Below are 57671 nucleotides of genomic sequence, written 5' to 3'. Positions count from 1 at the left end.
TCGGCCTGGATCGGGGTGCGCAATATGATGTCGTCACCGTAGAGGGTGATGCTGGTCAGCTCCGGAATCGGCTCGCCATCGGGCAGTTGCAACCGGGTGAAGTCCCTGTGGTAGTTGGACGTCACGAACAGTTGGTTGTCCTGAGTGAAGACGGCGATGGACTTGATGAGCGGCGAGTTCTTTCGATGGGTCAGACCAATCAGCCGCTTGAGGGATTCGCGGCTGTGCTGGGTCATACCATATTCACTGGCGATGGCCAGTGGCTCTATGATGTTGATCCCTTGATCGATCAGGTTGTTTTCCAGCTGCTGGTAGCGATGGAAGGTGAAGTAGCCGGCCATCAGGCCACCGATGATCAAGGTGGGTAATATGGTAAATGCCAGCACCCGCGCCCGAAGGCCGTATTTGGTCATACTATTATTCTTGTGGGACAATAGCCTGCTGCAGATTCCACAATCATGACATAGCCACCTATAGGCACCAAGTTTTATGGCCCAGTTTTTCAAGCCCCAAAAGAAATCCACCCAGCCCCAACGCATTGAATTTACGGTAGACACCCTCGATCACCACTGTGTCGGGATCGGGCGTCATCAAGGCAAGGCGATCTTCGTTGAAGGGGCGCTACCCGGCGAGACCATCAAGGCCCGCATCACTGACGACAAAAAGCAGTATGGCCATGCCGCTCTGCAACAGGTGGTGACACCAGCCGCCAACCGCATTGCCCCCTTCTGCAGCCACTACCGCGAATGCGGTGGTTGCAGCGCCCAGCATATGTCGGTGGCGGATCAGCAGGCAGCCAAGGCGGCCGGACTGGTCAATCTGTTCGAGCGTCTCGGCAATATCAGTGCGCCGGCACTGGAGCCGGTGCTGACTGGCGAGGAGCGTGCCTATCGCCGGGTCTGCCGACTGGCCATCAAATTCGACAAGAACGGTCGCTGCACCCGGGTCGGTTTTCGTCGCCGCAACAGCAATGATCTGGTGGAGATCGAAGGGTGCCCGGTGCTGGCCGAACCGCTCTCTGCACTGATTGCGCCGCTGCGCGAGTGCCTCAATCGCTTGAAGAGCCAGCGTGAGCTGGGTCATACCGAACTGATCCAGGCGGAGCAGGGGATCATGATGCTGCTGCGTCATACCGGTCGTCCCAACGAGACGGATCGGGCGCAGCTGGTGGAGTTTGCAACCGAGCAGGGTATCGACCTCTATCTGCAGGCGGCTGACGACAAGATAGTGCCGCTGCATCAGCAGTTCGAGCCCTCTTACTCGCTGGATGGCCTGTCTCTTGCATTTGCTCCGGGTGACTTCATTCAGGTCAACGGCCCCGTCAACCAGCAGATGGTCGATCAGGCGCTCTCATGGCTTGGGGCGGGCAAGGATGACAAGGTACTCGATCTCTTCTGCGGCATCGGCAACTTTACCCTGCCGCTGGCCCGTCAGGCCCGCGAAGTGGTGGGGGTAGAAGGGGAGCTGGCCATGGTGGCGCGCGCCGAAGAGAACGCCCGTCGCAATGGCATCAGCAATGCCCGTTTCTACAAGGCGGACTTGAGCGGCGATATCGTCGGCATGTCCTGGGCGCGGGAAGGATTCGATCTGGTACTGCTGGATCCGGCTCGTCCCGGTGCGCTGGAGGTGATGGAGCACGTCGTGAAACTTTCACCCAAGCGGGTGGTCTACGTCTCCTGTAATCCGGTGACGCTGGCGCGCGATAGCCAGGTGCTGGTGAAGGGCGGTTATCGACTGGTGCGGTTGGGCATGCTCGACATGTTCCCCCACACCGGTCATCTGGAGTCCATGGCCCTCTTCGAACGGGGCTAGCGAGTGCTCATCAGCAACCTGAACTGAAGCTGTTTGAGCAGACGTGATTGGGGTAACCTAGCCCCTCGTAATTCGGCTGGGCCTGCCGGAGAGACCTATTGTCTTTTTTGACAATACGCCTTGAAACCCTCTCCGGAAATCCCCATTTGAGGCGATCTCACAAGGGGTGAAAGTGACTACTTTCGGCCAAACACTTTAAAGGATTGATACCATGGTTGCGGTTCGCGATATTCATTTGAAAGACAACTTCACCCTGGAGGAGTGGGTCAGCTCGCTCACCCTGAGTGACAGTGACAAGGAGCAGTTGCGAACCGTCTACCAGTATTGCCTGACGTTGGGCGACGAGGCCCTCACCAGCAAGCTGCTGGTGCGCGGCATCGAGATGGTGGGCATCCTGCTGATGCTCAGCATGGATCTCGGTACTCTCAAGGCCGCCATCATCTACCCCTTTGTCGAAGCCGGTCTCATCAGCCAGGAGCGGATGGACGAGGACTTCGGGCCCAAGATCGCCAAGCTGGTGGAAGGGGTGCTGGAGATGGAGGCCATCCGCTCCCTGCAGACCCTCCATCGCAGCGAAACCTCGCCAGAGCAGGTCGACAATGTGCGCCGCATGCTGCTCGCCATGGTCGAGGATGTGCGTGCCGTGGTCATCAAGCTGGCCGAGCGGATCGCCTGCCTGCGGGAAGCGAAAAAGGCGGATGAAGAGACCCGGGTGCTGATGGCCCAGGAGATCACCAACATCTATGCGCCGCTCGCCAACCGGCTCGGTATCGGTCAGCTCAAGTGGGAGCTTGAAGATCTCGCCTTCCGTTACCTGCACCCGGAAACCTACAAGCAGATCGCCAAACAGCTGGATGAGAAGCGGCTCGATCGGGAGCGCTACATTCAGGAGTTTGTGCGCTCCCTGCGCGATGCGCTGAAAGAGGCGGGGGTCGAGGCCGAGGTCTACGGCCGGCCGAAACACATCTACAGCATCTGGCGCAAGATGCAGAAGAAGCACCTCGAATTCAACGAGCTGTTCGACGTGCGTGCGGTGCGGGTGGTGACCAAGCGGCTGCAGGATTGCTATGCGGCGCTCGGCATCGTTCACACCCACTTCCACCACATTCCCCGCGAGTTTGACGACTACGTCGCCAACCCCAAACCCAACGGCTACCAGTCGATCCACACCGTTGTGGTGGGGCCGGAGGGCAAGACGGTCGAGATCCAGATCCGTACCGACCAGATGCATCAGGATGCCGAGCTCGGCGTCGCTGCCCACTGGCGCTACAAGGAGGGTCCGCAGGCTGGCGGCAAGGCCAACACCTTCGAAGACAAGATCGAGTGGCTGCGCAAGCTGCTCGCCTGGCAGGAGGATCTCTCCGAGAGCGGCTCGCTGCTGGAAGACCTGCGCAGTCAGGTGTTCGAGGACCGGGTCTATGTCTTCACCCCGAAAGGGGATGTCATCGACTTGCCGGCGGGTGCCACTCCGCTCGACTTTGCCTATCACGTTCACAGCATGATCGGCCACCGCTGCATCGGCGCCAAGATTGACGGCCGCATCGTGCCGTTCACCTATGCGCTGCAGACCGGCGATCAGGTGGAGGTGATCACCCAGAAGGAGCCGAACCCGAGCCGCGACTGGATGAACCCCAACGCCGGCTTCCTGCGCTCCAGCCGGGCGCGTGCCAAGGTAGCGACCTGGTTCAGAAAGCTGGATCGGGACAAGAATATCGTGGCCGGTCGCGAGCTGTTCGAGAAGGAGCTGGATCGCCACAACCTCAGCATGTCCAAGATCGACAAGGGCAACATGCTGCGCCGCTTCAATCTGGAGAGCACCGACGATCTGCTGGCTGGTATCGGCAGCGGCGATATCCGCATCAACCAGGTGCTCAACTATCTCGACACCTGCTACAACAAGCCGACGGCGGAAGAGGAAGATCGTCGCCTGCTGGAGAGGCTGGAGCAGAAGGCCAATGCGCCGATGCGCCACAAGCCCAAGGATCACATCGTCGTGGAAGGGGTCGGCAACCTGATGACCCATATCGCCCGCTGCTGTCAGCCGATCCCGGGCGATGCCATTCAGGGCTTCATCACCATGGGGCGCGGCGTCTCCATCCACCGTGAAGATTGCGAGCAGTTGAAAGAGCTCTCCCGTCGCAACCCCGAGCGACTGATCGATGCGGTGTGGGGCGAGAACTACTCCGGCGGCTACAGCCTCACCATCCGGATCATTTCAAATGATCGCTCCGGCCTGCTGCGCGACATCACTACCGTGCTGGCCAACGAGAAGATCAATGTGATGGGGGTACGCTCACGCTCCAACGTGCGCGAGCAGACCGCCGAGATCGACATGGAGCTGGAGATCTACAATATCAACGCCTTCAACCGGGCGTTGGCCAAGCTCAGTCAGCTCAATGACGTCATTAGCGCCAAGCGCCTCTGATTGTCATCAAGAACCAACTTGTGACCGACCGCCAGGTCGGTCACTGTTTTGCCCCTGCGGTACGAATCAACAAGCGAATATCCCATGCCCCAACGTTACGATCTGCCCCAACTGCTCGACATCATGGCTCGCCTGCGCGATCCGCAAAACGGCTGCCCCTGGGATCTGAAACAGAACTTCCAGACCATAGTGCCGCACACCCTGGAAGAGGCCTACGAAGTGGCCGATGCCATCGAGACCGAAGATTGGCAGGGGCTGAAAGGGGAGCTGGGTGACCTGCTGTTTCAGGTGGTGTTTTACGCCCAGCTCGGTAAAGAGCGTGGTCTGTTCGACTTCGCCGATATCGTCGATACGGTGAGCGAAAAGCTCATTCGCCGCCACCCCCATGTTTTCTCGGATGCCGACCTTGCCAACGAGCAGGCGGTAAAAGCGAACTGGGAAGCAGAAAAAGCCAAAGAGCGGGCGGCCCTCGACAAAGAGAGCGTGCTGGACGATATCCCGCTCTCGCTGCCGGCCCTGACCCGTGCCGCCAAGATCCAGAAACGCTGTGCCACCGTCGGTTTTGACTGGAAAACCCTGGGGCCGGTGGTGGACAAGATACACGAGGAGATCGACGAGGTGATGGAAGAGGTGTTGATGGTCGATGTGGATGAGGCGCGGGTGAGCGACGAGCTCGGCGATCTGCTGTTTGCCACCGTCAATCTGGTGCGTCATCTGGGCAAGGATCCGGAGCAGGTGCTGCGGGGCGCCAACGCCAAGTTCGAGCGTCGCTTTCGTCAGGTTGAGCAGATAATCGCCGCAGAAGGGCTGAAAATGAGCGATTGCACCCTCGAAAAGCTTGATGCTGCCTGGAACAAGGCGAAGGAAACCGAGCAAAGTTGATTTGGCGCAAGATGGGGCGGCAAGGAGCCTGATAGATTTTTGCTCATTGTTTGGGAGAGGGGTTTTTGGTATACTGTTTCCCCGTCCTGCTTCATCCCCGAAGCACCCCTTAAAATTCCCTAAACTTCTTTCAGGTTCAGCATGACGACCAAATATATTTTTGTTACTGGTGGCGTTGTTTCATCCCTCGGCAAAGGCATTGCCGCAGCTTCTCTGGCAGCCATTCTGGAAGCCCGTGGTCTGGATGTGACCATCATGAAACTGGACCCCTACATCAACGTGGATCCGGGCACCATGAGCCCGACCCAGCATGGTGAAGTGTTCGTAACCGAGGACGGGGCCGAAACCGATCTGGATTTGGGTCACTACGAGCGTTTCATCCGCACCAAGATGACCCGTCGCAACAACTTTACCACCGGCCGCATCTACGCCGACGTACTGCGTAAAGAGCGTCGTGGTGACTATCTGGGCGCCACCATTCAGGTTATCCCGCACATCACCAACGCCATCAAAGAGCGGGTGATTGCCGGTGCCGAAGGCCATCAGGTTGCCATCGTCGAAGTGGGCGGTACCGTAGGTGACATCGAGTCCCTGCCGTTCCTCGAAGCCATTCGTCAGCTGGCTGCCGAAGTGGGTCGCAACAATGCCATGTTCATGCACCTGACTCTGGTTCCTTACCTGGCCGCTGCCGGTGAAGTGAAGACCAAGCCGACCCAGCACTCCGTCAAAGAGCTGCTCTCCATCGGTATCCAGCCGGATGTGCTGATCTGCCGCTCCGACCGTGCCATTCCGGCCAACGAGCGCGCCAAGATTGCCCTGTTCTGCAACGTGCCCGAGCGCGCCGTCATCTCCATGAAAGACGTCGACTCCATCTACAAGATCCCGGCACTGCTGAAATCCCAGAATCTGGACTCCTACTTCACCGAGCGTTTCGGTCTGGAGTGCAAAGAAGCTGACTTGTCCGAGTGGGAACAGGTTATTTACGAAGAGGCCAACCCGACTGGTGAAGTAACCATCGGTATGGTCGGCAAGTACGTCTCCTTGCCGGACGCTTACAAGTCCGTCAACGAGGCGCTCAAGCACGGTGGTCTCAAGACCCGCCACTCCGTCAACATCAAGTACATCGACTCTCAGGATATCGAGACCCGTGGCTCCGAGCTGCTGGAAGGTCTGGACGCGATCCTGGTGCCGGGTGGCTTCGGTGAGCGCGGCGTGGAAGGCAAAATCCTGGCTGCCCAGTATGCCCGCGAGAACAAGATCCCCTACCTGGGTATCTGCCTCGGCATGCAGGTTGCCATGATCGAATTCGCTCGCAATGTGGCGGGCATGGAAGGGGCTCACTCCTCCGAATTCAAGAAAGATTGCGCGTACCCGGTCGTCGGCCTCATCACCGAGTGGGTTGATGAAGAGGGCAATATCGAGACCCGTACTGAGAAGTCCGATCTGGGCGGTACCATGCGTCTGGGTTCCCAGCTCTGCCACCTGGTCGAAGATTCCAAGGTGCGTCAGATGTACGGCAGCCCGACCATTTACGAGCGTCACCGCCACCGTTATGAAGTCAACAACAAGCTGCTGCCGCAGATCGAGGCAGCCGGTCTGAAAGTGACCGGTCTCTCCGCTGACAAGAAGTTGGTGGAAATCATCGAGATCCCGGATCACCCCTGGTTCGTGGCCGCGCAGTTCCACCCGGAGTTCACCTCAACTCCTCGTGATGGCCACGCCCTGTTCGCCGGTTTTGTGAAGGCGGCAGGCGAGTATCAGAAGCGTAATTTGAAGTAATTGAAAATAAATGCGGTTGGGGCACTGTGCCACAGCCGCTTTTTTTGGCATATTTTTGTTGTTTTTTTACGAAACCTGAGGAAATACACATGTCCAAGATCGTTAAAGTGATCGGTCGTGAAATCATCGACTCCCGTGGTAACCCGACCGTTGAGGCCGAAGTTCACCTGGAAGGTGGTTTTGTTGGTATGGCAGCCGCTCCGTCTGGCGCGTCCACCGGTTCCCGCGAAGCGCTGGAACTGCGTGACGGCGACAAGAGCCGTTTCCTGGGTAAAGGCGTGCTGAAAGCCATCGAAGCCGTAAACGGCCCGATCGCTCAAGCTCTGCTGGGTAAAGATGCCAAGGACCAGGCCACTGTCGACCAGATCATGATCGACCTCGACGGTACCGAGAACAAATCCAAGTTCGGCGCCAACGCCATCCTGGCTGTTTCCCTGGCTAACGCCAAAGCTGCCGCTGCTGCCAAAGGCATGCCGCTGTACGCCCACATCGCCGAGCTGAACGGCACCCCGGGTGTTTACTCCATGCCGCTGCCGATGATGAACATCATCAACGGTGGTGAGCACGCCGACAACAACGTCGACATCCAGGAGTTCATGATCCAGCCGGTTGGCGCCAAGACCCTGAAAGAAGCCGTTCGCATGGGCGCAGAAGTGTTCCACAACCTGGCCAAAGTGCTGAAGTCCAAGGGCTACAACACTGCAGTTGGTGACGAAGGTGGTTTCGCTCCGAACCTGAAATCCAACGCCGAAGCGCTGGAAGTTATCGCTGAAGCCGTTGCTGCTGCCGGTTACAAACTGGGCACCGACATCACCCTGGCTATGGACTGCGCTGCTTCCGAGTTCTACGACGCAGAGAAGAAAGAGTACAACCTGAAAGGCGAAGGTCGTGTCTTCACCTCCAACGGTTTCTCCGACTTCCTGGCTGAACTGACCACCAAGTTCCCGATCGTCTCCATCGAAGATGGCCTGGACGAATCTGACTGGGAAGGTTTCGCCTACCAGACTGCTGAACTGGGCAAGAAAATCCAGATCGTTGGTGACGACCTGTTCGTAACCAACACCAAGATCCTGAAGCGCGGTATCGACAACGGCATCGCCAACTCCATCCTGATCAAGTTCAACCAGATCGGTTCCCTGACCGAAACTCTGGCTGCCATCAAGATGGCCAAAGACGCTGGCTACACTGCCGTCATCTCCCACCGCTCCGGTGAGACCGAAGACGCTACCATCGCCGACTTGGCTGTTGGTACCGCTGCTGGCCAGATCAAGACCGGTTCCATGAGCCGTTCTGACCGTGTTGCCAAGTACAACCAGCTGATCCGTATCGAAGAAGCTCTGGGTGCCAAAGCTCCTTTCCGCGGTCTGAAAGAAGTTAAGAACCAGGCTTAATTGCTTGTTTTGCTAGCGCTTGCGTTGGCATGATGAAAACCGGAACCGTATGGTTCCGGTTTTTTTTCATCTACAGTTTGCCCTTTCGGTGAGCGAGAACTTAATGGGTCGTTCTGATGAATGGGCTGAGTGAGGATGGACGTCGTCGTCACAATACGGGAGATAAGCGTGATAACGAGGTTTTTGTTGGGGTTGGGTTGTCTGCTGCTGGCCATGGCTGCGCAGGCTGGCGAGGTGTATCAGGGCAAAGTAGGGCGGATGCCGGTAGTGATGACCCTGGATGCATCGTCAGATGGCACGGTCAGCGGGCGATATTTCTACCGCAAGTATCGAAAGGATATTCCCCTGTCGGGCAAGTGGGAGGGCAAGAGTCTGTTGCTCTCTGAAGGATGGGATAACTCAGAACCCGAAAAGGTTGCCATGCGCCTCGAGCGAGCCGGTAATGGGCTGCGTGGCGAATGGGTCGGCAAAAAACGGCTCTCCATCGTATTGACGGTAGTCGATGGCCGCGCCATTGAAATACCTGATCCGGTGCTTGCCGGCTGGCGTCAGCGTAATCCTTATGAACTCTTGCGCCTTGAGGGACTCTCATTCAAGACGAACAAGAGCGAGACATTTCAGGGTTATGGCTTGCAATGGCTACAAGAGCCGCAAAGCAATATTACGCATTTTCGCATTACATCAGGGCTACCGGCGGAGCAGCTTGGGAAGCTCAATCATATGCTGGCAGATAGTCAATGGAGCGAGGTCGCCAGTTATTTCCAATGTATGAGTTCCCCGATGGGTGGGGAATTTGACCAGACGGTTACACCCCATCTGATCAGTCCGAACTTGCTCAGCGCCAGTATTTTTACCAGTTATTTTTGCGGCGGTGCACACCCTGATTTTGGTGATTCGCCATTGAACATTAATGTTGCCACAGGAGAGGTGCTGACACTCGAAGACCTGCTCTGGGTGGGTAGGGGTGCTCCGGTTAAGTTCGATAAGAAGTCATACGACCCAGCAGAATCTGATTACAAGGCAAAGTCTCTGGCGCCCTGGATTGTAAAAGAGTTCCAGCGTCTTTATCCCAACGAGATGGTTCCAGATCCGGAAGGGTGCAATTATGCAGATCCGTCGGTCTGGGAGTATGCCTCTTGGTATATGACTGAGAAGGGGATAGTGCTGGACCCTTCATTTCCTCGTGTCGAGCGTAACTGTGAACTGACCGAGTGGAGCCTTCTGCCCTGGTCGGTTATCAAACAGTATCCGGGGCGAGTACCGCAAATACTGCCTTGAGCAAGAGACCGGAGCCCTTGTGGCTCCGGATTTTTTTATGGCTGTTTTCCGGCTCGGTTGCCGGCGTGACAGAAGTTGGCAGCGCAGCTGGCCAGCCAGGGTCAATAACGGCCAGACTGGCAACAGATACAAAGAAGCCCGCATGATGCGGGCTTTTTGCTTGGGGTTGGCTCAGCTCTTGGCGTTGTCAGCCTTGCTGTGTGGGTCAACTCCCGCAGTCGTGGCAGTGGCTGGGGCGCTCTGATCGGCCAGTTGCGGAGAGAGCAGGCTGGCTGGCGCGAGCTGGCCATAGGCGCGCGACTTGCCGTCAAACAACAGGCTCTGCTGATACCAGGTAGTGGCCCAGCTGAAATCCCGTTCGCGTGCCGCCGCTTCGTCGCAAGGCTGCGGCCGGTGCAGTTGCAGGTCTGCCTTCCAGTTAAAGCAGGTGAGCTTGTCCGGCTCGTGCATCGGGTACTCGACGATCTGCTCGCCGTAGACTCGCCCTATGGTGCCGCTGGCGGCATAGATCCCCCCGCGCGGCGCTTCGCTTAGCAGCGAGTGGCCGGTAAACCAGGGCGCCTTGCCCCCCAGCAGGTCGAGGATGGTGGGTGCGATATCCTGCTGAGCGCCGATGCCCGGTTGATGGCGCGGGACGATGGAACCATCGGTGGCGAACATCAGGAAGGGGATCCAGTACCGCCCCATATGGCCGCTGCGCTCGCCAGCGGTGTGATCGGCGGTGATGACGAACAGGGTCGGGCCAAGGTTGGCCTGCTTGAACTCCTCGATAAAGCGGCCGAGCGCCTTGTCGGCATAGTGCAGCACGCTCATCTGCCGCTCGTCGCTGCTCCGGTCGCCAAACAGCCAGGGCTCGCCCGGCGGCAGCTGGTCATCGTGGGTGGTGGTGTTGTTCACCATGTAGAAGAAGGGGCGCGACTCCGCGCGCGCCTTGCTCAGGATAAAGCGGTAGAGATCCGGGTCCTGATAGCCCCAGCTGTTCTGCTCCACCTCGGCGGCGGGCATCTCCAGCTTGCCGTAGGATGCCTGTGTCCCCAGCTGCTGGGCCAGCTGCCCGGTCTCCCCCTTGTGCATCCCCTGAAAGACCGCAGTGCTCCAGCCCGCGTCGCTCAACAGTTTGGGCAGGCACTCGTAGTGCTGATCCTGCAGCGGCGTATTGGGGATGCCCGCCTCCAGCGGATTTTGATAGGAGCAGAGGGCGGTAAAGAACCCCTCCACCGTGCGACGGCCGCCGGCGATCAGACCATCGGTGCGCAGCCCCTCGCGGTGCAGCGCATCCAGATGGGGGGTGACATTGGGCGCAGCCGGGTTGTAACTCTGCATCAGCTCGGCAGGCCAGCTCTCCAGCAGCATCAGGATGACGTTCATCTTGCGCTGCGGCGGTTGGTAGGGGGCGTGGCTATCGAGCTGTGCCAGCGTCGCCAGCTGCTGCGCCGCGGGTGGCGGCAGCTGCTGATAGAGCGGCGTGCTGCCGCCGGTCTCGTCGGCGGAGCTGCTGCTGACCAGCATGGCGTAGACGGGGTTGAGGGCGAGCAGCGCCTGCTGGGGATTGCCGATCGCGTAGGCGCGATCCGGCTTCATCGGCAGATCGGTCAGGGAGCCGCGCACGCAGAGCACCGCGATGGCAAAGGTGAGCAGCAGTGGCAGCTCGGTCTTCGCCAGCGTCATGCGCGCCGGCAGGCGCAGCTGGCGGCGGCACAGCAGGGCGCTGGCCAGCGCACCAGCCAGGGTTGCGACCATCAGCAGAGGGTATTGCTTGAGGGCGGTGGTGAGCAGACTGCCAGCCTCGCGGGTCACCTCGCCCAGCTCATAGCTGATATGGCGTCCCGAATTGGCGAAATACATCAGGTCGGCCACCTGCAACCCTGCCAGCACCATGGCCGGAACCCACCACCAGAGCCAGGAGAGGCGACGCAGCCCGAGCCGCACCGCCAGCCAGCAGAGCAGGGCGATCGGTGCCCACAGCAGGGCCGCCGCCGCCAGGTCGAAGCGAAAGCCCCACAACAGCGCCTCAAGTTGTTGAGGGGTGGTCAGCACCGCAAAGCTGGCGGGCGACCAGAACAGCAGCAGGGATTTGAGCAGCAGTGCCAGGAGCGCGAGCAGCGCCAGACCCGACAGCAGAAAGCGAGCGAACATAGCCAATCCGGAGTATCAGGAAGTCATCGAGCGGCTATTGATAACGGATGTAGTTGTCGGCTTACAAGCATTACTGTCACGCAATGGTAACCAGATGTGACAAGTGTGAAGAGGTTCGCCTTTGCCGGGGAGATACGAGAGCCAAGTGCGCCCGCATCCCCTCCCGGTGGCGACCTAGCGGGCGGCGGATTGGCTGGTCAGCCACTCCTGCAAGGCATTGGCAAAGGCGGCGGGTTGTTCGATGGGGTAGAGGTGGTTGGCCCCCTCGATCTGCTTGAGCTGGCAGTGTGGCAGCTGTGCGGCCAGAGCCTCGCCGACCAGCGCGAACAGCGGGCGGGTCGCCGCTCCCAGCATCACGCAGGCGGGCAGGGTCAGGGTGGCAAGACGTGCGGGCGACCAGTCGGGGCGTTCGCTCTGGCTCAACTGCTTGGGCAGGCTGGCGGCCTCGGCCAGCTGCGCCTGCTGCCACTTGACGGGCTGGCTGGCAAAATAGCCGCCGCGGCCACCCGAGCCATCGATCAGGCTGGCGACCGCCTGTGGCAACTTGCCCTCCTGCACCTGTGCAAACAGCGGGCCGAACATGGCGCCGGCATCGGCCATAAAGGCGGCAAGACCCTGCTCATCAAGGGCGCCGGGGCAACCCGGCTCCACCAGACAGAGGGAGCGAAAGCGCTCGGGCGCCATCAGGGCGGCGGTCAGGGCGACATCCGCCCCGTATGACCAGCCCGCCAGATGCACTGGCCCGCACGGCAACTGCTCCAGCAGGGCAAGCAGATCGCCGGCATGGGTCTCAAGACCAAACGGCCCCTCTCTACCCGCCTCGCCAAAGTGGCGCAGGGTGGGGGCATAGACGGTGTAGTGCTGCGAGAGCAGCTCGATATGTTCGAGCCAGAGGGTGTGGTTGGCCAGCGCGCCATGGATCAGCAACAGCGGCTCGCCGCTGCCCGTCTGCAGGCAGGGCTGCGCACTGCCATTGACGATAAAGGTGTGAGTCTGTGACTGCATATCAACGCCTCCCCGGCGTGTCATAAGAACGGAAGAGTATATGACAAGCGCCCAGCGGCCGGTAAGTGGGCGCTTTCAGGCTGGCGCTAGCCACTATAAGCAAAAATTGGGTCATAATCGGAAAACCCATAAATCCAGCTTATAGTGGCACCGACGAGCCTTGGGTTGCATCAGGGTGAGTGATACAAGCCCCACAAGGGGATCTTCCGATCCTTGTTTATCTCGGGGGTTATACGCGATTGTCCGAATACGCTGCGCTATTCAAACCTACGGGCTGCAACCAATAAGAGGGTCGTGACTGTTGTGGATGGATGAGTGTTAGCCAGAAAGGTGTGCGCCTTATGATAAAGCTTCGTGAGTTTCCGTAGTGGTTGTGGAATCACTTGTTGTTGGTTGTAGCGAATCGTTATGCCTGACATCGGCTGGAGGCCGATGTCAGGTGATAATTAGAGCGGTACGGGCACATCAGTGACAAAGTACTGCACCACCTCTGTCAAATCCTGCCTCAGGTATTCTTGCGTATGAGGTTGCTCAAAGTGAAATTTGAAGTCATCTTCACTGTTAAATCTTTCCCACAGCAAGAAACGGCGCTTATCATCTACGCATTGATGAAGTGTGAAAATAGAGCAACCAGGTTCTTTTAGTGTCTCTTCGCAAAGTTTTTTCAAGTGCTGGCGAGCTTTACTGATGTTTTCAGGAACTTTGACCTTTAGTTCGGCAGTAATGTAATAACCGGGATTAAACATAAATGACTCCTTGTCAGTGGAATCTGTACGTTAATCCCTCGAGTTCACTCTAGGTCAAGCATTTTTTGGTCGTAGGCATCTATTTTGTAGATCACAATATTCAGTTCATCATTGAGTCTTGCTATCTCTTGTTCAAGGTCGGTTTTATGAGCGACAAGCAAAGACTTCCTTTCTGACAAGGTTGTAGAACCGGCTTGGCGTAGCTTGGCAAATGATTTTATTTCCGCTAGCGGCATTCCGGTAGACTTTAAACGTTTAATCCAGGTTAACCATTCAATATCTGTTTTATCGAAAATACGTTGACCTGATTCATTCCTGCGGATATCCAGTAATAGTCCTTCTTTCTCATAATATCGTAGCGTATGAATAGAAATATTTGTTATCTCGGCGACTTCAGAAATTTTCATGATATCTCCATGAGATTTTCATGCGAGGTTAAACGGTGGAATGATAATAAGCATTGGGATTAACTTCAAAATATAAAAATGGAGTTGGTTACGCATTGTTTTTAAGCGTTTTGTTATTTTGTAGTCTAACATCTATTTCATTCGAAAAATCTGAGAAGCCATCCAAGTCAAAAGGTGCATAAATTTTCTTGCGACTGTTGGTGCGAATAACCAGACAATTTACTATTAGTAACATTTCCATGCTCACACCGGTCATCTCTGTATAGGGTATGGAGACTTTTCGGAAGAAGCGGTTTCTACCTACCACATCATCACTTCTTAATTCGACAGAAAACAATCGGGACGCCTGAGTCATTGCGAACAATACAACGAAGGATACTAGCAGGATTTTTAAATATTGGTAAAAGAGCCAATAACCCAACTCCATGTCGAGTTGGTTTTTGTATGTACTGAGGGCAACAAACCCGGCAAAAATTAATGTGATAAATATAAAGAACCGCTTGCTCATGGAGAGTAATGGTTGTTGCCAATTTAATGAATATTTCATGGTTTATTCCAACTGGATAAAAATAAAACTCACTTAATAAGCGAATGGCAGAGGATCTCCACCTCGTCAGGAACGTTTGCTATAGCGATAGTGGATTTTCAGGATTTTTTTGCCGGTTTATTCGCGATTGTCCGAATACGCTGCGCTATTCGAACCTACGAGCTGGGCATATGTCGTACATGACAAATTCTTAGCGATGCGCACCGAATACGACTGTTCGGTGAATTAGTGTCGATGCCTTCCCTGTTTTCTGTGCATAGAGACTCAACTCGGAGAGCAATTTACCAACAAAGGCAAAATCATCTTGGTCCCACGACTTTCCCTTGACCGGGTGCATAACAGCATTTCTGATTGAGTTCAGTTTCTTGAGGTCTGTAAGAAGTTTTTGCTTATTTGCAACGAATGATTTTGGAAGATTTACAGAGAACAATTTCCAGTTCTTTTCGATGATTTCCGACAGGTGGATGAAAGTTGTATAGGCGAACGGGTTATCTACAGGTTCGGCATCTTCTTCTCGGGCTTGGACGCAGGCTTTTCGAACAGGTAGTGGAACGCCGTTTCGCCACCAAGCCGACTCAGAATCGCCAAACTCTTTGATGAGAATATCTTTAATATGTTGATGAAGACCGACTTCGAGATCTGCAATTCGTTCGTACATGTCTCCGCGATTTGCTGTCGAGAAAGCCATAGCCCAGTAGAGATTTGCTTCGTCCCAAGATATTTCTTGAGCTGCTGCATCTCGGTAATATGACTTGGTGGCTTTGCCATCAGATCTTTCTAACAGATTGTGAAGTAAATCTCGATGTGATGGATCAATTCCGAAGAACACCTCTGAGGCTGTTACACCACCTTCGGCAACCTGTAGCTTCATGTAGCGAACTATTGTTTGGAATGACACATCCATTTCTTTCGCGATTACGTGCAAAGGCTTTTCTACACGTAGATGACCAACTGCAATTTGGCGCTTAGTCATTATTCAGATACCCAATAGTGATTAGATGGAGGACGGTACTAACACATTAATACCGTCTTCCATCTAACTCTACACCAGTCTGATATATGCGGTGATAAATGACATTTTAAATTAAAGGGGGCACAGCATTGGCACTGAATGTGTTCGCTTTAGTCATTATTTTCCATAAATATACATGGCTGTATAGAAAAAACAGTGAAAGCATTGGCTGTGAATAAATATTTTTATGCTCACTCTTTTGCGTTGGGCATCATTATCTAGTGACGTCATTATACGTCCTACCCATTATTACACCGCCCTCTTGCTAAAACCGAATCTCCACCGACCTAGCACTACGCGTTGCCTCGCCGTGATAAACCGCTTCGATATTATTGCCATCCGGGTCGAGGACAAAGGCGGCGTAATAGCCGGGGTGATAATTACGCTCGCCGGGGGCGCCGTTATCTTGGCCGCCGTGGGCCAGCGCGGTTTGATAAAAGCGATCAACCATGGCGCGATCTTTTGCCTGAAAGGCGAGGTGGTGGCGACCGGTCAACACGCCCAGCGCGGCGGGGCTATCGACAGAGGTGACAAACAGTTCGTCGGCCCAGAAGTAGCTATCGCCGGTACCGCCCAGTGGAATATCGAGGGTGGCGAGAATGGCCGTGTAAAAGCGCTCGCTGGCGGCCAAATCTTTTACCACCAGCTGGATATGGTCGATCAAACGACCCCGATGCAGTGTTTGTGTTTCCATACACCACCTTGATTTGGATGTTGTGGATGAGTCACCGGCTGGGCATGCAGGGGGAATTGGTATGGCTACCGCCCCTGAATTACAGCCTCCAGTCTGCTGCTTTTAACCAACGGGGTGTGGCTGGCATGGCTCATGGGGTGACTCCGACGAGGCTCGTATTGCCAATTGGCTATAGTACCGGCCCCTTGGCCAAGGGAAAGGGTGATGCGGGGAATTCCTGAGCCAGATCAACTAATTAATCAATAACGGCTGGTCTGGTGTGCAGGTGGGGCGCGTGGCCATTGGTGAGGAAAACAGTTAGTGGGGAAAAGTGTCGGCGGGTAAAAGCGGTGGCGGGTAAAAAACAAGAAGCCCCTGAACGGGGCTTCTCTTTGCTGGCCATGCCGCCACTGTGAACGGCTTGGCTGATCGTCTCGCTGGCGCGTTGACCGGGCGCCGGAGCGGGCTTACTCTTCGACCTTGTTGAGCCACTCGACCTTGTATTGGGCACCGGCGCCCTGCGCCAGCTTGGCGCAGAGGGGTTTGAGGAAGGCTTCAATCTGCTCGTCCAGCATCCAGGGCGGGCTGATGATCAGCATGCCTGAGCCGTTCATGCCCCAATCCTTGGTCTGACCGGCCACTTCCAGCTCGGCCACCAGGACATTGCCGAAGTTCTCGCGCTTGATGGCGCGCAGCATGTCGCGGGATTTGTCCGCCTCTTCCCCCAGAATGGGATACCAGAGGGCGTAGATGCCGGTGGCCCAGCGCTTCTGCGCCTTTTTCAGGGTATCGACCACGGCGAAGTAATCTTCTTTGAGCTCATAGGGCGGGTCGATCAGCACCAGCCCGCGGCGCGGGGTGGGCGGCAGCAGGGCGACCAGCCCCTCGAAGCCGTCACGATGGTGGACGGCGACGCGCGGGTCGTAACCCATGTTGGCGCGCAGGTCTTCCACTTCGTTGTTGTGCAGCTCCATCAGCGCCAGCTTGTCCTGCGCGCGGGTGAGGCGGCGCGACAGCTCCGGCGAGCCGGGGTAGTAGTGGAGCTGGCCATCGCTATTCATCTCGTCGATAACGGCGAAATAGGGGGCCATGGCGGGCCACTGGCCGCGCTCGTCCCACAGCCGGCCGATGCCGTCGGCATACTCCGCCTTCTTCTGCGACCACTCGCCGCGCAGGTCGTAGAGACCGCCGCCGGCATGGGTATCCAGCACGATGAAGGGTTTCTCCTTCTTCTTGAGGGACTCGATGATCAGGGCCTGAACGGTGTGTTTCAGCACGTCGGCGTGGTTGCCGGCGTGAAAGGCGTGGCGATAACTCAGCATATTAGGTCTCTGAGGGGGCCCTGCGTGGCCCCCAGTAGCGATAGATAGTTCAACAGATTCTGGCTCTTGCCGCGCACCAGGGTGAGGCTGCGCAGGGTTTGCAGCAGCACCCCCTGCTGGAGCCGCTCCAGCTCCAGCTCGTGGGCCAGCATGGCCTGATATTCGGATTCGCCGAGCCGCCCCTTGGCGTTTTTGCGCAGGGCGCGCCAGGGGGTCAGCACGGCTTCGGTTTGCAGCAGGGCGGGCTGCAGGTCGAGCAGGTCGACCGGGATCCCGAGCTCATCGAGGCGATGCAGCAGCAGGGCCAGATTGACGTTGCCCCCCAGCTCCTGCACGGTGAGCCAGTCATGGCTGCGGGCGCCATACACCTCGCCGCTCCACTGCCAGAAGCCGCGCGGGGAGGGGAGTTCATCGGCAGCGACCCGCTCCGGGGCCATCAGCATTTCGTCACGCAAGGAATTCCTGCTCCATGGTTTCCAGCTCTTCGGAGAGGCTCATCCACTCCATCTCGACGTTCTCCAGCTCCTCCTTGATGGGGCCCTGGGACTTGAGCAGCTCGGAGAGCTTCTGCTTGGCGCTCTCCTCGTAGATGGCCGGATTGGCCAGCTGGCTCTCGATGTCGGCCAGCTTGCCCTGCAGCTTCTCCATGCTCGCTTCGAGCTTTTCCAGCTTCTGGCGCAGCGGACGGGTCTGCTGGCGGAACTCCGCCTCGCGCCGCTTCTGATCCTTGCGCGCCACCGCCGAGTTGGCAGAGACGGGGCCATCGGTCGGCTTGGCGTTGGCCTCTTTCTCCTGCTCGCCGAGCCACTTGTGGTAGTCGTCGAGATCGCCGTCGAACGGCTCGACCCGGCCACCGTGTACCAGATAGAAGTCGTCGGTGGTGGTGCGCAGCAGGTGGCGATCGTGTGATACCACTACCATGGCCCCTTCGAAGCCTTGCAGCGCCATGGTCAGGGCGTGGCGCATCTCCAGATCCAGGTGGTTGGTCGGTTCATCGAGCAGCAAGAGGTTCGGCTTTTGCCAGGTGATGAGGGCCAGCACCAGCCGCGCCTTTTCACCGCCGGAGAAGGGGGCCACTTTGTCGAGGGCCTTGTCACCGTGGAAGCCAAAGCTGCCCAGATAGTTGCGCAGCTCCTGCTCGGTCTTGTCCGGCGCGAGGCGCACCAGATGGTCGAGCGGGGTATCGTCGAGACGCAGGGTCTCCAGCTGATGCTGGGCAAAGTAACCGATGCTCACCCCGGCGCTCACTTCCAGCTTGCCGGAGAGCGGCGGGTTGGAGCCGGCCAGCATCTTGATAAAGGTCGATTTACCGGCGCCGTTGCGACCGAGCAGACCGATGCGCGAACCCGGTACCAGATTGAGTTTGATCTTCTCGAGGATCACCTTGTCGCCGTAACCGGCGGAGAGGTTCTCCATGGCGATGAGCGGGGTCGGCAGGGCCGACGGCTCGCGAAACTCGAAGCTGAACTCGGAGTCGGCGTGGGCGGGCAGGATCTTCTCCATCCGCTCCATCGCTTTCAGGCGGCTCTGGGCCTGACGGGCCTTGGAGGCCTTGTAGCGGAAGCGGTTGCCACATAGGATTGCATGTGGGCCATCTCGCGCTGCTGCTTCTCGTACATCGACTGCTGCTGGGCCAGATGTTCGGCACGCTGCAGTTCGAAGTCGGAGTAGCCGCCGGTGTATTCGTTGAGCTTGCCGTTCTCGATATGGATGATGCGGCTGATGACCGAGTCGAGGAAATCGCGGTCGTGAGAGATCAGCACCAGCGTGCCCTGATAGCCCTTGAGCCACTTCTCCAGCCAGATGACGGCGTCGAGATCCAGGTGGTTGGTCGGTTCATCGAGCAGCAGCAGATCGGAGCGGCAGAGCAGCGCCTGGGCGAGGTTCAGGCGCATGCGCCAGCCACCGGAGAAGCTGCGTACCGGCGAGCTGAGCTGCTCGTCGGCAAAACCGAGGCCGTGCAGCAGTTCGGCGGCGCGGGCGCGGATGCTGTAGGCGCCGATGGTGTCGAGCTTGCTGTGCAGCTCGGCCACCAGCAGGCCGTTGTCCTCCTGCTCGGCCTGGGCGAGTTCGGCCTCCAGCGCGCGGAACTCCTTGTCGCCGTCGATCACGTAGTCGAGGGCGGAGCAATCGAGCGCCGGGGTCTCCTGCGCCACGCCCGCAATCTGCCAGCCGGCGGGCAGGCTGAAGCTGCCGCTGTCGATGGCCAGCTCCCCCCGTACCAGTGCAAAAAAGGTGGACTTGCCACAGCCGTTTTTGCCCACCAGACCCACCTTGTGGCCCGGGTGAATGGTGGCGGAGGCGTTGTCCAGCAGCTTGCGGCCGCCGCGGATCAGTTCGATTTGACTGGCAACTATCATGGGTGGGATCTGCTTGCTCAAAAATGGAGGAGAAAAACTGGCGCGGATCTTACGTGAAAAGGCGCAGATTTGCACTTTGGCACGCGGCTCGCTATGGCTGGTATGACAAAAACATGCCATAACAGAGAAACCAGTTTGGTTACGGGAGGTTAGCATGCTTATCAGGGATATTATGACGACCCGGGTCGCCACCGTGTCGATGGATGATCGGCTCAGCGTCATCAAGGATATCTTCGAGCAGGCCCACTTTCGCCATCTGCTGGTGCTGGAGGAGGGGGAGCTGGTGGGGGTCATCTCCGACCGCGACCTGTTTCGCGCCATCAGCCCCTATCTCGACTCCGAGGCCGAGATGACCCGCGATACCGAAACCCTCACCAAGCGGGCGCACCAGATCATGAGCCGCCACCCCGTTACCATCGCCCCCCAGCTCACCGTGCGCGAAGGCGTGCAGCTGATGCTGGAGAAGAATGTCTCCTGCCTGCCGGTGCTGGAAAACGGGGCTCTGGTCGGCATCATCAGCTGGAAGGATTTTCTGCGGGTTGCGCTGACGCCGGACGGACTCTGAATTGCCCCGGCCGCCCGGGGCCGAACGGGAAGTGATAACCGGAACGAGAGAGGGGAGCCATGGCTCCCCTCTCTCGTTGATGGCTCACTGGTCGCTTGGGCTTTATGACGCCGGCGGCTTGCCGGCATTGCTCGCAGGCATGCTGCCGGAGAGCTTGGGTTGCAGGTGGCTGCGGATCTCGTTCAGGGTCTGGCGATACTGCTCCCCGTGCTGCTCCAGAAAGGCGGGGCTATGGCGCAGGCGCCGCTCCAGCCGATCCACCACCAGCGCCACCTTGGGCGCCGCCATGCCGGCGGGCCAGCTGTGTTGCAGCAGCTCCAGCAGTTGCCAGGCATCGCCGGGCAGGGCGGGGAACTCCTCCTGCAACTGCAATCCTGCCTGCAGTGCCAGTTGGTGGTCGCCACTTTGCATCGCCCGGTGGCGGGTCTGGCGCAGCTCGGTGAGGCGCTGCTCGCGGGCCGTCAGGCGCACGCCCAGCTCGCTCACCAGATGGTGAAAGAGCTGGCGGGTGAGGGGATGGGGGGCGACCCGGATGCGATATTCGGATAGCTGGGTCAGGTAGCGGCTCGCATGGTGCGGCAGACCGCAGAACTGGCTGACGGCAAAGCCGAGCAGCAGGGTGACATGGCTGGTGCTTGCCTGATCCGGCTGATGGTGCGAGATGAGGATCAACGCCTCGTCGAAGCGGTACTCCAGCCCCAGTTTCAGCGCCTGCAGCAGCTCGTACTCGTGCGCCTGCAGGGTCACGGTGCGCTTGAGGTGAACCCACTCCTGCATCAGGGAGCGGATCCGGTTGGCAGAGGGGCTCTGCCACAGCACCGCCAGCGCCGCGCTCAGCATGAAGCTCTCCAGCGACTGGCGGGGATGCAGCTCACCGAAATAGCGCAGATTGAGGCTGTGGACCTGCTCCAGAACCTTATCCTCATCCTGCAAGATCAATCCCAGCAGCATGGCCAGCTGGTGCCAGCGTGGCTGGTGGGGGCGGATTTTTTGCAGCTCCTGCAGCGTGCCCCAGGCGGTTTGCCACTGATGTTGATGGAGCTGGCTGGCCAGCGTCAGCTCCCGTTTGATGGCCAGCGGCAAGGTATCCTGATGGCGCTGCAGATCGGTGAGTGCGCTCTGCAGTTTTCCCAGCCCGAGCAGGCCGTAGAAGAGGCCGGCTCGGGGCCAGTTGGTGCGGTATTCGTTGGCGCAGAGGGCGTAGTGCTGGGCGGCTGCCATCTGATCGGCGGATTGCAGCAGCAGATAACCCTTGAGTCGATCCAGCCAGGGGTTGAGCTCCCGATGTTCCGGCTGGAACAGCAGGTCTTCACAGGTGGCGGTAGCGATCTGCCACTCCCGCAGGGCGATGGGGGCGCTGAGGGAGGGGGTGAGTGAGCTCAGGTGCACCAGCTGGCGCAGCACCTCGTCGAGCTGACCGGTCATAAAGGGGAGCGGCAGATAGAGGGAGAAATAGAGATCCGAGGGGAGAAACTCCTGCTCGCTGGCGTCGGCATCGAGCAGCAGCAGGACGCAACCGGGTTGCAGCAGGCCGAGGTAGTGCGCCTCGTGGAGCAGGCGGGCTCCTTCAAGCCCCTGCTGCTTGTCCTGCTGGCAGATGATGGCATCAAAAGGTTGTTGCTGGAGCAGGGCAAGCAGGCCGTTGTGCCCATGTTCTGTGTGGTTGTGGTAGTGAATATGTTCGGCCAGCACACCCTGTTCGGTCAGTTGCCGGATGATGGCGCTGCGCAGCAGAGGATCCTCATCAAGCAGCAATATCGCCATACAACACTCCCTTTTTGCCAATCCTTGAATGGATCATGGTAGAGCCAAGGGACACATAGGCCCAGTTTTGGGCGGATGAAAAGTTGACAGTAGTCAGCAGAGAACAGGATGGGGCATGATGAGCAGTTATCACATCTCGCTGGTCTTGGCCGGGAAGCTGCACTCGGTCTGCCTGATCATGCGTTCCCCCTCTCCCCCGGCACCTTGCCAGCTTAGTTCGAGCTGCCCGAGGTGGCCAAGGTGGCGCAGCTCGAATTCGTAGCGCTGGCAGGGATTATCCAGCGGCAGTGTGCTCATCCCCGCCGGCAACCGGTAGTCATAGCTGAGCCGCGGCCCATCCTGCAGCTGGCTGCGAAGCGGCACCAATCCCTCCGGTGTGGGGGATGGCGCCTTCAGATAGCGGCGCAAGCTGAGCGGCGCGTCGATCGCCTTCTGATAGTTGAGGCCGTTCATGGCCGCCAACTCCTCCTCCAGCCGTTGCAGCTCCCCCTCCAGACCCGTGATGACCACCCCCAGCTGTTGATGGGCTGGCGAGGCGCACCCGCCCAGCAGCAGGGTTGAGGCGAGCAGGGTGGCTCTGAAGCGGGGCATGGCATCTCCTTGACGGGTCATTGTGGTTGGCAGGGCAGACTATAGCAGGGGATTGCTGGGGGGCGTGCCCCGCAGCAGCTGGGCCAGCCGCTCCAGCCCTTCGGCCACACGGGCATCGGTGGCGGGCTGGCTCAGGCTCAGGCGTACCCCCTGCGGGGCGGCGAACTGGCCGGCGGCGAAGTGTTCCCCGCTTGCCACCCCGACGTCAAGGGCATCGGCTGCGGCGGCGAACTCCTGACTGCGCCACGGCTCGGGCAGCGGCAGCCAGGCGTGCATACTGCCCGGCTGCCAGCGCGCGCCGGGCAGCAGGTGGTGCAGCAGCTCGCCACGACGTGCCAGAGTCTGCCGCTGCTCGCGGATCAGCTGGTCGATCCCTGGTTGGCTCACCAGCTGGCAGGCCAGCTCGACCAGCAGGGGGCTGACCATCCAGCTGGAGAGGCGCATCGCCTGGGCGAATCCCTGCTTGAGGTGGTCAGGCGCCAGCACGAAGCCGACCCGCATACCGCCGCAGGCGATCTTGGCCAGACTGCCGAGGTAGATGACCCGCTCCGACGCCAGATTGACCAGCGGCACCTGATGGGGCTCCGGCAGCAGGCCGTTGACGTCATCTTCGATGATCAGCAGGTCGTGCCGGCGGGCAATGGCGACAATGGCCTCGCGCCGTGCCAGCGACATGATGGCGGTGGTGGGGTTTTGCAGGGTAGGGGTGAGGTAGAGCACTCTGGCGCGCCGGCTGCGGCAGGCCGCCTCCAGCGCATCGGGCAGCAGCCCCTCTTCATCCATGGCAAGACCGATGACCTGATTTTTCAGCTGGCGGGCATTGCCCAGCATGCCGGGATAGCTGAGCCCCTCGCACATCAGACTCTCGCCGACACAGCCGGTTGCCAGCATGGCCAGCATGATGCCGTGCTGGGCGCCGTGGCTGAACAGCAGCCGCTCCTCTTGCGCTGCAATACCCTGCCTTGTCAGCCACTCGATAAAGCGCTGGCGCTGATCCGGCTGGCCCGCCTCCTTGCCATAGCCAAGCAGCAGGTTGAGATCCCCCTGACTCAGGTTTTCCAGCAGCGGGCGGATTAAGGCGGCCCGATCGAGCTGCACTGGCAGGTTCTGCCACAACTCGATGCGCGGCCCCTCCTCGGTACGGATCACCCACTGATTGGCGGGATCCGTGCTCGCTCCTTTAACCCAGGTGCCGTGGCCGACCCGGGCGGCGACCAGCCCGCGCCGCTCTGCCTCGCTGTAGGCGCGGGTGACGGTACCCACCGTGACCCCCAGCTTGTCCGCCAGCGCCCTGTGGGTCGGCAGACGGGTTTGGGCGGGCAGCGAGCCATCCACAATGGCCTGCTCGATGGCGCTGGCCAGTCTGAGGTAGAGGGGGCCATCGAAGGCGGAGAGATCCGGTGTCCAGATTGTCATGGTGACAATAAATCCATTGATCGAAACTTGAGGGCAATATAGCGTGAATTTCAACCTGATAACAACCATTGAGAGTTGATTGTATCGATACAATTAGCCCATCAAGATGAGGAGTCGCTTATGACGTTCGAATGGTATGCCACCCTGTTTGGCTTCGCCGTGCTCACCTGCGGCACGCCCGGCCCCAACAACTTGATGCTGACGGCCTCCGGCGCCAACTTCGGCGTGCGGCGCACCCTGCCACACCTGTTTGGCGTAGCGCTGGGGCAACCTGTGCTGCAACTGGTGCTGGCGCTGGGGCTCTATCCGCTGTTCGAGCGCTGGCCTCTGCTGCGCCTCGGCTTGCAGATCTTCGGCAGCCTCTATCTGCTCTGGCTGGCCTGGCGCATCGCGGTGGCAGGAGCCCCGAGCGATCCGGCCCGGCGCGCCCGGCCGCTGACCCTGCTGGAGGGGTTGGGCTTCCAATTTCTCAACCCCAAGGCGTGGATGATGGGGATCTCCGCCATCAGTCTGTTCAGTCTGACCGGTACCGGTTACTGGCCCAGCCAGCTGGCGGTGATGGCCATGTTCGCGCTGGTGGCGCTGCCCACCTGCTTTGTGTGGGTGTTGTTCGGCCATCAGCTGAGCAACTGGATCAGTACGGATCGGGGCTGGCGCCGACTCAACGGATCCCTCGGTCTGCTGACTGCCCTCTGCGTGGTGATGCTCTGGTATTGAGGCTTTTCCCGCCCGCTTTCTCCTTGTGGTCGGGCTGCCGTTTCTGCATATTGGTGGGCTGCTTTATCTGGCGGATTGTCTGGCAGAGAGTCCGATATGTGGTCTGAACGAGGTTGAGATGGATCTGAACTGGGTACTGCCCCTCGCGGGGTTTGCACTGGTCACCTGCGGTACGCCGGGGCCAAACAATATGCTGCTCACCAGCGCCGGGGCGGCGCAGGGATTTCGCCGCACGCTACCCCTGCTGGTGGGGGTGGTCGGGGGGATCAACCTGATGATCCTCGCCATGGCGCTGGGGCTCGGGGTGATCTTTGACAAGGTGCCGCTGCTGCACGACGGGCTCAAGCTGATCGGTTCGGCCTACCTGCTCTGGCTGGCGTGGAAGGTGGCGACCGCCAGCGGCCCGGCAGAAGGCAATCGGCCGCTTATTCCCGCCCATCAGGGGGCCATGCTGCAACTGCTCAACCCCAAGGCGTGGATGATGGCACTCTCCGCCATCAGCGGTTTCACCCTGGCGGGAGAGGCCTACTGGCCATCCGCCATCTGGGTGCTTGCCATCTTTTTTGTGACCGGCCTCTATACCGGTGCTTTCTGGGTACTGTTCGGCGCCCAGGTGCGCCGTCTTATCCGCACCGCCCGGGGCTGGCGCCGTTTTAACCTCGGCATGGGGATCGCTACGGCGGCCTGCGTGCTGATGATCTGGATTTAGTCCGGGGCTGACCCGGGCCTTTACCGGCTGTCTTGTTGGCCCTGCGGGGCCTTTTTTATCTCGCCCCTGTTGCCTTGCCTGCAAGGTGGCGTGGCACAGCCTTACCTTGGGATGAAAGGAGCAGTTATGAAATGTATTGGTCTGCTGGGTGGCATGAGCTGGGAGTCCACTGTCAGCTACTATCAGGCGCTCAACCGCGGGGTGCGGGCCAAGCTCGGTGGCCTGCACTCGGCGCGGGTGCTGCTCAATAGCGTCGACTTTGCCGAGATAGAGCGGCTGCAGCATGTCGGTGACTGGCCCGCCACTGCCCGCCTGCTGGCGGCCGAAGCGCGCAAACTGCAGGATGGTGGCGCCGATTTCTTGCTGATCGGCACCAACACCATGCACAAGGTGGCGCCCGAGATTGAGGCCGCCATCGACATCCCGCTGCTCCATATCGCCGATGCCACTGCGCGCCGCCTGCAAGCGGACGGGATACAAAGGGTTGGCCTGCTCGGCACCCGCTTTACCATGGAGCAGGACTTCTACAAGGGACGGCTGCAGACGCACTTCGGGCTGGAGGTGCTGGTGCCTGCCGAGGCAGAGCGGGAGCGGTGCTCATCGCATCATCTATGACGAGCTCTGTCTGGGTGAGATCCGTGACGCATCGCGCGCCGAGTATCTGGCCATTATCGCCGGTCTGGCCGCTGCCGGCGCCGAGGCGGTGATCCTCGGTTGCACCGAGATTGCCCTGTTGGTGGGGGAGGCGCAGGCGACTGTGCCGCTCTACGACACCACCGCCATTCATGCCGAGGCGGCCGTCACCCTGGCCCTGACATCCGATTAATTAACTGGTCAGATCTCACTATTCATGCTTGTCTCATACCCCTTGCCATAAAAGCGTGTAAAATTGCGCCCTGAATTTTCCCCGGCCAACGCGGGTTGGCTGCGGTTTCCTAGCATGCAAGGCTGACATTGTGACTGAAGTTGACAGATTCGCGGACATTCGCCCTTACCGCGATGAAGAAGTGCCGGCGGCCATCGAACGGCTGATCCAGGATGATGAATTTATCGGTGCCATCGCCAAATACCGTTTTGGCTCCCTGATGAGCTGGCTGGGCTGGGCTATTCGCCCGCTGATCCGCCAGGTGCTGCGCTACAAGTGGTCAAAAGTGACCACAGTGCATCAGGTGCAGGTCGGGGTGACCAACTATATGTCCCGGATGATCGCCACCTCCACCAAGGGGGTGACCTTCTCCGGGATCGAGCATCTGAAGAAGGAGCAGGGCTACCTGTTCGTCTCCAACCACAGGGACATCGCCATGGATCCGGCCTTCGTCAACTGGGGTCTCTATACCCACGGTTTTGACACGGTCCGCATCGCCATCGGCGACAACCTGCTGCGTAAACCCTGCGCCACCGAGCTGATGAAGCTCAACAAGAGCTTTATCGTCAAGCGCTCCGCCAAGGGGCCGCGGGAGATGATGAAGGCGCTCGGCGAGCTCTCCGCCTACATCGGCCAGTCGGTGCATGAAGGCCACTCCATCTGGATCGCCCAGAAGGAAGGGCGCGCCAAGAATGGCGATGACAAGACGGATCCGGCCATCCTCAAGATGTTCTACGTCGACGGCAAGAAGCAGAAGATCGACTTCGTCGACTACATGCGCAGCCTCAATATCGTGCCGGTCAGCATCAGCTACGAGCTGGACCCCACCGACAAGGCGAAGGCTCGCGAGCTCTACGAGAAGTCGGTCAACGGCAGTTACGAGAAGGGCGAGTTCGAGGATATCGAGAGCATCGTTGCCGGCATCGTCGGCATGAAGGGACGGGTTCACGTCGCTTTCGGTGCGCCGATTACCGAGGGCTTCAGCGATCCGGACGAGCTGGCGGCCCTGATCGACAAGGCGATCTGGAGCAGCTACCGCCTCTTCCCGAGCAACTATCTGGCGGCCGATGTCTCCGGCAAGGCCAACACCATCGAGCAGGCGGCCTTCTTGACCCGTCAGTCAGAGGTGCCGGAAGAGCACAAGGCAATCTGGCGTGCCATGTATGCCAAACCGGTGGAAAACGCCGGCAAGGCTTGAATGAAACCGGTTGCGTGAAAAAAACGGGAGCAGATGCTCCCGTTTTTGCGTCTGGTCAAAGTCGCCGGCAAAAGGGTGGTGAATAATATGGTTTCAGCTGGTACGATCACCCGAAAAATGGGGTTCACGCTCTTGGCAACCACCGGATGAGTGTGTAACAGTGCCCCAATATGCTGAATGTGAGCATTAGCTCTAATCCCTCTGCACGGATCGCCGGGGGCATTATCGAAGGGCCTGTAACAGGCCCTTTTTCATTGGGCGGCAAAGATGCCGCGCAGATATACCTAACAGGAATATGCTCGCACCATGATCACCGGTAGCCTGAACACGTTGCAGCGGACGCCGCTGCCTGCCCCGCTGGATCGCATCATGGTCGAGGTGGTCAAAAGCGTTGCCCAGTGGCGCGAGGCGCCCCTTGGCAAGAGTGAAATCGACGGCCTCAAGCTGTTCTGTCTGGTGAGCGAGGAGATGACCGAGCCGGCTGCGGATCGCCGTGGCGAGTTCCACCGCGACTATCTCGATATCCAGCTGCTGCTGGCAGGCGAAGAGTGGATCGGTGTCGGGCCTCATGAGTATGCAGACGAAGGGGCTGACCATCCCCATCCCGACCTCTGGTTTGTCGATGACGAGCAGACTACCTATCTGGCGCTGCAACCGGGCGATTTCGCCATCTTCTGGCCGGGCGAACTGCATCGCCCGCTCTGTACGCGCAACCAGCCCGCCAAAGTGAAAAAGCTGGTGGTCAAGGTACATCGGGATCTGCTGGCCATCGCCTGAGCATCCCCATTGAAGCGAGCCCTGCGCAGCTGATGCGTCGAGACTCGCAAGCATTGAGACAAGTGATACGCACCACAAGTGGCGATGACTCTTTCAAGAGCAAGAATTGAAAAATTGGACGCACCCTCCTGCGACCATAAGCCCCCGGCAGGGGAATCCCATCCTCTTTTGGATGACACGACACTGTCGGCATAAAGCCGAAGCACAGGAAGATGTAGAAAATGAGCAAGTTGGTACTGATCCTTAACTGCGGTAGCTCTTCCCTGAAATTTGCCGTAATGGACGCCGAAACAGGTGAGGACATGCTGTCCGGCCTGGCCGAATGCTTCAATCTGGATGATGCACGTATCAAATGGAAACTCCACGGGGTCAAAGGCGAAGCCATGCTGGGAGCGGGTGCCGCTCACCAGGAAGCGCTCGACCACATCGTGGGCCACATCCTGCCGCAGGATCCGTCTCTGGCCGGTCAGCTGGTGGCCATCGGCCATCGCATCGTACACGGTGGCGAGCAGTTCTCCCGTTCCGTTCGCATCGATGACAGCGTGATCGCCGGCATCGAAGCCGCTATCCCGTTCGCCCCGCTGCACAACCCGGCTCACCTGATCGGTATCCGCGCTGCGCTCAAGGTGTTCCCGCAACTGGCTGACAAGAACGTGGCCGTGTTCGACACCGCGTTCCACCAGACCCTGCCGCAGGAGGCCTACCTCTATGCGCTGCCTTACAAGCTCTACAGCGAGCACGGCATCCGTCGTTACGGCGCGCACGGCACCTCCCACCGCTACATCGCGGAAGAGGCGGCCAAAGAGCTGGGCAAGCCGCTGAACGAACTGAACATCATCAACTGCCACCTGGGCAACGGTGCTTCCGTTTGCGCCATCAAGAACGGTGAGTCCGTCGACACCTCCATGGGTCTGACTCCGCTGGAAGGTCTGGCGATGGGCACCCGTTGTGGTGACATCGATCCGGCTGTGGTCTTCTTCATGCACGACCAGCTTGGTTACAGCGTGGAGCAGATCAATCACACCCTGACCCGTGAGTCCGGTCTGCTGGGTATGACCGAAGCGAGCAGCGACTGCCGCTATGTCACTACCAACTACGCTACCGACGCCGGTGCCAAGCGTGCGCTGGATGTCTTCACCTACCGCGTGGCCAAGTATGTCGGCGCCTACGCCGCTGCGATGGACGGTCGTCTGGACGCCGTGGTATTCACCGGTGGTATCGGTGAGAACGCCGCCATGGTGCGCGAGATGGTGCTGGCGCGTCTGGCCCTGTTCGGCTTCAAGGTGGACAAAGAGGCGAACAACGCTGCCGTACTGGGTGGCGAAGGCCGCATCACTACCGCCGACAGCCGTTGCGCCATGGTGATCCCGACCAACGAAGAGCTGGTCATCGCCCGCGATGCCCTGGGCCTGGTCGGCTAACGCCAATCGGTCTCCTAACAACGCCCGGCTTTGCCGGGCGTTGTCGTTTGTGGCGACCCGTTATTTGACTTGGAGGCTCGGGGCGTTACCCTGACGGCCACGTTTTGGCATTGCAGCATTGGGGGAGAGGAATGAAAGAGACGTTTTTTAACTGGCTGTCGGAGCTTGGGGTCGAGGTGACCGGCATGATGGGGCTGGTCATCGCGCTCGCTTTCATCCTCGTCACCTCGCTGCTGCTGCACATGATGCTGCACCGCTTTCTGCTGGTGCGGCTGGTGGGCATTCTCGGCAGGGCCAAGCAGGTGTGGTTGCCACCCCAGTTGCAACAGCGCCTCTTCTACCGGCTTGCTTTCGTCTTTCAGGGGGCCGTGCTGCTCGGTCAGGCGGAGATCTGGCTGCCGCGCAGCTCCGATAGCCTGAAGCTTATCGAGATGTCGGCCCAGCTCTGGATCCTCTTCTTCCTGCTGCTCTCCTTCTTTACCCTGCTCGACTGCGTGCTGGCGGTGAGCCGCAACATCCGGTTGTGGCGGGATCTGCCTCTGCGCGGCATCTTCCAGGGGGCCAAGCTGGTGGGCAGCATTCTGGTCGGCATCCTGATGATCGCCCTGCTGCTTGGCAAGTCACCGCTGTTCCTGTTCAGCGGTCTGGGCGCCATGACCGCGGTGCTGATGCTGGTATTCAAGGATCCCATCCTCGGTCTGGTGGCGGGGATCCAGCTCTCTGCCAACCGGATGCTGAACGTTGGCGACTGGCTGCAGATGGACAAATATGGCGCCGATGGCGAGGTGACCGATATCGGCCTTACCACGGTCAAGGTGTCGAACTGGGACAAGACGGTTACCACCATTCCCACCTATGCCCTCATCTCCGACTCCTTCAAGAACTGGCAGGGGATGACCGAATCGGGCGGACGGCGCATCAAGCGCAGCATCAATATCGACATGACCAGCGTGCGCTTCATGACGGCCGACGAGCAGTTGCAGCTCAAGCAGGCCCAGTTGCTGGCACCCTATCTCACCCGCAAGGAGCAGGAGCTGAGCAGTTACAACCAGCAGCTGAGCGATGCCTTGAGCTGCCCCATCAACGGCCGTCACCTCACCAATCTCGGCACCCTGCGCGCCTATCTGGATGCCTATCTGCGCGCCCATCCCGGCATTCGCAAGGACATGACCCTGATGGTGCGTCAGCTGGCGCCTACCTCTGACGGCTTGCCGCTGGAGATCTACTGCTTTACCGCGACCACCGCCTGGGCCGAGTACGAAGGGATCCAGGCCGATATTTTCGACCACATTTTCGCCATCATCGAGCAATTTCATCTGCGGTTGCACCAATCTCCCACTGGATACGATATGCGCTCCTGGCAGAAGGGATAAGCGGGCAACAGACAGGGGCTGGCGGCGGATAAAAAAACGATATTAATCGTCGACCCGCCGCTACTTGTCAGTTGAAATTTGCTTTGCAGAAGAGAAAAATGGCGGCCTTCTCTTCGCGCCCCTGATCCTCGTCTGATCAGCTGTCAGCCCAGAGATGTCAACTCAGTCATTATCATGGGAAAGTTATGAAGCTCCTTCGCAATAGTGTGGCAACACTCTGCTACAGCCTGCTGCTGACCGCTGCGCCGGTTTTCGCTGTTGAATATGCTCTGCCTGCGGCCAACAGCCGTCTGGTGGGGGAAAATCTGGAATACGCTGGTCCCGGCCGAAGAGAACGGCCAGCCGCTGGAGGCCATTGCCGCAAAATTCCAGCTGGGGCTGACCAACATGATCGAAGCCAACCCCAAGGCTGACCCCCTGCTGGTGCAGACCGGCGAGAAGCTGGTGATCCCCCATCAGCTGATCCTGCCGGATGCGCCCCGTGAAGGGATCGTGCTGAACGTGGCCGAGATGCGCCTCTACTACTACCCGAAAGGCAAGAAAGTGGTGGAAGTGCTGCCCATCGGCATCGGCCAGCTGGGCACCGACACCCCGGAGAACTGGGTGACCAGCGTACAGCGCAAGAAAGCGGGCCCGACCTGGACCCCGACTGCCAAGATGCACGCCGAATATGCCGCCCGTGGCGAGAGCCTGCCTGCGGTATGGCCGGCTGGCCCGGACAACCCCATGGGGCTGTTTGCGCTCTACATCGGCAAGATGTACGCCATCCACGGTACCAACGCCCAGTTCGGTATCGGCCTGCGGGTGAGCCACGGTTGTGTGCGTCTGCGCAACGATGACATCGAGTACCTGTTCAAGAAGGTACCGGTAGGCACTCGCGTCCAGTTCATCAACCAGCCGCTCAAAGCCTCTGTCGAGCCGGATGGCCGCCGCTATCTGGAAGTGCATCAGCCGCTGTCCCGCAGCGAGGAGGAGTTCAACTCCAGCTTGCCGGCGCCGCTGCCGATGACCCCGGCCATTACCCGTTTCATTGCCCACGCCGACAGCGACTCCCAGCTGGTCAAACAGGCGCTGGAGCAGCGCAGCGGCATGCCGGTCGCCATCAACGGCTAATCCCGGTAATCGGCCACAAGAAAGGGCGAACAGCGTGCTGTTCGCCCTTTCTCTTTTCTGGCCTTGTACGGAGCCGGATTAGCTGCGGCGCAGATTGTCGGCGAGCTCTCCGGCGAGCTGATCGAGCATCTGGTAGCGCGCCTTGTAGCTGGCCCGTTTGCGGGAGGGGATCTCCTCCAGCGTTTTGCGCGGTATCTGCAGCGGCAGGCTCATCCAGAGTTCATCCATGACGTTGCCCTGATGCTCTTCCCACAGCCCATCCAGATCGAACTTGACCCGGCTGGCGGTGCGCTTGCTGCACTGGTAGACGTGGCTTTGAGTGCGGATCCCGAGCAGGGTTTCACACCCCAGGCCGCGAGCCAGCTCGGCTGCCATGTAGACCAGCAGCGACATGGGACGCAGGCCGCCGCACGCCTTGGTGACCAGTTTGATCTCCTCACTCAGCCCCTTGCCCCCTTGCAGCGAGCAGATCTCCAGCGTGGGCTGCGGCTCGCAGCGCAGGTTGAGCGCCATGAAGTAGAGCGCCGACTCGCCGAGCTTGAGGGTCAGGCTCATCTCTCCCTCTTTGGCCATGTGGGTCTGGTAATCGAGCTGCAGGGTGAGCGGCGCGGTAAGCTTGTCGCTCTGCCAGCTGGCAAGCTGCAAGCCGCTCTGGCTGTAGATCGCCTGCTGCTGCGCTTCGGGCAGGGCCAGTGCCAGCTGCCGGTAGTGGGCGGTGATGAGCCCGGCGCGTAACCCCTTGCGCAGCCCCTTGTGGCGATAGGGGTGAATCGGCTTTTCCAGAATATCGGGGAAGCGGGTGATCGCCTGCGCCAGCAGTGGCAGCGTCTCCTGCTGGCGATAGAGGGCGCGGGCACCCGGATGCAGCCAGAGGCGGCCAACGAATTTGGCCCGTCTGATGAGATGGCCCGACTCCTCTACCGGATGGAGACGGCGGGCGAGAGTACGCAGTTGCGACAGATGAGAGGACATAGGCGTGGCCCCGGTTCGTTGGATTCAGGGCGGCGAGTGTAGGAGGGGACGGGGAGGATGTAAAAAGCTCGATAGTAACAAAATGTGAAGATAAAACGCTCAATAGCAGGGGCAAGTGCTCTGATCTCTCGCCCGGACGGAAAAGGAAATTCGGTTCTATCTCCTTGATGTAGAGATGATTTGCTGCGCAAAGGTTTTTATTGTGTTTTCTGTTTGTTAATAAAGGGGTTGAGCCGATAGGGACGGGTGATTAAGCTAGGCCGGTTTTTAGGGACGAGCCCGTCATCAGAGCGGGTAAAAGATGAAATAAAACGGAGTTTTGCATGACAGCCAGCACACCCATGTTAATCACCTTTCTGGTGTACATCCTCGGGATGGTACTGATCGGCTTTGTTGCCTATCGCGCCACCCGCAACTTTGACGACTACATCCTTGGCGGTCGCCGGATGGGGAGCTGGGTCACCGCCCTCTCCGCCGGCGCCTCCGACATGAGTGGATGGTTGCTGATGGGCTTGCCCGGCGCCATCTTCATCAGCGGCATCTCCGAGAGCTGGATCGCCATCGGTCTGGTCATCGGTGCCTACCTCAACTGGCGCTGGGTGGCGGGCCGCCTGCGGGTTCATACCGAGAAGAACCGCAACGCCCTGACCCTGCCGGACTACTTCACCTACCGCTTTGAAGATCACAGCAAGGTGCTGCGCATCCTCTCGGCGCTGGTGATCCTGCTCTTCTTCACCATCTACTGCGCCTCCGGTGTGGTGGCAGGTGCCCGCCTGTTCGAGAGCACCTTCGGCATGGATTACAACACCGCACTCTGGGTCGGTGCGGCCGCCACCATCACCTACACCTTCTTCGGTGGTTTCCTCGCGGTGAGCTGGACCGATACGGTGCAGGCGACCCTGATGATCTTCGCCCTGATCCTCACCCCGGTGTTCGTCATCATCGCCGTGGGCGGGGTGGACAGCGCCATGATTGAGGTAGCCGCCAAGAGCGCCAGCAACCTCGACATGTTCAAAAATCTGGATGTAATCGCCATCATCTCCCTGATGGCGTGGGGGCTCGGCTACTTCGGTCAGCCGCATATTCTGGCCCGCTTCATGGCAGCGGATTCCCACCACTCCATGGCCAATGCCCGTCGCATCAGCATGACCTGGATGATCTTCTGCCTGGGCGGCGCGGTGGCCATCGGCTTCTTCGGCCTGGCCTACTTCGCCCGCTTCCCGGAAGTGGCGGGCGGCGTCACCGGCAACCCGGAGCGGGTCTTTATCGAGCTCTCCAAGATCCTGTTCAACCCCTGGATTGCCGGCGTGCTGCTTTCCGCCATTCTGGCTGCGGTGATGAGTACCCTGAGTTGCCAGCTGCTGGTCTGCTCCAGCGCCATCACCGAGGATCTCTACAAGCCGTTTCTGCGCAAGAACGCCTCCCAGCGCGAGCTGGTGTGGGTAGGGCGGTTGATGGTGCTGGCCATCGCCCTGATCGCCATCAGCGTTGCCATGAATCCGGAGAACCGGGTGCTCGGGCTGGTGAGTTACGCCTGGGCCGGTTTTGGTGCCGCGTTTGGCCCGGTGGTGCTGCTCTCCGTGCTCTGGCCGCGAATGACCCGCAACGGCGCGCTGGCCGGCATGCTGGTGGGCGCCATCACGGTGATCGTCTGGAAACAGTTCGGTTGGCTGGGACTGTATGAAATTATCCCGGGCTTCCTGTTTGCCTGTATCGCGATTGTAGCGGGCAGCCTGCTGGGAGAAGCGCCTTCAAAAACCATGCTGGAGCGTTTCCGCGAGGCCGAAGAGGAGTACAACACCCCGGCCGAGCTGGAAGGGGAGCCGGTCGCCGTCAACTGATAGCGGCACCTCCGTTCTGACAATCAACCCCGCCCCGGCGCATCTTGACCACACTGGTCAATCCTTGCGCCGGTTTGGCGGGGTATTGCGCTATATGACTCACCTTTGGGCACTTTTTTCTGCTTGCCCGGCCCCTTCGGGGTATTGGCTTTCTTTTGTCTTTGCACCGAATATGGGACACTAGGCCGCTTGAAGGAGACCTAGAGCATGCGCCTATTCACCCTGATCCTGATCCTCCTGCTGGGAGGTCTGCAATATGACTTCTGGCTGGGGAAGAACGGGCTGTCCGACTACCAGAGTCTGTCGGAGGCCATCTCGCAGCAGCAGCGGGACAACCAGAGCCTCAAGGATCGCAACGACCTGATTTATCGCGAGATCGATGATCTCACCTCTGGCCTTGAGGCCATCGAGGAGCTTTCGCGCAACGATCTGGGCTACATCAAGCAGGGCGAGACCTTCTACCGGATCATCCCCAAAGAGAAAGAAAAAGAGAATGTGCCAGCGGATGCCCCTTACGATGACTGATGCGACCCGCATTCCAGCCCTGACGGCGATCGTGCCGGCCGCCGGCATTGGCAGCCGGATGGGGGCCGAGTGCCCCAAGCAGTATCTGCAACTGGCGGGCAAGACCATTCTCGAGCACACCCTGGAGCGGCTGCTCGCACACCCCGCCATCGGGCAGGTGATCGTGGCGCTGGCTCCCCATGACCGCTGGTTTGACACCCTCCCGGTGGCGCAGGATGAGCGGATCCTGCGGGTCGAGGGGGGCGCCGAGCGCGCCTTTTCCGTCCTCAACGCCCTCCATGTGGCGCAAGGGGAGTGGGTGCTGGTGCACGATGCGGCCCGCCCCTGTCTGACCCACGGCGATCTCGATGCCCTGATTGCTGCCGCCATGACGAGTGGTGGCGCCATCCTCGGCAGCCGGGTGCGCGATACCATGAAGCGCTCCGATGCGGCTGGCAATATCATTGCCACCGTCGAGCGCGAGCAGCTCTGGCATGCCCTGACGCCGCAGATGTTCCCCACCGGCCCCCTCAGACGGGCGCTGGAAGAGGGGTTAGCGCTCGGTGCCACCATTACCGATGAGGCCTCTGCCATGGAGCGTGCCGGGTTTGCGGTGCGGATGGTGGAGGGGCGCGCCGACAACATCAAGGTGACCCGGCCGGAGGATCTCTCTTTGGCGGGACTGTTTTTAAGCCAGCAGGCATAAGCCCACCTATCAGAACAAAGAGGTCTGAACAGACAGGCCGAACAAGGAGCGAGCATGATCCGGATTGGACATGGTTTTGACGTACACAAATTTGGTGGGGTTGGCCCCTGCATGCTGGGCGGGGTGCCGGTTCCCTACGAGCAGGGACTGATCGCCCACTCCGATGGCGACGTGGTACTGCACGCGGTGAGCGATGCCCTGCTGGGCGCCATCGGTGCCGGTGACATCGGTCGCCATTTCCCCGATACCGCTGCCGAATTCAAGGGTATCGACAGCCGTATCCTGCTGCGGGATGTCTTTGCCCGCGTGCAGCGCGCAGGGTATGCCATCGGCAATCTGGATGTGACCATCATCGCTCAGGCGCCCAAGATGGCGCCTCACATAGAGGCCATGTGCGCCGTGCTGGCTGCCGACCTGCAATGTGATTTGAACCGGGTGAACGTCAAGGCGACCACCACCGAACAGCTTGGCTTTACGGGGCGCAAGGAAGGGATCGCCACCGAAGCCGTCGTCTTACTGGTGAAACAATAATGCTGGAACAACTTGCCTACCTGCACGGTGCGCCCACCGCCCGCGGTATCCTCAAGGCCGAGGCCACCGACTTCGTTGTCAATGAAGACCTCGGGTTTGAACCCTGCGGGGAAGGGGAGCACATCTTCGTCCGGGTGCGTAAAACCGGCGAGAATACCGCCTGGGTGGCCGGCCTGCTGGCCGATGCGGCCGGGGTCAACCGCAATGCTGTGACCTGGGCGGGCCTGAAGGATCGCCACGCAGTGACCGAGCAGTGGTTCGGCATTCACCTGCCGGGCAAGGCCGAGCCGGACCTCTCCGTCATTGAGAGCGACAGCATCCGGATCCTGGAGGTGAAGCGCCACAACAAGAAGCTGCGGGTCGGTTACCTCAAGGGCAACCACTTCACCCTGCGTCTCACCGGTCTGGAGCAGGCCGACGGGCTGGAGTCCCGCCTGCAGGCCATCGCCGCCCAGGGCGTGCCCAACTACTATGGCGAGCAGCGTTTCGGCCGTGAAGGCAACAACCTGGAAGCGGCCAAGGCGATGTTTGCCGGCAAGCGGATCAAGGATCGCAACAAGCGCTCTCTCTACCTCTCCGCCGCGCGCAGCATGCTGTTCAATGCCATCGTCAGCGCCCGTATCGAGCAGGGGCTGGCCCATCAGCTGCTGGCCGGTGACTGCGTGATGCTCAAGGGCAGCCACTCCATCTTCAGTGAAGAGAGCGTGACCCCCGAGCTGGAAGCGCGTCTCGCCTCCGGCGACGTGCAGCTCACCGCGCCCCAGTGGGGGCGTGGCCGGCTGGCCAGCCAGGGGGCCGCTGCCGAGTTCGAGCAGGGCGTACTGGCGGCTTACAGTGACTGGTGTGACGGCCTGGAGAAAGCGGGGCTGGATCAGGATCGCCGCCCGCTGCTGCTCAAGCCGGAGCAGATGAGCTGGCAACTGGAAGGAGATGTGCTGACTCTCTCCTTCTTCCTGCCGGCGGGCGCCTTTGCTACCAGCGTGGTGCGCGAGTTAATGCAGGCCGAAGAGGCCGATCACGGTTTCAGGAATCAAACCGATGCGAATTCTGGTCAGTAATGACGATGGTGTGCATGCCGAGGGCATCCGTGCCCTCAGCGAGGCGTTGCGCGCCTGCGGCGAGGTCGTGGTGGTGGCACCGGATCGCAACCGCAGCGGCGCGAGTCACTCCCTGACGCTGGAGGTGCCGCTGCGGGTCACCCGCATCAGCGAAACCGGTTATCATGCGGTGAAGGGGACGCCGACTGACTGCGTCCACCTCGCGGTCAACGAGCTGGTGCGCCCCGAGCCTGACATGGTGGTGGCCGGCATCAACCACGGTGCGAATCTGGGGGATGATGTCATCTACTCCGGCACGGTGGCGGCTGCGACCGAAGGGCGCCACCTTGGCTACCCCTCCCTCGCCATCTCGCTGGTGGGCAAGACCCATTTCGCCACGGCGGCTCACTATGCGGCCCTGCTGGTGAAGGGGTTGATGAAGCACCCCCTGCCAGCGGATCAGATCCTCAATGTGAACGTACCTGACCTGCCGCTTGAGCAGATCCGGGGGATCAGAGTGACCCGCCTTGGCAATCGCCATCGGGCGGAGTCGGTGATCCGCACCGAGGATCCCCGCGGTCAGCCCATCTACTGGATTGGCCCTCCCGGCGACAAGCAGGATGCAGGAGAAGGAACCGACTTTGCTGCCATCGAGCAGGGTTATGTCTCGATAACTCCCCTGACCATTGACATGACTGCCTATGACAGTCTCGCTGGTCTGGGGGCCTGGTTAGATCTGCAGGGATGAGGGTGTGATAGTACAGCGCCTGTTAAATCAGCTCATTGCGCAGGATATTCGCGATTTTCGCGTACTGGCGACCATCGCGAAAGTGCCGCGCCAGCTATTCGTGGATGAGGCCATGGCCCACAAGGCGTGGGACAACACCGCCTTGCCCATCGGCCATGGCCAGACCATTTCGCAGCCCTACATGGTGGCGCGAATGACCGAGCTGCTGATGCAAAATGATCCGGCCCACGTGCTGGAGATTGGCACTGGCTCCGGTTACCAGACGGCGATCCTCGCCCATCTGGTGGAGCACGTTTATACCGTGGAGCGGATCAAGTCGCTGCAGTTCCAGGCAAGACGCCGGCTGCGCCAGCTTGATCTGCACAATGTCTCGGCCAAGCACGGTAATGGCTGGCTGGGATGGCCCAACAAGGGGCCTTACGATGCCATTCTGGTGACGGCGGCGGCGAGCGAGATCCCGACGGCGCTCACCGATCAGCTGGCCGATGGCGGTCGGCTGGTGTTGCCGGTGGGCGACAGCCAGCAGACCCTGCAACTGATTGAACGCTCCGGCTCCCAGCTGACCAGCCGAATTCTGGAACCGGTGCGTTTTGTTCCCCTGATCGACGGAGATGTTGAGTGAAGTTGTTTTCCCGTTTGTATGTACTGGTAATGCAGTGGGCGCGCCACAAATACGCCCCCTGGTATCTCTCCATCACCGCCTTTATCGAATCGGTCTTCTGGCCCATCCCGGTTGACGTGATGCTGGCGCCGATGGCGCTCGGCAAGCCGCACAAGGCGTGGCACTACGCCACGCTGGCCACCGTGTTCTCGGTGCTGGGTGCGCTGTTTGGCTATGCCCTTGGCTACGCGCTGTGGGATCCGGTAGTGCAGCCGCTGGTGGCTTCCGTCGGTTATGAGGGCAAGATCGCCATCGCTCGCCACTGGTTCGAGCAGTGGGGCATCTGGGTCATTTTTATCGCCAGCTTCACCCCGATCCCCTACAAGGTCTTTACCGTGACGGCTGGGCTGTTGCAAATGGCTCTGTTGCCCTTCATCATCACCTCCCTTATCGGCCGCGGTTTGCGCTTTTTCCTGGTGGCAGGTTTGATGCGCTGGGGTGGCGAGAAGATGGAACGCAAACTGATGCACTACGTAGATGTGCTCGGTTGGCTCTGTATTGGTCTGGCCGTCGTGGCCTATTTCTGGTTTAGTCGTTAAGGATCCGCTATGCGTTCGCGTATTTGGCAGGGAAGCAGTGTCGTCGTTCTTTCATGGCTGCTGCTTGCCTGTTCCTCCAGTAAAAATGCCGCTCCGGTTGAGGGGCTGGGTGATGGCCCCTTCGTCTCGACCATCCCGACCCGTCAGGCCGGCGCTCAGGTCAGTGCCCCCATTCAGGGCAACAGCTATGTGGTGAAGCGGGGCGACACCCTCTATTCCATCGCCTTCAACTCCGGTAACGACGTGCCGTCGCTGGCCAGCCTCAACAACATCAGCCCGCCCTATAACATCTATCCGGGGCAGCGCTTGCGACTCGATGGCTCCAGCGCCAGCGTAAGCAGCAGCCGCAGCTCCGGCACCTATGAGGTGCGTCGCGGCGATACCCTGAGCAGCATCGGCCGCCAGTTCGGCATGACGCCGCAGGCGCTGGCCCAGAGCAACAACCTGAGTGCCCCCTACGCCCTGCAGCCGGGTCAGGTGCTCAACGTCCAGTCTGCTGGCGGCAGCAGCACCCAGATGGTAGCCGCAACCCGCCCGGTGACGCCGGTTCCGGTGCAGACCACCACGACCCGACCGAGCAGTGGCCCGCGTCCATTGGCAGAATCGAGTGGATCTGGTCAGACCACGCCATTCATCTCGCAGAAATCCGTTGCTGCGGAGGCACCGAAGGAATACGCTCAGGTCAAAGAACAAAAAACAGACAACTCCCAGTCGAGACTCTCCTGGCACTGGCCCGCAAAAGGCCGGATCGTCGAGGGGTTCTCTGTTGCAGAACAGGGTAACAAGGGTATCGACATAGCCGGCCAGAAGGGGCAACCCGTCTACGCCGCCAGCAGCGGTAAGGTCGTATACGCTGGCAGTGCTTTAAGGGGGTACGGCAAGCTGATCATCCTCAAGCATGATGATGACTATCTCTCCGCCTATGCACACAACGACGAGTTGCGGGTGAAGGAAGGGGACAGCGTCAAGGGGGGCTCGGTCATTGCCAACATGGGTAGCACGGACGCGCCGGATGTGCGATTGCATTTCGAGATCCGGTACAGAGGCAAGTCGATCAATCCGATGAGCTATTTGCCAAAGCGTTAACCCCAGAGAGACCGTCTTACTCTGGTAACGTCAGGGAGACACACCATGAGCCAAGAACAACTGGTAATGCAGGATGCAGAGTTAGAGTTTGACGCTGACCCCGAGTCTCACGAAGAGGTAGAAGAGCTGGAGGAGGTGGCCGCCGAGGCGGAAGAGACCATCTCCGATGAATTGCTGGCACCGGAACTGAACAAGGTGATGGATGCCACCCAGCTCTATCTGGGGGAGATTGGCTTCTCCCCCCTCCTCACTGCCGAAGAAGAAGTCTATTACGCCCGTCGTGCCTTGCGGGGTGACAAAGCAGCCCGCAAGCGCATGATCGAGTCCAACCTGCGACTGGTGGTCAAAATCGCCCGTCGTTACAACAACCGCGGCCTGGTGCTGCTGGATCTCATCGAAGAGGGTAACCTCGGTCTTATCCGCGCGGTCGAGAAGTTCGACCCCGAGCGCGGCTTCCGTTTCTCCACCTATGCCACCTGGTGGATCCGCCAGACCATCGAGCGGGCCATCATGAACCAGACCCGCACCATCCGGCTGCCCATTCATGTGGTCAAGGAGTTAAACGTTTACCTGCGCACCGCGCGTGAACTCTCTCACCGTCTCGATCACGAGCCGACCGCCGAGGATATCGCCCAGGCACTCGATTGCTCGGTGGACAATGTGAACCGCATGCTCAAGCTCAACGAGAAGATCACCTCGGTGGATACCCCCATCGGTGGCGATCGCGACAAGGCGCTGCTGGATGTGCTCTCCGACGAGCGCGGCATGGGGCCGGAGCTGGAGTCACAGGAAGATGATATGCGCAGCAGCATTGTGCACTGGCTGGAGGAGCTCAATCCCAAACAGCGGGAAGTGCTGGCTCGTCGTTTCGGTTTGCTGGGTTACGAGCCCGCCACCCTTGAGGATGTGGGGGCCGAGATTGGCCTGACCCGCGAGCGGGTGCGCCAGATCCAGGTCGAGGGGCTGCGCCGTCTGCGGGAGATCCTGCTGAGCCAGGGGCTCTCCATCGAGGCCCTCTTCCGCACCAATTAAGTCTGCACCAGCTGATCAGCGTATCAGCCAGATAGCACGAGGGGAGCAACTGCTCCCCTCGTTTTTTATTGCCGGTCGTCTGGCGATACCGATGCGGTTAGACCAGCTCGGCCAGCATGGTGTCGGCGTAGGGCACCAGCGCTTCGCCCTTCTTCACCTTGGTGAGGTAGTCCGGGTTGGCGATAAGCGGACGGCCGATGGCCACCAGATCGAAGCGGTTGGCCTCGATGGCTGCTGCGGCGCGCTCGGCGTCGTAGTTGCCCACCCCGACCAGATTGCCCTTGTAGTGGGCGCGCAGATAGTCGGAGGCGCGGCCACCCAGATAATCGAAGGTGAGGTTGTCATCGAAGATGCCGAGGTGGATATAGGCCAGCGGGCGATCGTTGAGCTTGCCCAGCAGATAGTCGAACACGGCGCGATCTTCCGGGCTGCCCGCCAGATGGACATAGGCACCCGGGGAGAGGCGAATACCAACCCGATCACCGCCGATGCGGGCGCTGATGGCATCGACCACTTCCAGCGCGAAGCGGCTCATATTTTCCGGGCAGCCACCGTAGTTGTCGGTGCGCAGGTTGGTGGAGTGGTGCAGGAACTGGTCGATCAGGTAGCCGTTGGCACCGTGGATCTCTACCCCGTCAAAGCCCGCCTCAATGGCGTTGGCTGCGGCTGTCGCGTAATCCTGCACCAGCTGGGCGATTTCGGCTTCGGTCAGGGCACGTGGCACCTGATAGGTCAGCTCGCGCATGCGGGGCACAGTGCCCTCGTGCGCCACGGCAGAGGGCGCCAGCACTTCCGCCTGATGGAAGAAGGGGTGGGAGAGGCGGCCGACGTGCCACAGCTGGGCGAAGATCTTGCCGCCCTTGGCGTGTACGGCGCTGGTCACTCTCTTCCAGCCATCGATCTGAGCCTGGGTGAAGAGGCCCGGGGTATTGGGATAGCCCTGCGCATCGGGGCGGATGATGACGGCTTCGGAGACAATCAGGCCGATGTCGGCACGGCGAGCATAATAGGCAGCCATCTGCTCGGTCGGCACCAGACCGGGGCCTGCCATGCAGCGGGTGAGCGGGGCCATCATGAAGCGGTTGGCCAGGGTCAGAGTCTCATTAAGGCGATACGGCTGAAACAGGGTATTCATGATAGTGTGTCCTGAACGGGTTATTCTTGAACGTGCATTCAAGACGTTTTTTTGTTCCGACGCAAGTCTTTTTTGAATGTGCGTTCAAGATGGTTGGCCCCGACCTGCGAGTGGGGTACACTTGCCGACCTTTTCCAGCGCGCGTTGCCAGCGGCTCTTTTTGCGCCGTGGCAACGAACCATTTCCGACGGGAGGAGCCATGCGCATTGCCGAGTTTGATCGTGACGAGGTGCTACGAAATGCCATGGAGGCGTTTCGCGCCAAGGGGTACGCCAAGACCACCATGCAGGAGCTGGTGGCTGCCACCGGCCTGCACCCGGGCAGCATCTACGGCGCCTTTGGCAACAAGCGCGGCCTGCTGCTGGCGGCTGTCGATCACTATGTGGAGAGCAAGCGAGCCCTGCGCCGCTCCCTGCTCGACAACCCGAGCCCGCTGGTCGGTCTGGCTGCCTATCTCGATCAGGTGGTGACCGAGGCGCTCTGCGGCACCTGTCTGGTGACCCGCACCATGATGGAGCTGAGCGAACAGGACGAAGAGCTGACCCAGCGGGTCAAGGGGATCTACGGCGAGCTGGAGCAGGAGCTGGCGGATCTGCTGACGCAGGCGCAGCAGTGCGGTGAGCTGGCGCCGGATCGGGATATCCGCACTCTGACAGCCCTGCTGCTGATCAACCTGCAGGGGCTTATCACCTTCGCCCAGTGCCGTCCCGATCGCCCCCTGCTCGACGACGTGGTCGCCCAGCTGATGCGGGCCCTGCGGGCGTAACGCGATACCGCAGAAACAACAGTGGCTCCCTCGGGAGCCACTGTTGTTTCTGGTCTCAGCCCTTCCTCGGCTTTTCCATCAACCTTTGATGCCAGACGCCGCGGCCTTACCTCGGCCCCACCAGCTCTTTCATCAAATCTTTCAGCCACACCAGAGCAGGTTGCTGGGCGTGCACGGGGTGCCAGACGCAGTTGAGGTGATAATCCGGCACGTCTTCGGGCAGCGGCAGGCTTTTCAGCGGCCAGTGGGTGGCGAGCAGCTCGGCCACCATGCTGGGCAGCACCAAGAGGTGATCGCTCTGGCTGACGATGGCGGCGGCGGACATATAGCTCTGGCTGTTGACCGAGATGGTGCGGCTAAAGCCCTGACTTTTCAGATAGCGGTCGAGGCTTGCCTCCGAGGTGCCAAGGGGCGAGTGGAACACATGGGGCATGGCGATAAGCTGCTGCAGGGTGATGCGCTCCTGCCACTGGGAGGGGTCATCCTCGGCGCCGGCGGGGGTCGATTTGGCAATGGGCAGATCGGCGCGCACCAGTCCGGCCAGCGGTTCGGTGAGCCAGGTCTCCTTGCCGAGATACCCCGGCACCTGCATGTACTCGTCAAACCCCAGCACCAGATCGATCTCGCCGCTTGCCAGCTCGGCTTCGGGCAGGGTGTCGCGCAGGATGCGGATCTCGATGGTGACCCCCGGCGCCATCCGTCTGAGCCGCTGAATAAGCGGCGGGATCAGCACGCACTCCACGTAATCGGTGGTGCAGAGCACGAAGCGCCGCTTCGACTGGCTCGGCTCGAACTCTTCTTCCTCGGTGAGCTGCTGCTCCAGCAGCCGCAGCGCCTGCTGCACCCCGAGATGCAGCCGCTGGGCGCGCGGGGTCGGCAGCATCCCCTGCGGGGTGCGTACCAAAAGCGGGTCGCCGAGAAAGGTGCGCAGCCGGTTAAGGGAGTGGCTCATGGCGGGCTGGCTGATAAAGAGGGCTTCGGCGGCGCGGGTGACGCTGCCCTGCGTCATCAGGGCGTCAAACGCGAGCAGCAGATTGAGGTCGAGCTGGTGCAGTTTCATGGGGGGGATTATTCGCCGTGTTTATGGGACAATCCATCCTATTCATTTGATGGATGGGGGCGCAACGTCTTAATCTGCGACCCACTCTTATTTTTCCAGGATCCCCGCGCCGCGTTTTCACGCCTGCGGGGTCTCAATCCATGCAAGGAGCCTTGCGATGAGCATCAAGACCATTAACTCCACGCCGGCCGCCGACGGCTTCACCATGCCCGCCGAGTGGGCGCACCAGCAGGCCGTCTGGATGATCTGGCCGTTTCGCCCGGACAACTGGCGCGTAGCCGGTCGCTTCGCGCAAGAGACCTTCGCCAAGGTGGCCGATGCCATCGGTGGTGCCACCCCGGTCTTTATGGGTGTACCGGCCCAGTTTATGGAGCAGGCCCGCGCCATCATGCCCGCTCACGTCACCCTGGTCGAAATGGACAGCGATGACTGCTGGGCCCGCGATACCGGCCCGACCATCGTTACCAACGCTGCCGGCGAGTGCCGTGGCGTGGATTGGGGCTTCAACGCCTGGGGGGGTCACAAGGGCGGTCTCTACTACCCGTGGAATCAGGATGAGGAAGTGGCAGCCCAGATGCTGACCCAACACGAGATGGCTCGCTACGATGCGCCGCTGATTCTGGAAGGGGGCTCCATCCACGTGGATGGCGAAGGTACCTGCCTGACCACCGCCGAGTGCCTGCTCAACGAAAACCGCAACCCGCACCTGACCAAAGAGCAGATCGAAGCTCACCTGCGCGACTATCTGGGCGTCACCAGCTTTATCTGGCTGGACGAAGGCGTTTACATGGACGAAACCGACGGCCACATCGACAACATGTGCTGCTTCGTCCGTCCGGGTGAAGTGGCCCTGCACTGGACTGACGATCAGAACGATCCCCAGTACGCCCGCTCCGTGGCCGCCCTCAAGGTGCTGGAAGCGGCGGTCGATGCCAAGGGTCGCAAGCTGAAAGTGTGGAAGCTGCCCCAGCCGGGCCCGCTGTTCTGCACTGAAGAGGAGTCTGCCGGCGTCGAGAGCGGTACCGGCGTGCCGCGCGAGGCAGAAGGCCGTCTGGCCGGTTCCTACGTGAACTTCCTCATCACCAACGATCGCATCGTCTATCCGCTGCTGGATGCCGCCACCGATGGCGAAGCCCAGCGTATTCTGGAAGAGATCTTCCCGGATCACTCCGTGGTCGGCGTACCGGCCCGCGAGATCCTGCTGGGCGGTGGCAATATTCACTGCATTACCCAGCAGATTCCCTCCGGCAAATAAGAACCGGTTCCGGTGAGTATTCCAAACCCCACGCCGTGGGGTTTTCTCTCTTGATGGTGTGATGGTCGCCGGCGCTGATGCGGCGATCATCATGACAAACAGTCACCCTTTTACAGGAGATCAAAATGATCGAAGTGACCGAGGTTTCCATTGCCGAGCTGCGTGCCGCGCTCGAATCAGGCCGCACCACAGCGGTCGAACTGGTCAAGGCCTATCTGGCCCGGATCGAGGCCTACAACGGCCCCGAGACTGCCACCAAACTCAACGCCGTGGTGGTCGCCAATCCCGATGCGCTGAAAGAGGCCGAGGCTTCCGATGCCCGCCGCGCCCGTGGCGAGACCCTGAGCCCGCTCGACGGCATCCCCTACACCGCCAAAGACAGCTATCTGGTCAAGGGGCTGACCGCCGCCTCCGGCAGCCCGGCCTTCAAGGATCTGGTGGCCCAGCGCGATGCCTTTACCGTTGAGCGCCTGCGTGCCGCCGGTGCCATCTGCCTTGGCAAAACCAATATGCCGCCGATGGCCAATGGCGGCATGCAGCGCGGCGTCTATGGCCGTGCCGAGAGCCCCTACAACGCCGACTACCTGACCGCGCCGTTTGCCTCCGGCTCCTCCAACGGCGCCGGTACCGCCACCGCCGCCAGCTTCTCCGCCTTTGGTCTGGCCGAAGAGACCTGGTCGAGCGGCCGTGGCCCTGCCTCCAACAACGGTCTGTGCGCCTACACCCCGTCCCGTGGCGTCATCTCGGTGCGTGGCAACTGGCCGCTGACTCCGACCATGGATGTGGTGGTGCCCTATGCCCGCACCATGGCCGATCTGTTGGAAGTGCTCGACGTAGTGGTCGCCGACGATGCCGACACCCGTGGCGATCTGTGGCGCCTGCAGCCCTGGGTGCAGCTGCCCAAGGCCTCCGAAGTGCGTCCGGCTTCCTATCTGGATCTGGCTGCCAAGCCAGATGCCCTCAAGGGCAAGCGCCTCGGTGTGCCGCGCATGTTTATCAACAAGGATGAACTGGCCGGCACCAGCGAAAACCCCGGCATCGGCGGCCCGACCGGTCAGCGCATCCATACCCGCGAGACCGTGATCGCCCTCTGGGAAGATGCGCGCAAGGCGCTGGAAGCCGCTGGCGCCGAAGTCATCGAAGTGGACTTCCCGCTGGTTTCCAACTGCGAAGGGGACAGACCCGGCGCGCCGACCGTGTTCAATCGCGGCATCGTGAGCCCGGAGTTTCTCAACGACGAGTTGTGGGAGCTCTCCGGCTGGGCGTTCGACGACTTCCTGCGCGCCAATGGCGATCCCAAGCTCAACAAGCTGGCCGATGTCGATGGGCCGAAGATCTTCCCCCACGATCCGGGCACCCTGCCGAACCGCGAGGGCGATCTGGCGGCGGGCATGGACGAGTACGTCAATATGGCCAAGCGCGGCATCAAGCGCTTTGACGAGATCCCCACTGTGCCGGACGGCCTGCGCGGTCTGGAGAAGACTCGCAAGCTGGACCTGGAGGAGTGGATGGACGGGCTCAAGCTCGACGCCGTGCTGTTCCCCACCGTCGCCGACGTCGCCCCGGCTGATGCGGATGTGAATCCGGCCTCCGCCGATATCGCCTGGAGCAACGGCATCTGGGTTGCCAACGGCAACCTCGCCATTCGCCACCTCGGCGTGCCGACCGTTACCGTCCCCATGGGCGTGATGGCCGATATCGGTATGCCGGTGGGGCTGACCTTCGCCGGTCGCGCCTATGACGACAACAACCTGCTGCGCTTCGCCTCGGCCTTCGAGTCCACCGGCAGCAAGCGTATGGTGCCGCCACGGACGCCGCCGTTGGTTTGATTACTGTTGTGAGTTAAATATCTCGGGTTCATTCTGAGATAATGAAAAGACCACCCGATATGCGGGTGGTTTTTTTTTCGGCGTAATAACTTAATTGTTTCCTTATAAGATCGATTGTATTATTTTTTATATGCGGTTGTTGCAATATAAATAAAGATTAATAGCTCGATATCTTTAGGTGTAAATTACAATATTCTGAAGCGCCAGATAAATCAGGGAAAAGTGTAGAGTTATTTATATTCATTCTATTAAGGTATCGCAAAGCATGATTGATATCTTGTTCTGCAACAGGAATGTTTATTTTCATAAGGTCCATGCGCCTCTCTCGACCAGAAACTTTGTGATTGCGAATCCATGACTCTAGATCAATATTATTAGGTCCCCTTGTAAACAACCCTCTTTGACTTACAAGTCGGCTATTTTCATCACTCAAAGGTCTTACAATCTTCACTGTTGGTTTTTGCTTGTTTATTAGCTCAATGTCATTGTTTTTATTTATCATTTTGTTTTTTGCGTTGATCGCTGCCTGTGACAGCGCATAAACGGTAACTTCTTTACTATTGAGCTCAATTGCATTGCTCATGGCAAAGAACAGTGCAACAAAAGGTGATTCGGTCCAATCAAGTAAGGGGGTCGCTAATCCATGGTGCTGGCCCAAGGCCCACCAATCATTTTCTTCTTTCAATATCGCTGGGTTTGGACCGGCGTCTTCCTCTTGTTTCGAGTTTAAATCGCGTCAAATGTTCATCTCTTTTGACTGATGTTGGGCTATTTATTATCCTGTCTAGTGTGGGCTCTAATTTCCATGCTGAAACAGCATGGCCTCTGTATACATAAGTGGTATAGTCAAGTAATTCTTTATTCACAAAGTCAGAAAAATATTTCCATGAACTTAGTTCTGTAACATAAACATTGTCACTAAAGTCGATTTTTTTCCATCTTGCAGTTCTGGCCATAAGCTTACATCTCGGTAAATAACTATTCGTGAATGAAATAATGCCAGATTATATCTATTGGAAGGCCTCATTTGAGTGTTTTGTTGGTGATGACGATTGTATAATTCGAATAGCACAGCATATTAGGACGGTCGCTGCGAGGCTGTAGGTGCTCAGGATTTCCTGTTTCTCTTGCTATCAGGCTATTCGCGGTAAACGGACGATTACGCTGCGCTAATCGACCCTACATGATGTGGCATATTGTTACCTCCCCCTCATCCCCGGCCCTTCTCCCCTTGTCTGTGATCAAGAGTGGGAGAAGGGAGCAAAACGGTTAAGCTGACTGTGCTTTACGTGCGAGGTACGGGTGGGGATGGGAGTTTGGAATTGGCACAGGCCATCCCCTCTCCCTCGGGAGAGGGTTAGGGTGAGGGGTCGCTATCTGTGTTGCAGGTTCGAATCGCGCAGCGTATTCGGACGTTCGCGAATAGGAGGTTGCTGCCGATTTTTCCGGACTTTCCCCTGGCTTCCCTCAGACTTCACCTTCTCTTCACACAACCTCATTTTCCCCTCACAAATCCCCCGTATCTTCTGCTCACTGCTTAAAAGGCCCGGCTTGCCACAGGGGTGGCGAGGGGGCGGTTGGTTCGAGGGAGCAAGATGATGAAAGGTTGGATGAAATGCGGATTGGCCGGAGCCGTGGTGCTGATGGCGAGTTTTTGGGGCGGCAGCGTGCGGGCGGCGGGGATCTCCCTCAAGCAGGTGAGCGGCCCTGTCTATGTGGTGGAGGATAACTACTACGTCAAAGAGAACTCCATGGTCTATTTCGGGGCCAAGGGGGTGACTGCGGTGGGGGCGACCTGGACGCCGGATACCGCCCGCGAGTTGCACAAGCTGATCAAACGGGTCAGCAGCAAGCCGGTGCTGGAGGTGATCAACACCAACTACCACACCGATCGGGCGGGCGGTAACGCCTACTGGAAGTCCATCGGGGCCAAGGTGGTGGCGACGCGCCAGACCCGGGATCTGATGAAGAGCGACTGGGCCGAGATTGTTGCCTTTACCCGCAAGGGGCTGCCGGAGTACCCGGATCTGCCGCTGGTGCTGCCGAACGTGGTGCACGATGGCGACTTCAAGCTGCAAGATGGCAAGGTGCGTGCCTTCTATGCGGGCCCGGCCCACACGCCGGACGGCATCTTTGTCTACTTCCCCGACGAGCAGGTGCTCTATGGCAACTGCATCCTCAAGGAGAAGCTGGGCAACCTGAGCTTTGCCAATGTGAAGGAGTATCCGCAGACCATCGAGCGGCTCAAGGCGATGAAGTTGCCGATCAAGACGGTGATCGGCGGTCACGACTCACCGCTGCACGGCCCCGAGCTGATTGATCACTACGAGGAGCTGATCAAGGCGGCGCCCCAGAGCTGATACGCGCTGTTTTTTAAAATGCCGCAGCTTGTGGCAAGCGCAGCGCCGGTATAGAACGCTGCACAGCCATGCAAAAGGGCCCGTTACGGGCCCTTTTGCTATCAGATCAGCCACTGCCACCAGGTGAGGCCGATGCTCATCACCACGGCAAAGCCCACGATGGCGATCACCAGACCGATACGCATCCACTCCGCGCTGGTGTGATAGCCCATCCCCATCAGCAGCGGGATGCGGGCGTGGGAGTAAGTGGCGAGGTTGCAGCCGACGTTGGTGATGGCGGCGATGCTGAAGATGGCGAGCTCGGCAGGCACGCCGACCGCCAGCAGGGCCCCGGCAATCACCGGCGCCAGCGCCACCACCTTGGCGGTGGCCGAGGCGAAGGCGTAGGAGGTAAAGAGGTAGAGCACCATCACCACCAGCAGCATGGGTATGGTGCCGAGCCCGCCCAGGGTGCTGTGCATAAAGCCGGAGAGTTCATCCCCCAGCCAGCCGGTAAAGCCGACCCGTTTCAGGTTGTCGGCCATCCCCATCAGCACGCTGAACCAGATCAGGGTATCGAAGGCGGCGCTGTTGCCCTTCACATCGTTCCAGTTCAGCACGCCGAGCAGCAGCAGGGCGGCCAGACCGAGAAAGGCGACCGTGGTGGCATCCAGCCCCAGATTGCTGCCGCCGACCCAGAGCACCACCAGACCGACAAAGACCCCGAGCAGGCTCTTCTCATGGCGGGAGAGGGGGCCCATTTTGGCCAGCTCCTCGCGGGCGAAGCGGGGGGCATCCGGCGTGTCGCGGGTCTCTGGGCGGATCACCATATAGAGCACCAGCGGCATGATCAGCAGCAGACCGATGGCGGGCGGCAGCAGATAGAGCGCCCATTCGCGAAAGCCGACCGTCAGCCCGGCGACGCTGGCGGCAATGCCGACCAGCGCCAGATTGCCGGCAAAGCCGGTGCTGAAGGCGACCGCCGAGGCGTCGTTCATGGCGCTGACGCTGGAGAGCAGGAACTGCCCCAGCTTGCGGTCATCCTTGTTGATGGTCTTGGCCAGCGAGTCGGCAATGGGGGCGACGATGGCGGCGCGAGCCGTGTTGCTCGGGGTGGCGGGGGCCAGAATAAAGTCGGCAACCGCCAGACAGTAGGCGGAGCGCAGGGTGGACTGGCCGAAGCGGCTGAGCAGCAGCAGGGCGATCCGCTTGCCAAGGCCGGTCTTGGCAAAGGCGCTGGCAATCATGAAGGCGATGACGATAAGCCAGATCAGCGGGTGGTTGAAGTCGACCAGCGCCCCTTCGATGGCCGCCTTGGGGGTCGCTTCGCCGCCGGCATGGAGCACGGCGTAGAGCCCAAGGGAGAGGATGGCGATATAGCCGGTCGGCGCTATGTTGGTGACGATGACCAGAATGGTGGCGATAAACAGAATGGCGGTGTGGTAGGCCGCCGGTGCCAGTCCAGCCGGGGCTGGCAGCTGCCAGCAGACGATAGCCAGCAGCACGGTCACGAGTGCGGCGAGCTGGGCGAGAGTGAGTTTTTTCATAAGATTCCTGTCCGGAATGAGTGGGGAGGGAGCGATTGAGGCCGCTTCAGCCCCCCTACTATAAAAGGGGTATTGATGGATGCCAAATCCATCAATTGCATCAAATTGAGCTTTCGATTAATTGCAGCCGGTTATTTCGGCGTCTTTGGTCTTGTGGAGATGGGGTGGTGCGGGGCAACCGGCAGGCAATCAAAAGTGGTGAACAGCAAAACGCCCGGGATCGGGCGTTCTCTTTTTATGGGGCTCGCAGCCCTGCTGTTACCCCTTTATGGCAGACGGAGCGTGGCGGACATCGGTATAAGCTGGAGTTGGGGCATTTCGGGAAAACCCATAAATCCTGCTTATAGTGAGCCCGTTTGCCGCTGCGCCCCCGCACGGCGGCAAAACCGGCCGCACAGGGGCTTGTTCCGGTTTGCAGGGATGGGTTTGCAAGGATGGGTTGGAAGGGATTGGCGCGGGCCGTTAGCGCCGCCCCTTGCCACCCTTGTTGCCAGCGAGGGCCTGCTTTCTGGCACGCTGTTTCTGGGCCGCCTTGCTGTTGCGGCGCGGCTCGGGCTCGAAGCGGGTGAGATCCGGCTCAAAGCCGGGGAACCACTGCTGGGGCAAACGGGTGTCGAGCACCGCTTCCACCTTCTCCAGCAGCGGCGCATCTTCCGGGCTGAACAGGGTAATGGCGAGCCCCTTGTTGCCAGCGCGACCGGTGCGACCGATACGGTGGACGTAATCCTCGGCCACAAACGGGAATTCGAGGTTAATCACGTAGTTGAGATCCGTGATATCGAGGCCGCGGGCCGCCACGTCGGTGGCGACCAGCGCCTGCAGGGTACCGGCGCGAAACTCCAGCAGCACCTTCTCCCGCGCGCTTTGCGACAGGTCGCCGTGGAAGGCGAGCGCATTGATGCCCGCCTTGCCAAGCTGCTGGGCCAGTTTATCGGCCCCCTGCCGGGTGCGGCTGAAGATGAGGGCCGGTGCCCACCCCTTCACTTTCAGCATATGTTCGACCAGTGCCAGCTTGCGATCGCTGTCCACCGTATAAACCCGCTGCTCCACCTCGGCTGCCGTGGTGTTGCGCGGTGCCACCTCGATAAGCGCCGGGTCGCGCAGCAGCACCTTGCTCAAGGCAAACAGGTTGTCGTCGCAGGTGGCGGAGAAGAGCAGGGTCTGGCGATCCGCCGGGATCTGTTTGAGCAGCGCCTTGATCTCGTCCATAAAGCCCATGTCGAGCATGCGGTCAGCCTCGTCAAACACCAGATGGCGCAGCGCCGCCAGACTCAACGCCCCCTGCCGCAGATGGTCAAGCAGGCGGCCCGGGGTGGCGATCAGAATATCCACCCCGGCTTGAAGCGCCGCTACCTGCGCCGCGATGCTCACCCCGCCATAGACTTGCGTGCTGGTGAGGCCTGTCCCCTGACCGTAGCGCGCGACACTCTCGGCGACCTGCACCGCCAGCTCGCGGGTCGGTACCAGCACCAGCGCGCGGATCGGGCGGGTCTCTGCCTGTGGCTGTTGCAGCAGCTGCTCCAGCAGCGGCAGCACAAAGGCGGCGGTCTTGCCGGTGCCGGTCTGGGCGCCCGCCATCAGATCGCGCCCCGCCAGAATGACGGGGATGGCGCTGGCCTGCACCGGAGTCGGCGCGGCATAGCCCAGTTCGGTCAGGGTCTGCTGCAAGCGGGGGGAGAGGGCCAGTTCGGCAAAGGAGGCTGTGGACATAGGGGCACCAGTCGGGGTTATCGCGGCCTGCGGCCACGATGCAGTGAGTGATCGTGGCCGCGATGGTAACAGATAGAGGGGGAGTGGCAGAAGGCGGGCCAGCTTAGCTGGTGGTTTCGGCGTCGGGGTTGCGGATCAGGTGGATCTGCTGGCCATCGTAGCTGGCGATATTGTGTTTGCCCTGCTGCTTGACGTGATAGAGCAGCTCGTCGGCCAGATGCACCGCCTCGGCCACCGACAGGTAGTCGCGAATGCGGATCACCCCGGCCGAGAAGGTGATGGGGTCGGGCAGCTCGGCAATGGTGAGGGGGCGGGCCAGCAGCCGGGCGGCGGAGTGGCGCATCATCTCGTCATCGTCCATCCCCTTGAACAGCACGATGAACTCCTCGCCGCCCCAGCGGATGGCGCTGTCCACCTTGCGGATATTGCTCCTGAGGTGGCGGGAAAAGGCGACCAGCGCCTGATCGCCAATACCGTGGCCATAGGTGTCGTTGATCGACTTGAAGTTGTCGATGTCGAGGATCATCAGGTAGTCGTGCTCGTGCAGCATGGTGCGGTTGAGGATGTCGCGCCGCGGCAGCTGGGTCAGGTGATCGGTGTGGGCCAGGGTGCGCAGCCGCTGGTAGAGCTGCTTCCACGCCACCATCGCCAGCAGAATGATGATGATGTAGACCTTGAAGGCCGCGCTGTGGAGCGCCAGCTTGATGAAGTCGAGCCAGGAGTAGGACCACTTGAGATAGAGCACGGCGCCGCTCTTGGTCTGCATAAAGGGTTTGTTGAGGCAGAGATGAAAGGCGCGGCACGGCTCGGCGGCATCGAAGGCGATGGCGGTGCGGGTCGGGTTGAGATTTCGAAAGGGGCGCAGCACCTCGTTGAAGGCTTCATCTACCGCGATGTCGATGGCCAGCAGGCCGTATTTGTAGCCGCCGCGCCCCAGCTGATAGGTGAAGGGGAAGTACATCACTATGGTGTTGCGCAGGCTGAAGCTGTCTACCTCGATATCTGAGACCACAGCTTCATCGGTGCTGCAGAAGTGCCGGAGCTTGCTGAAGCTGGCGCAGCCGAAGTAGTGATACCAGGGGCGAAAACTCATCAGATCCACCCGGACAGAGCCCAGCTTGGTGGGCAGGATGCGCTCGTTGGCCACCATGCCGATCAGCCGGTAGTCGTCCCAGATGGTGTAGATGTTGATCACCTCCGGGTAGGAGAGGGCGTAACGGAAGGTGTTGAGGATATTGGCCGCCGGGTATTGCAGCGGGACATCGGCAAAGCGCTCCTTGCTCTTGAGGTCGTAGCCATAGAGATAGTCGGTGCCGACGCCGCTCGAGCGGATGGTGCTGTGCCAGATAGCTGGCGATGTTCTCCACCTTGAGGATCTTGGCCCGCTGATAGAAGACGTCGAACACGTTCTTCTGCTTGGCGGTGATGAGGTTCATATCGTGCTGGATATTGAGATAGGTGTAATAGAGGACGCAACCCAGCCCGCCCAATACCAGCAGGGCGAGCCCCAGCAGGGTGGCTCTGGGGCGGTCGAGTCGGATCAGATACCAGGCCATGGCCGAAGGCTCTCCTGAGAGTGAGACGAACGATCCCGGGGTGGCGGATCGCAAGGGTGGACAAGCTTGAGTATATGCCACCCCGTTTTGGGCAAACTACGGCGCCGCTTATTCGACCTGCAGCACCTGCTCGCTGGCCAGATGGTGCAGCCACTCCCGCACGATCAGCAGCACGGCGGCAAACTCCCCCTCCCGCGGCAACTGGCTGGCGGCGAGGGGATCCCCCTCAGCCATGGCGGCCAGCTGGCCAAAGGCTTGCTCCACCAGTTCCCGGCTCATGGTGTTATCCCCCAGCACTTCGGCCAGCGAGGGCTCGCTGCGCAGGGTGAGGGGCAGACCGGGCGGTATTTCGGGAGCGATGCGCATCAACTCATCCTCTACCACCATGATGGCGCGCTCCAGTTCGAGCGGGGTGGGCGGCGCGTGGCGAAATGGCCCGGGCTGGATGGCGCGGGTGCCGAAGGCGAGCGTCCAGCTGGCGAGGGGAGCATCGGCGTGGCCAAGCCAGACCTGACTGCGCTGCTCGCCAATCTCCAGTAACAGTGTGGTGTCGGGGGCGGGATTCATGGTGCGGGACTCCTGTCGAGGGCGAGTGTGACAACCCTCTTTTGATAACGCCATCAACCGGCTTTGGCGAGCACAATTTCTGCCATAGCCCCTCTGTTTTGCGAGTGGCGGCTCACTTTGGTGTTAACACCTTGCAATAAATTCCTGTTGTGGCAGTCTGGATGGCCAAATGAAGGTTTTTAACCACTCATTGCCACCGTTTCAGGAGTTCAGATATGGATATTCGTACCGCTCCCCGCGCCATTGCGCTCGCTCTGCTGCTGGCCAGCAGTGTTGCCACCGCCAACGAGGCGCTGGTGATCCAGACCGACTTTGGCCTTAAAGATGGCGCCGTTTCGGCCATGAAGGGGGTTGCCTTCGGGGTGAACCGCACCCTGCCGCTCTATGACCTGACCCACGAGATCCCGGCCTACAACATCTGGGAAGCCTCCTACCGCCTCTATCAGACTCTGCAGTACTGGCCCAAGGGCACTGTGTTCGTCAGCGTGGTGGATCCGGGTGTCGGCACCGATCGCAAGTCGGTGGTGCTCAAGACCAAGAGCGGCCACTACATCGTCAGCCCGGATAACGGCACCCTGACTCTGGTAGCCGAGCACTTCGGCATCGACACCGTGCGCCAGATCGACGAGAAGACCAACCGCCTCAAGGGCTCCGAGAAGTCCTACACCTTCCACGGTCGCGACGTCTATGCCTACACCGGCGCCCGGCTCGCCTCCGGTGTCATCAGCTACGAGCAGGTGGGCCCGAAACTGCCTGCCGAGGTGGTGAAGATCCCCTACCAGGCTGCGGTAGCCGAGAAGGATGGCACTCTCAAAGGCACCATCCCGATCCTCGATGTGCAGTACGGCAACGTCTGGACCAACATCGACGATACCCTGCTGACCAAGGCGGGGATCAACAAGGGGGATACCGCCTGCATCAAGATCAGCGAAGGCTCTGCGGTCAAATATGACGGCAAGGCACCCTACGTCAGCAGCTTTGGCGATGTGCCGGAAGGGCAGCCGCTGGTCTACCTCAACAGCCTGCTGCAGGTGTCGGTGGCGCTGAACATGGACAGCTTCGCTGCCAAGCATCAGGTGCAATCCGGTGCCAACTGGCATATCAGCCTGAAGAAGTGCTCCTGATCCGCACATATATAAGTAGAGATAGAAACAGCAACGGGCGCTTCGGCGCCCGTTTTGTTCTCTGGTAATAAAGAAAGGGATCAGAACTCGTTGGAGAGCGCCTTGTACCCTTTGACCAGATCGATATTGGTGTGAGCCACGTCCTCGGAGAATTCGGCGGCATCCACCGAAACCCGGGGGATATGGGTCAGATCGCTCTGCTGGTTGATGCGGGTGGTGGAGGGGACGTAGAACTCCGGCGGCAGATCGCAGCCATCGATCACCGAGTTGTGACGCACCACGGCGCCGTCACCGATATGGCAGTTGAACAGCACGCTGTTGAAACCGATAAAGACCCGGTTCCCCACTTCGCACGGCCCGTGGACGATGGAGCGGTGAGCGATGGAGGTGTATTCGCCGATGGTGACGGCGGCGCCGGATTTGGAGTGGATCACCACCCCGTCCTGAATGTTGGAGTTGGCGCCGATGACGATGGGCTCCATCTCGCCGTTGGCATCCACCTCGTCGGCGCGGATCACCGCGTAGGGGCCGACGAAGACATTCTCTTTGATGATCACCTTGCCGCAGATGATGGCGGTTTTGTCGATATAGGCGGATTCATCGATGACCGGCAGGTGGCCGGAGGGATTTTTGCGGATCATGTTACATCCTGTGGTTGCCAAGAGGAGTGCTTGGGAGGTGGACGAGGCGTCCACCGGTCGGTCAGCTTACCCCTCGTCGCCCCTCGGTGAAAGCCCTGACTGGTCTGACCCTTGTCGCAAGCCGCGCCGCGATCACTGTTTCCGCTCGCCGGAATATGGGAGCATGGCTGCCATCCCGAGAATCGGTTTGGATGGATATAA

At 59.9% G+C, this 57671-nt stretch carries 51 protein-coding genes and 4 pseudogenes (1 of these 55 running past the window's edge); 31 read left to right on the top strand and 24 right to left on the bottom strand.

Features of this window, described 5'->3' with window-relative positions; all coding sequences use genetic code 11:
- Nucleotides 1-413: pseudogene (barA, locus tag WE862_RS00305) on the bottom strand (two-component sensor histidine kinase BarA) (it extends 2298 nt beyond the left edge of the window).
- A 76-nt stretch (nt 414-489) separates the two neighbouring features.
- On the opposite strand from barA, the gene rlmD reads away from it, so the two are divergent.
- The 6 genes from rlmD to WE862_RS00275 all read left to right on the top strand — a co-directional run bounded on the left by rlmD (nt 490) and on the right by WE862_RS00275 (nt 9567).
- Nucleotides 490-1812, top strand: coding sequence for a 23S rRNA (uracil(1939)-C(5))-methyltransferase RlmD (rlmD, locus tag WE862_RS00300; RefSeq protein WP_042030479.1), 1323 nt, complete (start codon nt 490-492; stop codon nt 1810-1812).
- Between the two features lie 211 nt (nt 1813-2023).
- Nucleotides 2024-4237: a GTP diphosphokinase gene (gene relA / locus WE862_RS00295; RefSeq protein ID WP_040068329.1), complete on the top strand. Its 2214-nt coding sequence runs from the start codon at nt 2024-2026 to the stop codon at nt 4235-4237.
- Between the two features lie 84 nt (nt 4238-4321).
- Nucleotides 4322-5119: a nucleoside triphosphate pyrophosphohydrolase gene (gene mazG, locus WE862_RS00290; RefSeq protein ID WP_042030480.1), complete on the top strand. Its 798-nt coding sequence runs from the start codon at nt 4322-4324 to the stop codon at nt 5117-5119.
- A gap of 141 nt (nt 5120-5260) precedes the next feature.
- On the top strand, nt 5261-6898 hold the full coding sequence (gene pyrG / locus WE862_RS00285; protein WP_033113091.1) for a glutamine hydrolyzing CTP synthase: 1638 nt from the start codon (nt 5261-5263) through the stop codon (nt 6896-6898).
- A gap of 89 nt (nt 6899-6987) precedes the next feature.
- Nucleotides 6988-8289, top strand: a complete 1302-nt coding sequence (eno, locus tag WE862_RS00280) for a phosphopyruvate hydratase (protein WP_042030481.1) — start codon at nt 6988-6990, stop codon at nt 8287-8289.
- Nucleotides 8290-8424: 135 nt separating this feature from the next.
- Nucleotides 8425-9567, top strand: a complete 1143-nt coding sequence (locus tag WE862_RS00275) for a DUF3298 domain-containing protein (protein ID WP_042030482.1) — start codon at nt 8425-8427, stop codon at nt 9565-9567.
- 171 nt (nt 9568-9738) lie between these two features.
- Here WE862_RS00275 and WE862_RS00270 read toward each other — a convergent pair whose 3' ends face one another.
- From WE862_RS00270 to WE862_RS00225, 10 genes and pseudogenes are all read right to left on the bottom strand, one after another.
- Nucleotides 9739-11703 carry an LTA synthase family protein gene (locus tag WE862_RS00270; protein ID WP_042030483.1) on the bottom strand — a complete coding sequence of 655 codons (1965 nt, stop codon included), beginning with the start codon at nt 11701-11703 and terminating at the stop codon, nt 9739-9741.
- A 174-nt stretch (nt 11704-11877) separates the two neighbouring features.
- Complete coding sequence (locus tag WE862_RS00265) at nt 11878-12708, bottom strand: alpha/beta fold hydrolase (RefSeq protein WP_042030484.1); 831 nt, start codon at nt 12706-12708, stop codon at nt 11878-11880.
- A 446-nt stretch (nt 12709-13154) separates the two neighbouring features.
- Nucleotides 13155-13454, bottom strand: coding sequence for a putative quinol monooxygenase (locus WE862_RS00260; RefSeq protein WP_042030486.1), 300 nt, complete (start codon nt 13452-13454; stop codon nt 13155-13157).
- A gap of 44 nt (nt 13455-13498) precedes the next feature.
- On the bottom strand, nt 13499-13861 hold the full coding sequence (locus WE862_RS00255; protein WP_042030487.1) for a MerR family transcriptional regulator: 363 nt from the start codon (nt 13859-13861) through the stop codon (nt 13499-13501).
- An 88-nt stretch (nt 13862-13949) separates the two neighbouring features.
- The gene (locus WE862_RS00250) at nt 13950-14408 is read right to left on the bottom strand and encodes a hypothetical protein (RefSeq protein ID WP_042030488.1); all 459 of its coding nucleotides are present in this window, start codon (nt 14406-14408) and stop codon (nt 13950-13952) included.
- A gap of 190 nt (nt 14409-14598) precedes the next feature.
- Nucleotides 14599-15381: a hypothetical protein gene (locus tag WE862_RS00245; protein ID WP_156128686.1), complete on the bottom strand. Its 783-nt coding sequence runs from the start codon at nt 15379-15381 to the stop codon at nt 14599-14601.
- Nucleotides 15382-15685: 304 nt separating this feature from the next.
- Nucleotides 15686-16114 carry a VOC family protein gene (locus WE862_RS00240; RefSeq protein ID WP_042030491.1) on the bottom strand — a complete coding sequence of 143 codons (429 nt, stop codon included), beginning with the start codon at nt 16112-16114 and terminating at the stop codon, nt 15686-15688.
- Between the two features lie 446 nt (nt 16115-16560).
- On the bottom strand, nt 16561-17415 hold the full coding sequence (locus tag WE862_RS00235) for a 23S rRNA (adenine(2030)-N(6))-methyltransferase RlmJ (protein ID WP_042030492.1): 855 nt from the start codon (nt 17413-17415) through the stop codon (nt 16561-16563).
- Nucleotides 17409-17870, bottom strand: coding sequence for a DUF2390 domain-containing protein (locus WE862_RS00230; protein ID WP_033113755.1), 462 nt, complete (start codon nt 17868-17870; stop codon nt 17409-17411). Before WE862_RS00230 ends, WE862_RS00235 begins: the two co-directional genes overlap by 7 nt.
- Nucleotides 17863-19775 (bottom strand): annotated as a pseudogene (locus WE862_RS00225) (ABC transporter ATP-binding protein). Before WE862_RS00225 ends, WE862_RS00230 begins: the two are co-directional and overlap by 8 nt.
- A 154-nt stretch (nt 19776-19929) precedes the next feature.
- Between WE862_RS00225 and WE862_RS00220 the strand changes: the two are divergent.
- A complete protein-coding gene (locus tag WE862_RS00220; protein WP_033113757.1) occupies nt 19930-20340 on the top strand; it encodes a CBS domain-containing protein in 411 nt (136 codons plus the stop codon).
- Between the two features lie 102 nt (nt 20341-20442).
- On the opposite strand, the gene WE862_RS00215 is transcribed toward WE862_RS00220, so the two are convergent.
- The 3 genes from WE862_RS00215 to WE862_RS00205 form a co-directional block, all read right to left on the bottom strand.
- On the bottom strand, nt 20443-22104 hold the full coding sequence (locus tag WE862_RS00215; RefSeq protein ID WP_042030496.1) for a hypothetical protein: 1662 nt from the start codon (nt 22102-22104) through the stop codon (nt 20443-20445).
- A 129-nt stretch (nt 22105-22233) separates the two neighbouring features.
- A complete protein-coding gene (locus WE862_RS00210; RefSeq protein ID WP_042030497.1) occupies nt 22234-22695 on the bottom strand; it encodes a hypothetical protein in 462 nt (153 codons plus the stop codon).
- A 39-nt stretch (nt 22696-22734) separates the two neighbouring features.
- Nucleotides 22735-24111 (bottom strand): PLP-dependent aminotransferase family protein, encoded by a 1377-nt coding sequence (locus WE862_RS00205; protein ID WP_042030498.1) that lies wholly within the window; start codon nt 24109-24111, stop codon nt 22735-22737.
- Between the two features lie 120 nt (nt 24112-24231).
- On the opposite strand from WE862_RS00205, the gene WE862_RS00200 reads away from it, so the two are divergent.
- The 8 genes and pseudogenes from WE862_RS00200 to WE862_RS00165 all read left to right on the top strand — a co-directional run bounded on the left by WE862_RS00200 (nt 24232) and on the right by WE862_RS00165 (nt 32284).
- Complete coding sequence (locus WE862_RS00200; RefSeq protein ID WP_042030499.1) at nt 24232-24828, top strand: LysE family translocator; 597 nt, start codon at nt 24232-24234, stop codon at nt 24826-24828.
- Nucleotides 24829-24946: 118 nt separating this feature from the next.
- On the top strand, nt 24947-25537 hold the full coding sequence (locus WE862_RS00195; RefSeq protein WP_042030532.1) for a LysE family translocator: 591 nt from the start codon (nt 24947-24949) through the stop codon (nt 25535-25537).
- Between the two features lie 126 nt (nt 25538-25663).
- Nucleotides 25664-26363 (top strand): annotated as a pseudogene (locus WE862_RS00190) (aspartate/glutamate racemase family protein).
- Nucleotides 26364-26493: 130 nt separating this feature from the next.
- Nucleotides 26494-27600 carry a 1-acyl-sn-glycerol-3-phosphate acyltransferase gene (locus WE862_RS00185; protein WP_033113764.1) on the top strand — a complete coding sequence of 369 codons (1107 nt, stop codon included), beginning with the start codon at nt 26494-26496 and terminating at the stop codon, nt 27598-27600.
- A 306-nt stretch (nt 27601-27906) separates the two neighbouring features.
- On the top strand, nt 27907-28377 hold the full coding sequence (locus WE862_RS00180) for a YhcH/YjgK/YiaL family protein (protein WP_042030501.1): 471 nt from the start codon (nt 27907-27909) through the stop codon (nt 28375-28377).
- A gap of 221 nt (nt 28378-28598) precedes the next feature.
- Nucleotides 28599-29798 carry an acetate kinase gene (locus tag WE862_RS00175; protein ID WP_033113766.1) on the top strand — a complete coding sequence of 400 codons (1200 nt, stop codon included), beginning with the start codon at nt 28599-28601 and terminating at the stop codon, nt 29796-29798.
- 131 nt (nt 29799-29929) lie between these two features.
- Nucleotides 29930-31171 carry a mechanosensitive ion channel family protein gene (locus WE862_RS00170; protein WP_041210190.1) on the top strand — a complete coding sequence of 414 codons (1242 nt, stop codon included), beginning with the start codon at nt 29930-29932 and terminating at the stop codon, nt 31169-31171.
- Nucleotides 31172-31356: 185 nt separating this feature from the next.
- Nucleotides 31357-32284 (top strand): annotated as a pseudogene (locus tag WE862_RS00165) (L,D-transpeptidase family protein).
- Between the two features lie 78 nt (nt 32285-32362).
- On the opposite strand, the gene WE862_RS00160 reads toward WE862_RS00165, so the two are convergent.
- Nucleotides 32363-33256: a VirK/YbjX family protein gene (locus tag WE862_RS00160; protein ID WP_042030502.1), complete on the bottom strand. Its 894-nt coding sequence runs from the start codon at nt 33254-33256 to the stop codon at nt 32363-32365.
- Between the two features lie 323 nt (nt 33257-33579).
- On the opposite strand from WE862_RS00160, the gene putP reads away from it, so the two are divergent.
- The 10 genes from putP (at nt 33580) to rpoS (ending at nt 41941) form a co-directional block, all read left to right on the top strand.
- Nucleotides 33580-35097 carry a sodium/proline symporter PutP gene (gene putP / locus WE862_RS00155; protein WP_041210188.1) on the top strand — a complete coding sequence of 506 codons (1518 nt, stop codon included), beginning with the start codon at nt 33580-33582 and terminating at the stop codon, nt 35095-35097.
- 207 nt (nt 35098-35304) lie between these two features.
- Nucleotides 35305-35622, top strand: a complete 318-nt coding sequence (gene ftsB / locus WE862_RS00150) for a cell division protein FtsB (RefSeq protein WP_041210187.1) — start codon at nt 35305-35307, stop codon at nt 35620-35622.
- Nucleotides 35615-36307 (top strand): 2-C-methyl-D-erythritol 4-phosphate cytidylyltransferase, encoded by a 693-nt coding sequence (gene ispD / locus WE862_RS00145; protein WP_042030503.1) that lies wholly within the window; start codon nt 35615-35617, stop codon nt 36305-36307. Before ftsB ends, ispD begins: the two co-directional genes overlap by 8 nt.
- Nucleotides 36308-36361: 54 nt before the next feature.
- Entirely contained in the window at nt 36362-36838 is a 477-nt protein-coding gene (gene ispF, locus WE862_RS00140; protein ID WP_041210185.1) for a 2-C-methyl-D-erythritol 2,4-cyclodiphosphate synthase, read from the top strand.
- Nucleotides 36838-37896, top strand: coding sequence for a tRNA pseudouridine(13) synthase TruD (gene truD, locus WE862_RS00135; RefSeq protein ID WP_042030505.1), 1059 nt, complete (start codon nt 36838-36840; stop codon nt 37894-37896). The genes ispF and truD overlap by 1 nt, the downstream gene beginning before the upstream one ends.
- Nucleotides 37877-38623: a 5'/3'-nucleotidase SurE gene (gene surE / locus WE862_RS00130; protein ID WP_041210183.1), complete on the top strand. Its 747-nt coding sequence runs from the start codon at nt 37877-37879 to the stop codon at nt 38621-38623. The genes truD and surE overlap by 20 nt, the downstream gene beginning before the upstream one ends.
- A 4-nt stretch (nt 38624-38627) precedes the next feature.
- Nucleotides 38628-39245, top strand: a complete 618-nt coding sequence (locus tag WE862_RS00125) for a protein-L-isoaspartate(D-aspartate) O-methyltransferase (RefSeq protein WP_033113776.1) — start codon at nt 38628-38630, stop codon at nt 39243-39245.
- Nucleotides 39242-39823: a YqaA family protein gene (locus WE862_RS00120; RefSeq protein ID WP_033113777.1), complete on the top strand. Its 582-nt coding sequence runs from the start codon at nt 39242-39244 to the stop codon at nt 39821-39823. The genes WE862_RS00125 and WE862_RS00120 overlap by 4 nt, the downstream gene beginning before the upstream one ends.
- Before the next feature lie 9 nt (nt 39824-39832).
- Nucleotides 39833-40909, top strand: coding sequence for a LysM peptidoglycan-binding domain-containing protein (locus WE862_RS00115; RefSeq protein ID WP_042030507.1), 1077 nt, complete (start codon nt 39833-39835; stop codon nt 40907-40909).
- A 45-nt stretch (nt 40910-40954) separates the two neighbouring features.
- Nucleotides 40955-41941 carry an RNA polymerase sigma factor RpoS gene (gene rpoS, locus WE862_RS00110; RefSeq protein WP_041210181.1) on the top strand — a complete coding sequence of 329 codons (987 nt, stop codon included), beginning with the start codon at nt 40955-40957 and terminating at the stop codon, nt 41939-41941.
- Nucleotides 41942-42038: 97 nt separating this feature from the next.
- Here rpoS and WE862_RS00105 read toward each other — a convergent pair whose 3' ends face one another.
- Nucleotides 42039-43076, bottom strand: coding sequence for an alkene reductase (locus tag WE862_RS00105; RefSeq protein ID WP_042030509.1), 1038 nt, complete (start codon nt 43074-43076; stop codon nt 42039-42041).
- 199 nt (nt 43077-43275) lie between these two features.
- Between WE862_RS00105 and WE862_RS00100 the strand changes: the two genes are divergently transcribed.
- Nucleotides 43276-43842, top strand: coding sequence for a TetR/AcrR family transcriptional regulator (locus tag WE862_RS00100; protein ID WP_042030510.1), 567 nt, complete (start codon nt 43276-43278; stop codon nt 43840-43842).
- Between the two features lie 106 nt (nt 43843-43948).
- Here WE862_RS00100 and WE862_RS00095 read toward each other — a convergent pair whose 3' ends face one another.
- Nucleotides 43949-44902, bottom strand: coding sequence for a LysR family transcriptional regulator (locus WE862_RS00095; RefSeq protein ID WP_042030512.1), 954 nt, complete (start codon nt 44900-44902; stop codon nt 43949-43951).
- A gap of 157 nt (nt 44903-45059) precedes the next feature.
- Between WE862_RS00095 and aguA the strand changes: the two genes are divergently transcribed.
- On the top strand, nt 45060-46157 hold the full coding sequence (gene aguA, locus WE862_RS00090) for an agmatine deiminase (RefSeq protein ID WP_042030513.1): 1098 nt from the start codon (nt 45060-45062) through the stop codon (nt 46155-46157).
- Between the two features lie 125 nt (nt 46158-46282).
- Entirely contained in the window at nt 46283-47986 is a 1704-nt protein-coding gene (locus WE862_RS00085; protein ID WP_042030514.1) for an amidase, read from the top strand.
- Between the two features lie 157 nt (nt 47987-48143).
- On the opposite strand, the gene WE862_RS00080 is transcribed toward WE862_RS00085, so the two are convergent.
- Nucleotides 48144-48671, bottom strand: a complete 528-nt coding sequence (locus tag WE862_RS00080) for an FRG domain-containing protein (protein ID WP_339058682.1) — start codon at nt 48669-48671, stop codon at nt 48144-48146.
- A complete protein-coding gene (locus WE862_RS00075; protein ID WP_339058681.1) occupies nt 48655-48942 on the bottom strand; it encodes an FRG domain-containing protein in 288 nt (95 codons plus the stop codon). The genes WE862_RS00080 and WE862_RS00075 overlap by 17 nt, the downstream gene beginning before the upstream one ends.
- A gap of 654 nt (nt 48943-49596) precedes the next feature.
- Between WE862_RS00075 and WE862_RS00070 the strand changes: the two genes are divergently transcribed.
- Entirely contained in the window at nt 49597-50346 is a 750-nt protein-coding gene (locus WE862_RS00070) for a CphA family subclass B2 metallo-beta-lactamase (RefSeq protein ID WP_225628326.1), read from the top strand.
- A gap of 101 nt (nt 50347-50447) precedes the next feature.
- On the opposite strand, the gene WE862_RS00065 is transcribed toward WE862_RS00070, so the two are convergent.
- The 3 genes from WE862_RS00065 to WE862_RS00055 all read right to left on the bottom strand — a co-directional run bounded on the left by WE862_RS00065 (nt 50448) and on the right by WE862_RS00055 (nt 54777).
- On the bottom strand, nt 50448-51872 hold the full coding sequence (locus WE862_RS00065; RefSeq protein ID WP_042030516.1) for a DASS family sodium-coupled anion symporter: 1425 nt from the start codon (nt 51870-51872) through the stop codon (nt 50448-50450).
- A 462-nt stretch (nt 51873-52334) separates the two neighbouring features.
- Nucleotides 52335-53582: a DEAD/DEAH box helicase gene (locus WE862_RS00060; RefSeq protein WP_042030517.1), complete on the bottom strand. Its 1248-nt coding sequence runs from the start codon at nt 53580-53582 to the stop codon at nt 52335-52337.
- A gap of 103 nt (nt 53583-53685) precedes the next feature.
- Nucleotides 53686-54777 (bottom strand): GGDEF domain-containing protein, encoded by a 1092-nt coding sequence (locus tag WE862_RS00055; protein WP_225628328.1) that lies wholly within the window; start codon nt 54775-54777, stop codon nt 53686-53688.
- A gap of 115 nt (nt 54778-54892) precedes the next feature.
- Here WE862_RS00055 and WE862_RS00050 point away from each other — a divergent pair, with 115 nt between their 5' ends.
- On the top strand, nt 54893-55156 hold the full coding sequence (locus WE862_RS00050) for a hypothetical protein (RefSeq protein WP_225628330.1): 264 nt from the start codon (nt 54893-54895) through the stop codon (nt 55154-55156).
- Nucleotides 55157-55246: 90 nt separating this feature from the next.
- Here WE862_RS00050 and WE862_RS00045 read toward each other — a convergent pair whose 3' ends face one another.
- A complete protein-coding gene (locus WE862_RS00045) occupies nt 55247-55705 on the bottom strand; it encodes a hypothetical protein (protein ID WP_033113789.1) in 459 nt (152 codons plus the stop codon).
- Nucleotides 55706-55920: 215 nt separating this feature from the next.
- Between WE862_RS00045 and WE862_RS00040 the strand changes: the two genes are divergently transcribed.
- Nucleotides 55921-56829 (top strand): S-adenosyl-l-methionine hydroxide adenosyltransferase family protein, encoded by a 909-nt coding sequence (locus tag WE862_RS00040; RefSeq protein WP_339058680.1) that lies wholly within the window; start codon nt 55921-55923, stop codon nt 56827-56829.
- An 80-nt stretch (nt 56830-56909) separates the two neighbouring features.
- Here the strand turns inward: WE862_RS00040 and WE862_RS00035 are convergent, their stop codons facing one another.
- A complete protein-coding gene (locus WE862_RS00035; RefSeq protein ID WP_005343397.1) occupies nt 56910-57470 on the bottom strand; it encodes a carbonate dehydratase in 561 nt (186 codons plus the stop codon).
- Nucleotides 57471-57671: the final 201 nt, after the last annotated feature.

It is taken from the genome of Aeromonas jandaei (assembly GCF_037890695.1).
In the GTDB taxonomy this organism is placed as follows: Bacteria; Pseudomonadota; Gammaproteobacteria; order Enterobacterales; family Aeromonadaceae; genus Aeromonas; species Aeromonas jandaei.
This window is presented reverse-complemented; position numbering and strand designations above follow the sequence as displayed.

Coding starts and splice junctions, on each gene's coding strand:
- rlmD (WP_042030479.1), top strand. CDS start 490: ATGGCCCAGTTTTTCAAGCCCCAAAAGAAATCCACCCAGCCCCAACGC.
- relA (WP_040068329.1), top strand. CDS start 2,024: ATGGTTGCGGTTCGCGATATTCATTTGAAAGACAACTTCACCCTGGAG.
- mazG (WP_042030480.1), top strand. CDS start 4,322: ATGCCCCAACGTTACGATCTGCCCCAACTGCTCGACATCATGGCTCGC.
- pyrG (WP_033113091.1), top strand. CDS start 5,261: ATGACGACCAAATATATTTTTGTTACTGGTGGCGTTGTTTCATCCCTC.
- eno (WP_042030481.1), top strand. CDS start 6,988: ATGTCCAAGATCGTTAAAGTGATCGGTCGTGAAATCATCGACTCCCGT.
- WE862_RS00275 (WP_042030482.1), top strand. CDS start 8,425: ATGGACGTCGTCGTCACAATACGGGAGATAAGCGTGATAACGAGGTTT.
- WE862_RS00270 (WP_042030483.1), bottom strand. CDS start 11,703: ATGTTCGCTCGCTTTCTGCTGTCGGGTCTGGCGCTGCTCGCGCTCCTG.
- WE862_RS00265 (WP_042030484.1), bottom strand. CDS start 12,708: ATGCAGTCACAGACTCACACCTTTATCGTCAATGGCAGTGCGCAGCCC.
- WE862_RS00260 (WP_042030486.1), bottom strand. CDS start 13,454: ATGTTTAATCCCGGTTATTACATTACTGCCGAACTAAAGGTCAAAGTT.
- WE862_RS00255 (WP_042030487.1), bottom strand. CDS start 13,861: ATGAAAATTTCTGAAGTCGCCGAGATAACAAATATTTCTATTCATACG.
- WE862_RS00250 (WP_042030488.1), bottom strand. CDS start 14,408: ATGAAATATTCATTAAATTGGCAACAACCATTACTCTCCATGAGCAAG.
- WE862_RS00245 (WP_156128686.1), bottom strand. CDS start 15,381: ATGACTAAGCGCCAAATTGCAGTTGGTCATCTACGTGTAGAAAAGCCT.
- WE862_RS00240 (WP_042030491.1), bottom strand. CDS start 16,114: ATGGAAACACAAACACTGCATCGGGGTCGTTTGATCGACCATATCCAG.
- WE862_RS00235 (WP_042030492.1), bottom strand. CDS start 17,415: ATGCTGAGTTATCGCCACGCCTTTCACGCCGGCAACCACGCCGACGTG.
- WE862_RS00220 (WP_033113757.1), top strand. CDS start 19,930: ATGCTTATCAGGGATATTATGACGACCCGGGTCGCCACCGTGTCGATG.
- WE862_RS00215 (WP_042030496.1), bottom strand. CDS start 22,104: ATGGCGATATTGCTGCTTGATGAGGATCCTCTGCTGCGCAGCGCCATC.
- WE862_RS00210 (WP_042030497.1), bottom strand. CDS start 22,695: ATGCCCCGCTTCAGAGCCACCCTGCTCGCCTCAACCCTGCTGCTGGGC.
- WE862_RS00205 (WP_042030498.1), bottom strand. CDS start 24,111: ATGACAATCTGGACACCGGATCTCTCCGCCTTCGATGGCCCCCTCTAC.
- WE862_RS00200 (WP_042030499.1), top strand. CDS start 24,232: ATGACGTTCGAATGGTATGCCACCCTGTTTGGCTTCGCCGTGCTCACC.
- WE862_RS00195 (WP_042030532.1), top strand. CDS start 24,947: ATGGATCTGAACTGGGTACTGCCCCTCGCGGGGTTTGCACTGGTCACC.
- WE862_RS00180 (WP_042030501.1), top strand. CDS start 27,907: ATGATCACCGGTAGCCTGAACACGTTGCAGCGGACGCCGCTGCCTGCC.
- WE862_RS00175 (WP_033113766.1), top strand. CDS start 28,599: ATGAGCAAGTTGGTACTGATCCTTAACTGCGGTAGCTCTTCCCTGAAA.
- WE862_RS00170 (WP_041210190.1), top strand. CDS start 29,930: ATGAAAGAGACGTTTTTTAACTGGCTGTCGGAGCTTGGGGTCGAGGTG.
- WE862_RS00160 (WP_042030502.1), bottom strand. CDS start 33,256: ATGTCCTCTCATCTGTCGCAACTGCGTACTCTCGCCCGCCGTCTCCAT.
- putP (WP_041210188.1), top strand. CDS start 33,580: ATGACAGCCAGCACACCCATGTTAATCACCTTTCTGGTGTACATCCTC.
- ftsB (WP_041210187.1), top strand. CDS start 35,305: ATGCGCCTATTCACCCTGATCCTGATCCTCCTGCTGGGAGGTCTGCAA.
- ispD (WP_042030503.1), top strand. CDS start 35,615: ATGACTGATGCGACCCGCATTCCAGCCCTGACGGCGATCGTGCCGGCC.
- ispF (WP_041210185.1), top strand. CDS start 36,362: ATGATCCGGATTGGACATGGTTTTGACGTACACAAATTTGGTGGGGTT.
- truD (WP_042030505.1), top strand. CDS start 36,838: ATGCTGGAACAACTTGCCTACCTGCACGGTGCGCCCACCGCCCGCGGT.
- surE (WP_041210183.1), top strand. CDS start 37,877: ATGCGAATTCTGGTCAGTAATGACGATGGTGTGCATGCCGAGGGCATC.
- WE862_RS00115 (WP_042030507.1), top strand. CDS start 39,833: ATGCGTTCGCGTATTTGGCAGGGAAGCAGTGTCGTCGTTCTTTCATGG.
- rpoS (WP_041210181.1), top strand. CDS start 40,955: ATGAGCCAAGAACAACTGGTAATGCAGGATGCAGAGTTAGAGTTTGAC.
- WE862_RS00105 (WP_042030509.1), bottom strand. CDS start 43,076: ATGAATACCCTGTTTCAGCCGTATCGCCTTAATGAGACTCTGACCCTG.
- WE862_RS00100 (WP_042030510.1), top strand. CDS start 43,276: ATGCGCATTGCCGAGTTTGATCGTGACGAGGTGCTACGAAATGCCATG.
- WE862_RS00095 (WP_042030512.1), bottom strand. CDS start 44,902: ATGAAACTGCACCAGCTCGACCTCAATCTGCTGCTCGCGTTTGACGCC.
- aguA (WP_042030513.1), top strand. CDS start 45,060: ATGAGCATCAAGACCATTAACTCCACGCCGGCCGCCGACGGCTTCACC.
- WE862_RS00085 (WP_042030514.1), top strand. CDS start 46,283: ATGATCGAAGTGACCGAGGTTTCCATTGCCGAGCTGCGTGCCGCGCTC.
- WE862_RS00075 (WP_339058681.1), bottom strand. CDS start 48,942: ATGGCCAGAACTGCAAGATGGAAAAAAATCGACTTTAGTGACAATGTT.
- WE862_RS00070 (WP_225628326.1), top strand. CDS start 49,597: ATGAAATGCGGATTGGCCGGAGCCGTGGTGCTGATGGCGAGTTTTTGG.
- WE862_RS00065 (WP_042030516.1), bottom strand. CDS start 51,872: ATGAAAAAACTCACTCTCGCCCAGCTCGCCGCACTCGTGACCGTGCTG.
- WE862_RS00060 (WP_042030517.1), bottom strand. CDS start 53,582: ATGTCCACAGCCTCCTTTGCCGAACTGGCCCTCTCCCCCCGCTTGCAG.
- WE862_RS00045 (WP_033113789.1), bottom strand. CDS start 55,705: ATGAATCCCGCCCCCGACACCACACTGTTACTGGAGATTGGCGAGCAG.
- WE862_RS00040 (WP_339058680.1), top strand. CDS start 55,921: ATGGATATTCGTACCGCTCCCCGCGCCATTGCGCTCGCTCTGCTGCTG.
- WE862_RS00035 (WP_005343397.1), bottom strand. CDS start 57,470: ATGATCCGCAAAAATCCCTCCGGCCACCTGCCGGTCATCGATGAATCC.